Annotated in this window: 48 protein-coding genes (2 of these 48 running past the window's edge); 17 read left to right on the top strand and 31 right to left on the bottom strand. The window is 34.9% G+C overall.

Annotated features, from left to right (window positions below; genetic code table 11):
- From IL45_RS08440 to uvrC, 9 genes are all read right to left on the bottom strand, one after another.
- On the bottom strand, positions 1–2,461 hold the 5' portion of the coding sequence (locus IL45_RS08440; RefSeq protein WP_036582743.1) for a TonB-dependent receptor. The gene continues 770 nt to the left of window position 1, outside the view; 2,461 of the gene's 3,231 nt are visible here — the first part of the coding sequence; it begins with the start codon at positions 2,459–2,461; its stop codon lies beyond the left edge, outside the window.
- Between the two features lie 115 nt (positions 2,462–2,576).
- Positions 2,577–4,214 (bottom strand): glucose-6-phosphate isomerase, encoded by a 1,638-nt coding sequence (gene pgi, locus IL45_RS08435; protein ID WP_036582741.1) that lies wholly within the window; start codon positions 4,212–4,214, stop codon positions 2,577–2,579.
- Positions 4,211–5,449 carry a M23 family metallopeptidase gene (locus IL45_RS08430; protein WP_036582739.1) on the bottom strand — a complete coding sequence of 413 codons (1,239 nt, stop codon included), beginning with the start codon at positions 5,447–5,449 and terminating at the stop codon, positions 4,211–4,213. Before IL45_RS08430 ends, pgi begins: the two co-directional genes overlap by 4 nt.
- Before the next feature lie 3 nt (positions 5,450–5,452).
- Positions 5,453–6,418, bottom strand: a complete 966-nt coding sequence (locus IL45_RS08425; RefSeq protein ID WP_036582737.1) for a tryptophan 2,3-dioxygenase family protein — start codon at positions 6,416–6,418, stop codon at positions 5,453–5,455.
- 100 nt (positions 6,419–6,518) lie between these two features.
- Positions 6,519–7,304 (bottom strand): DUF3108 domain-containing protein, encoded by a 786-nt coding sequence (locus IL45_RS08420; protein WP_036585220.1) that lies wholly within the window; start codon positions 7,302–7,304, stop codon positions 6,519–6,521.
- A gap of 89 nt (positions 7,305–7,393) precedes the next feature.
- The gene (locus IL45_RS08415) at positions 7,394–8,023 is read right to left on the bottom strand and encodes a CCC motif membrane protein (protein ID WP_036582734.1); all 630 of its coding nucleotides are present in this window, start codon (positions 8,021–8,023) and stop codon (positions 7,394–7,396) included.
- Positions 8,024–8,049: 26 nt separating this feature from the next.
- Positions 8,050–9,216 (bottom strand): homogentisate 1,2-dioxygenase, encoded by a 1,167-nt coding sequence (locus tag IL45_RS08410; RefSeq protein ID WP_036582732.1) that lies wholly within the window; start codon positions 9,214–9,216, stop codon positions 8,050–8,052.
- Between the two features lie 109 nt (positions 9,217–9,325).
- Positions 9,326–11,560, bottom strand: a complete 2,235-nt coding sequence (locus IL45_RS08405) for a patatin-like phospholipase family protein (RefSeq protein WP_036585218.1) — start codon at positions 11,558–11,560, stop codon at positions 9,326–9,328.
- The gene (gene uvrC, locus IL45_RS08400; protein ID WP_036582730.1) at positions 11,553–13,352 is read right to left on the bottom strand and encodes an excinuclease ABC subunit UvrC; all 1,800 of its coding nucleotides are present in this window, start codon (positions 13,350–13,352) and stop codon (positions 11,553–11,555) included. The genes IL45_RS08405 and uvrC overlap by 8 nt, the downstream gene beginning before the upstream one ends.
- Positions 13,353–13,476: 124 nt before the next feature.
- On the opposite strand from uvrC, the gene trxA reads away from it, so the two are divergent.
- Entirely contained in the window at positions 13,477–13,770 is a 294-nt protein-coding gene (gene trxA / locus IL45_RS08395; protein WP_036582727.1) for a thioredoxin, read from the top strand.
- A gap of 76 nt (positions 13,771–13,846) precedes the next feature.
- Positions 13,847–14,218, top strand: a complete 372-nt coding sequence (locus IL45_RS08390; protein WP_081866571.1) for a DUF2237 family protein — start codon at positions 13,847–13,849, stop codon at positions 14,216–14,218.
- Positions 14,219–14,221: 3 nt separating this feature from the next.
- Here the strand turns inward: IL45_RS08390 and IL45_RS08385 are convergent, their stop codons facing one another.
- Both IL45_RS08385 and IL45_RS08380 read right to left on the bottom strand, forming a co-directional pair.
- On the bottom strand, positions 14,222–14,689 hold the full coding sequence (locus IL45_RS08385; protein ID WP_036582725.1) for a CBS domain-containing protein: 468 nt from the start codon (positions 14,687–14,689) through the stop codon (positions 14,222–14,224).
- A 347-nt stretch (positions 14,690–15,036) separates the two neighbouring features.
- Positions 15,037–16,356: an alkaline phosphatase D family protein gene (locus IL45_RS08380; RefSeq protein ID WP_036582723.1), complete on the bottom strand. Its 1,320-nt coding sequence runs from the start codon at positions 16,354–16,356 to the stop codon at positions 15,037–15,039.
- A 190-nt stretch (positions 16,357–16,546) separates the two neighbouring features.
- Between IL45_RS08380 and IL45_RS08375 the strand changes: the two genes are divergently transcribed.
- The 6 genes from IL45_RS08375 (at position 16,547) to IL45_RS08350 (ending at position 21,011) form a co-directional block, all read left to right on the top strand.
- On the top strand, positions 16,547–16,984 hold the full coding sequence (locus IL45_RS08375) for an ATP-dependent zinc protease family protein (protein WP_036582720.1): 438 nt from the start codon (positions 16,547–16,549) through the stop codon (positions 16,982–16,984).
- Complete coding sequence (rimK, locus tag IL45_RS08370; protein WP_036582718.1) at positions 16,974–17,846, top strand: 30S ribosomal protein S6--L-glutamate ligase; 873 nt, start codon at positions 16,974–16,976, stop codon at positions 17,844–17,846. The genes IL45_RS08375 and rimK overlap by 11 nt, the downstream gene beginning before the upstream one ends.
- A complete protein-coding gene (locus IL45_RS08365) occupies positions 17,846–18,826 on the top strand; it encodes a succinylglutamate desuccinylase/aspartoacylase family protein (protein ID WP_036582716.1) in 981 nt (326 codons plus the stop codon). The genes rimK and IL45_RS08365 overlap by 1 nt, the downstream gene beginning before the upstream one ends.
- On the top strand, positions 18,801–19,373 hold the full coding sequence (locus IL45_RS08360) for a 5-formyltetrahydrofolate cyclo-ligase (protein WP_036582714.1): 573 nt from the start codon (positions 18,801–18,803) through the stop codon (positions 19,371–19,373). The genes IL45_RS08365 and IL45_RS08360 overlap by 26 nt, the downstream gene beginning before the upstream one ends.
- 129 nt (positions 19,374–19,502) lie before the next feature.
- A complete protein-coding gene (locus IL45_RS08355; RefSeq protein WP_051788701.1) occupies positions 19,503–20,600 on the top strand; it encodes a sensor histidine kinase in 1,098 nt (365 codons plus the stop codon).
- Positions 20,601–21,011 carry a response regulator gene (locus IL45_RS08350; RefSeq protein WP_036582713.1) on the top strand — a complete coding sequence of 137 codons (411 nt, stop codon included), beginning with the start codon at positions 20,601–20,603 and terminating at the stop codon, positions 21,009–21,011.
- Here IL45_RS08350 and IL45_RS08345 read toward each other — a convergent pair.
- From IL45_RS08345 to IL45_RS08310, 8 genes are all read right to left on the bottom strand, one after another.
- Positions 21,008–21,622, bottom strand: coding sequence for a lipoprotein signal peptidase (locus IL45_RS08345; RefSeq protein ID WP_036582712.1), 615 nt, complete (start codon positions 21,620–21,622; stop codon positions 21,008–21,010). The genes IL45_RS08350 and IL45_RS08345 overlap by 4 nt on opposite strands.
- 32 nt (positions 21,623–21,654) lie before the next feature.
- On the bottom strand, positions 21,655–22,308 hold the full coding sequence (locus IL45_RS08340) for a hypothetical protein (protein ID WP_036582711.1): 654 nt from the start codon (positions 22,306–22,308) through the stop codon (positions 21,655–21,657).
- Positions 22,309–22,343: 35 nt separating this feature from the next.
- On the bottom strand, positions 22,344–22,730 hold the full coding sequence (locus tag IL45_RS08335) for a TraR/DksA family transcriptional regulator (RefSeq protein WP_036582709.1): 387 nt from the start codon (positions 22,728–22,730) through the stop codon (positions 22,344–22,346).
- Between the two features lie 3 nt (positions 22,731–22,733).
- Positions 22,734–26,141 carry an isoleucine--tRNA ligase gene (ileS, locus tag IL45_RS08330; protein ID WP_036582706.1) on the bottom strand — a complete coding sequence of 1,136 codons (3,408 nt, stop codon included), beginning with the start codon at positions 26,139–26,141 and terminating at the stop codon, positions 22,734–22,736.
- 103 nt (positions 26,142–26,244) lie between these two features.
- On the bottom strand, positions 26,245–28,065 hold the full coding sequence (locus IL45_RS08325; RefSeq protein ID WP_160165398.1) for a T9SS type A sorting domain-containing protein: 1,821 nt from the start codon (positions 28,063–28,065) through the stop codon (positions 26,245–26,247).
- A 373-nt stretch (positions 28,066–28,438) separates the two neighbouring features.
- Positions 28,439–29,002: an HPr family phosphocarrier protein gene (locus tag IL45_RS08320; protein WP_036582701.1), complete on the bottom strand. Its 564-nt coding sequence runs from the start codon at positions 29,000–29,002 to the stop codon at positions 28,439–28,441.
- A gap of 88 nt (positions 29,003–29,090) precedes the next feature.
- Complete coding sequence (locus tag IL45_RS08315) at positions 29,091–29,888, bottom strand: response regulator transcription factor (protein WP_036582698.1); 798 nt, start codon at positions 29,886–29,888, stop codon at positions 29,091–29,093.
- A gap of 7 nt (positions 29,889–29,895) precedes the next feature.
- Positions 29,896–31,527, bottom strand: coding sequence for a sensor histidine kinase (locus IL45_RS08310; protein ID WP_036582696.1), 1,632 nt, complete (start codon positions 31,525–31,527; stop codon positions 29,896–29,898).
- 19 nt (positions 31,528–31,546) lie between these two features.
- Between IL45_RS08310 and IL45_RS08305 the strand changes: the two genes are divergently transcribed.
- From IL45_RS08305 to IL45_RS08295, 3 genes are all read left to right on the top strand, one after another.
- Positions 31,547–32,053, top strand: a complete 507-nt coding sequence (locus IL45_RS08305; protein WP_146128623.1) for a hypothetical protein — start codon at positions 31,547–31,549, stop codon at positions 32,051–32,053.
- A gap of 319 nt (positions 32,054–32,372) precedes the next feature.
- Positions 32,373–33,611: a M48 family metalloprotease gene (locus IL45_RS08300; RefSeq protein WP_036582692.1), complete on the top strand. Its 1,239-nt coding sequence runs from the start codon at positions 32,373–32,375 to the stop codon at positions 33,609–33,611.
- A complete protein-coding gene (locus tag IL45_RS08295) occupies positions 33,574–39,069 on the top strand; it encodes an AAA domain-containing protein (protein ID WP_235183334.1) in 5,496 nt (1,831 codons plus the stop codon). Before IL45_RS08300 ends, IL45_RS08295 begins: the two co-directional genes overlap by 38 nt.
- A 693-nt stretch (positions 39,070–39,762) precedes the next feature.
- On the opposite strand, the gene IL45_RS08290 is transcribed toward IL45_RS08295, so the two are convergent.
- The 5 genes from IL45_RS08290 to IL45_RS08270 form a co-directional block, all read right to left on the bottom strand.
- The gene (locus IL45_RS08290; RefSeq protein ID WP_036582690.1) at positions 39,763–42,219 is read right to left on the bottom strand and encodes a ligase-associated DNA damage response DEXH box helicase; all 2,457 of its coding nucleotides are present in this window, start codon (positions 42,217–42,219) and stop codon (positions 39,763–39,765) included.
- Positions 42,212–43,849: an ATP-dependent DNA ligase gene (locus IL45_RS08285; RefSeq protein ID WP_036582688.1), complete on the bottom strand. Its 1,638-nt coding sequence runs from the start codon at positions 43,847–43,849 to the stop codon at positions 42,212–42,214. Before IL45_RS08285 ends, IL45_RS08290 begins: the two co-directional genes overlap by 8 nt.
- A 5-nt stretch (positions 43,850–43,854) precedes the next feature.
- On the bottom strand, positions 43,855–44,916 hold the full coding sequence (locus IL45_RS08280) for a ligase-associated DNA damage response exonuclease (protein WP_036582686.1): 1,062 nt from the start codon (positions 44,914–44,916) through the stop codon (positions 43,855–43,857).
- Positions 44,917–44,970: 54 nt separating this feature from the next.
- Entirely contained in the window at positions 44,971–45,489 is a 519-nt protein-coding gene (locus IL45_RS08275; RefSeq protein WP_036582682.1) for a hypothetical protein, read from the bottom strand.
- Positions 45,490–45,591: 102 nt separating this feature from the next.
- Positions 45,592–46,269 carry a hypothetical protein gene (locus tag IL45_RS08270; protein ID WP_036582681.1) on the bottom strand — a complete coding sequence of 226 codons (678 nt, stop codon included), beginning with the start codon at positions 46,267–46,269 and terminating at the stop codon, positions 45,592–45,594.
- A 224-nt stretch (positions 46,270–46,493) separates the two neighbouring features.
- Here IL45_RS08270 and IL45_RS08265 point away from each other — a divergent pair, with 224 nt between their 5' ends.
- Both IL45_RS08265 and IL45_RS08260 read left to right on the top strand, forming a co-directional pair.
- The gene (locus IL45_RS08265; RefSeq protein ID WP_036582678.1) at positions 46,494–47,432 is read left to right on the top strand and encodes an NAD-dependent epimerase/dehydratase family protein; all 939 of its coding nucleotides are present in this window, start codon (positions 46,494–46,496) and stop codon (positions 47,430–47,432) included.
- 53 nt (positions 47,433–47,485) lie between these two features.
- The gene (locus IL45_RS08260) at positions 47,486–47,917 is read left to right on the top strand and encodes a tellurite resistance TerB family protein (protein WP_036582675.1); all 432 of its coding nucleotides are present in this window, start codon (positions 47,486–47,488) and stop codon (positions 47,915–47,917) included.
- Between the two features lie 7 nt (positions 47,918–47,924).
- On the opposite strand, the gene IL45_RS08255 is transcribed toward IL45_RS08260, so the two are convergent.
- The 5 genes from IL45_RS08255 to fbp are packed head-to-tail and all read right to left on the bottom strand — an operon-like array spanning position 47,925 to position 52,182.
- Positions 47,925–49,454: a hybrid sensor histidine kinase/response regulator gene (locus tag IL45_RS08255; protein WP_036582672.1), complete on the bottom strand. Its 1,530-nt coding sequence runs from the start codon at positions 49,452–49,454 to the stop codon at positions 47,925–47,927.
- A complete protein-coding gene (locus tag IL45_RS08250) occupies positions 49,454–49,933 on the bottom strand; it encodes a Rab family GTPase (RefSeq protein WP_036582670.1) in 480 nt (159 codons plus the stop codon). The genes IL45_RS08255 and IL45_RS08250 overlap by 1 nt, the downstream gene beginning before the upstream one ends.
- 1 nt (position 49,934) lies before the next feature.
- Complete coding sequence (locus IL45_RS08245; RefSeq protein ID WP_036582667.1) at positions 49,935–50,762, bottom strand: hypothetical protein; 828 nt, start codon at positions 50,760–50,762, stop codon at positions 49,935–49,937.
- A gap of 15 nt (positions 50,763–50,777) precedes the next feature.
- A complete protein-coding gene (locus IL45_RS08240; RefSeq protein ID WP_036582664.1) occupies positions 50,778–51,131 on the bottom strand; it encodes a fructose 1,6-bisphosphatase in 354 nt (117 codons plus the stop codon).
- A 40-nt stretch (positions 51,132–51,171) separates the two neighbouring features.
- Positions 51,172–52,182 (bottom strand): class 1 fructose-bisphosphatase, encoded by a 1,011-nt coding sequence (gene fbp, locus IL45_RS08235; protein ID WP_036582662.1) that lies wholly within the window; start codon positions 52,180–52,182, stop codon positions 51,172–51,174.
- Positions 52,183–52,300: 118 nt separating this feature from the next.
- Between fbp and IL45_RS08230 the strand changes: the two genes are divergently transcribed.
- From IL45_RS08230 to IL45_RS08215, 4 genes are read left to right on the top strand one after another with little or no spacing between them, the layout of a single operon-like run.
- Entirely contained in the window at positions 52,301–52,786 is a 486-nt protein-coding gene (locus IL45_RS08230; protein WP_036582657.1) for a GNAT family N-acetyltransferase, read from the top strand.
- The gene (locus IL45_RS08225) at positions 52,773–54,053 is read left to right on the top strand and encodes an aspartate kinase (protein WP_036582655.1); all 1,281 of its coding nucleotides are present in this window, start codon (positions 52,773–52,775) and stop codon (positions 54,051–54,053) included. The genes IL45_RS08230 and IL45_RS08225 overlap by 14 nt, the downstream gene beginning before the upstream one ends.
- A gap of 55 nt (positions 54,054–54,108) precedes the next feature.
- Positions 54,109–55,929, top strand: coding sequence for a GNAT family N-acyltransferase (locus IL45_RS08220; RefSeq protein WP_036582652.1), 1,821 nt, complete (start codon positions 54,109–54,111; stop codon positions 55,927–55,929).
- Between the two features lies 1 nt (position 55,930).
- Entirely contained in the window at positions 55,931–56,986 is a 1,056-nt protein-coding gene (locus IL45_RS08215; protein ID WP_036582649.1) for a carboxypeptidase-like regulatory domain-containing protein, read from the top strand.
- On the opposite strand, the gene IL45_RS08210 is transcribed toward IL45_RS08215, so the two are convergent.
- Positions 56,983–57,462, bottom strand: coding sequence for an arsenate reductase/protein-tyrosine-phosphatase family protein (locus IL45_RS08210; RefSeq protein ID WP_036582646.1), 480 nt, complete (start codon positions 57,460–57,462; stop codon positions 56,983–56,985). The two genes, IL45_RS08215 and IL45_RS08210, sit on opposite strands and share 4 nt — an antisense overlap.
- Positions 57,463–57,594: 132 nt before the next feature.
- Positions 57,595–57,671, bottom strand: partial view of a TM2 domain-containing protein gene (locus IL45_RS08205; RefSeq protein ID WP_036582643.1) — the 3' end only. 298 nt of this gene lie beyond the right edge of the window; only the last 77 of its 375 coding nucleotides appear in the window; the start codon falls outside the window, past its right edge; its stop codon occupies positions 57,595–57,597.

Raw genomic sequence — 57,671 nt, 5'->3', positions numbered from 1 at the left:
AACCATTGTCATATGGCTTAGTGATGCTTAACGTTCCATTATAAGACCATCCTTCATTAGTGTTAGTTCCTAAGATAACTCTTGTGTAAGTATCATCAATTTCATCACCACGATCATAGAAAGGACGTCCGTCTGCATTATTAAGTGATAATGTAGGATCTTTAAGGTTTAAGTTCTGATAAAATACGTTGTTAATCGTCTCATTATATAAGAAATCTGCACTTACAATAAGTCCCCAAATGTTAGTCTTTTGATCGATACCGATATTGTACTTCATTACCTGTGGTAATTTGAAGTCTGGTGAGAAGATGTCAATCTGTCCACCATTTGCACCACTACCTGGAGCTGGAGCACCGTTTAATGGCTGGTTGAAAGGATCTGCAACAAAGTTTTGACTACCGAAAGCAGCAGTTCCACCTACAGCAATACCATTGTTGTTATAAGCACCACCTGGCCATACTAGAGGAACTCTAGAGGTAAAAATACCTAATCCACCACGTACTTGTGTTTTTCTGTCTCCATTTACGTCCCAGTTAAAACCTGCACGTGGAGAAACATGAATTTGACTTTTAATTTTCTTACCAACTCTTGCACCTTGAAGATCTTTACCTTCAGCTTCTAATAAAGCAACAGTTCTATCATTGAAGTCATCGTTTGCTTGACCTGCATCGTAGAAAGGAACATCAAAACGTACACCATAAGTAAGTTTAAAGTTGTCAGTCAATTTCCATTGGTCTTGAGCATATAAACCTAGTTGAGAGTAGTTAAATGCAGCAGCAGCAGCTTGAATATCATCTCCACTAGTTCCTGCTGGATCTAGTAAAGAATAAGAGTGGAAGTATGAGTCTGCAGCAACATCGTTAGAAGGGTCATTATCAAAATAAGTATTGAACTCTGCTAATGAGTTGAACTGATACTGTCCGTAGTTTTGTCTTACAAAAACGTTTCTCATATCATAGTTTTCAAAGTTACCACCGAAAGTCATGTTGTGAGCTCCTTTAGAAATTTCAAAGTTGTTCGTAATCGTGAAGATTTTTTGCTCAAGAATGTTAGCCGTTGAAAACGCTTCAGAACCAAAAGTAATGTCACCATCACCATCTTCAATGCTTACTCTAGGGAAAGGATTTCCGATTGGATCACGGTTGTCATTTACAGATGTATAACTTACAATTAAGTTGTTAGAAAGATCTCTACCATTTGTAGTATTCCATTCTAATGTAGAGAAGTGAGTCTCAGATGGGAAAAATACACCAGCATTTGCAAAGTTGATTGCTCTATTACTACTTTGACTAGGAGAGATAGACTCACCATTTACATAATTGTGCTTTGCAGTAAGTGTGTTCTTATCATTGATGTTATAATCTAATTTAATAGTGAACTTTTCACTGTTTAATTCAGTGATTGTGTTTTCATAACCACCAGGATTGTATCCAAAAACGTTGATTAAATTATCTCTTAAAGCGTTGATGTCTGCAATACTACTATCCCCATTATAAAGAGCAGAATCAAATGGTCTAGGCTCTTCTTCTCTTTGGATTTCAGCATTTACAAAGAAGAAAAGTTTATCCTTAATAATAGGTCCACCTACACGTACACCATAAAGATTTGCAGAAAAGTCATCTAATTTCTCACGGTTGTCTTCACTAATTCCAACTGGAGTTTTTCCAGCAAGACTTTCGTTACGTAAATAGAAGTAAGCACTTCCTTCAACTTCGTTAGTACCAGATCTAGTAATTGCGTTAATTGCACCACCAGTAAAACCTGATTGACGTACATCAAATGGAGCGACATTTACTTGGAAAGATTCGATAGCATCAATAGAAATCGGGTTAACACCAATCTGTCCACCATTAGTTCCTGATCCAGCAAGTCCAAATACATCATTGTTTACAGCACCATCAATAAAGATAGAGTTGTAACGGTTGTTTTGACCAGCTATAGAAATAGCGCCACCTTCAGATACAGTAGCTTGTGGAGTTTTTCTTAAGAAATCTCCAATACCACGTGTTACAGAAGGCATCGTGTTGATCTCACGCTGTGAGACGTTAGTTTCAGTACCTGTTTTACCAGAATCGAAAATACCATCTCTTACTGCATCAATAACGATAGCGTCTAGTGCATTAGTAGAATCTGTAAGAGTTACATCAATCCTTTCAGATTCACCTAATTGCAAATAAATGTCGTTTAATACTACTTCATTCTTACCTACATAAGAAATTGTAATAGTATATGGACCACCAGTACGCATGTTAGATACACGATAGTATCCATCTATATCAGTTGTAGATCCATATTTTGAATTAGTAGGGCCATGAACTGCAACTACAGTAGCTCCTAGTAATGGTTCATCCTCTGCCTCAAGGATACGACCGTTAATACTCGAGGTTGTTACCTGAGCAGTTACAGCCATGGAGCTTAACAAAAGCCCAATTGCTAGTAAAAATTGTAAAGATTTTTTCATTTTCAATCAGTTATAGTTTGAGTTGCAAAAATACTGACGAAAAAAGCCTGCAATATTAAGTTAACATTAAGAATATCAAAAACTTATTAACCGTAACACGTTGAAAAACAGAAAATTAATTATTTAAGCTTCCAAATCTCTTTAAAATTCCGATTGTTGAACTATCGTGGGCGGCATATTCTTTATTTTCTATGTTGTCTAGGACTTTGTCTGCAAGAACTTTTCCTAGTTCAACGCCCCATTGATCATAACTATAAATATTCCATATAACACCTTCAGTAAAAATTTTGTGTTCATACATAGCGACTAACTTACCGATGCTCTGTGGTGTAAGTTCATCAATTAAAATGGTCGTTGTAGGTTGATCTCCTTCAAATACTTTAAAAGGCAATAACATTTCAATTTCCTCTTTACTCTTACCAGATTTTTCTAGATCTTTTTTGGCCTCAGCTCTTGTTTTACCATTCATTAAGGCTTCAGTTTGCGCAATGAAATTTGCCATCAGCTTATTGTGATGATCTGGCTGATTGTATTTCGCTTTCGCGAAAGCGATAAAATGAGCAGGTATTAATTTAGTTCCTTGATGAATTAACTGAAAAAATGCGTGCTGCGAGTTAGTACCAGGTTCTCCCCAGATAATATTACCTGTGTCATAGGTAACTGAGTTGCCATCACGGTCAACAGATTTACCATTACTTTCCATAATGGCCTGTTGTAAATAAGCAGGTAGTCTATGAAGGTATTGTGTGTATGGAATGATAGCCTCGCTTTGTGCGCGATAAAAGTTATTATACCATATGGTCATTAATGCTAATTGAACAGGAATGTTTTTATCAAAATCAGTGTTTTTGAAATGGTTGTCCATGTCATGTGCGCCATCTAATAATGATTGGAAGTTTTTAGTCCCTATTCCTAGAGCTACAGACATACCTACAGTACTCCACAATGAAAATCTACCACCTACCCAATCAAACATCGGGAATATGTTTGCATGATGGATACCAAAGTTGACAGCTTTTTCTACATTGCTGCTTACGGCTATAAAATGATTTGAAACAGCATCTGCTCCTATTTTTTCAATAAACCAGTTTCTAATGGTTGTAGCGTTAGTCAATGTTTCTTGTGTCCCAAAAGACTTTGAAACGATGACAAATAATGTTGTTTCTGGGTTTATTTTTTTAAGAACTTCTTCTACATGATCTCCTTCAACGTTAGAGACAAAATGAAGGGTCATGTCATTTTTGTACGCTTGTAAAGCCTCATAAATCATGACTGGTCCTAAATCACTACCACCGATACCTATATTAACAATGGTGTCAAATTTTTTACCACTAGCTGTTAAAGTTTTACTGTTCAGGACGCTATCAACATAATCAAACATCTTTTGCTTACTCTCGATGGCGTCACTTACATTGCTTACAACACTGCTGTCTGCACTAGATTGTGGGGTTCTTAATGCAGTATGTAAAACGGCGCGTTTTTCTGTGGCGTTTATAATCGCTCCATTAAAGTAAGAGTTAATAGCTTCTTTTAAACCACACTCTGTAGCTAGTGATGTAAGGTGAGTCCTTGTAGTCTCGGTAATTAAGTTTTTAGATAAATCAACATAAAAATCCTTGTCTATTAACGTAAGCTTTTCTGCTCTAGAGGTGTCTTTTTTAAACTCTTCTCTGAGGCTGAAATCGTCAAAACCTTCAAAGTGTTTTTCTAATTTAAGCCATGCGTTTGTTTCCGTCGGATTTATGTTTTTCATAGTACTTGGTCGTCGTTTTTAAAAGAAAGTAAATCTATTTCGTCCTTCAATGGTTGAATGAAATTGAGGTAGTCTTCCATTTTTTCATTAGGCAATGGATCTGCGCTAGGTAAATTTTGTTTGTATGGGTCTACTTGTTTTCCGTTTACCCAGAATCGATAACACACATGTGGTCCTGTTGCTAGCCCAGTAGATCCTACAGTTCCTATTACTTGACCTTGTTTCACACGCTGACCTACCTTTACTTTACGTTTTGTCATATGTAGGTACTGAGTAGAATAGGTGTTATTGTGCTTAACTTTTACATAGTTACCATTACCGCGTGTATACCCAGATTTGATTACTACACCATTTGCGGTAGATACGATAGGCGTTCCATAAGCAGCGGCATAATCTGTTCCCTTGTGTGCTTTCCATCTTTTTTGAACAGGATGAAACCTACGTTTTGTAAAACGGCTCGATATTCTCGAATAGTTTACAGGTGCTTTTAAGAAAAAACTACGTAATGTTTTACCGTTTTCATCATAATAATCACTGATGTTGTTTATGGAGTCAGTCTTGAAATCAAACGCGTAAAATGGTGTCTTATCTGTTTCAAATACGGCAGCTTCTATACTTTCAATTCCTGCATATATACTATCGTTGATGTAACGCTCTGTATAAATCATTTTAAAACGATCACCTTTTTGGAGCCTAAAAAAATCAATAGACCATCGATAGATATCTGATAATTCATATATAGCCGCCATGCCTAATCCTTCTTCTTCCATTGCCTCTGACAGTGTAGAATTGATAACGCCAGATGCTGTTTTTCTGACAAATTTCAATGGGTGTTTATCTTTATATGCTTTAAGGCTATCTGCAAAATTGAGCACTACATAATCCATTTTAGTAGGCTCATAGATAAAAGCTTCTGGTGTGCCCAGGCTATCTTTTCTTTTTAAAATTTTATAAGGCTTACCTACTTGTATACGTCGCACGCTATATACAGCGTCTAGTTCTTCGGCAGCTTTGAAAATACTTTGACCATCTACTAGATGTGGATCTATTATATTACCAAAGGTGTCACCACTTTTTACAGTATCGGTAACTACTTCATAATTATTAAGGTCAAAACCATATTGCATTACTGGAACTACTACTTCAGCAACCTCTGGTTCTACGTAAACTTCTTTTTCTTTACAAGCGGTAAGGCTTATTCCCAGTACTAGGGCGATGACTAGAAATTTCTTCATCTATTATTTTGTGTTTAATGCGTGTTCAACCCATTGTTTTCCCCAGTTATCGATCTCATCTTGAGTCCATAGTTCTGGATAGAAAATAATTTTTTGAAAACTAGGTGGCAAGAATTTTTTCCAGTTAGTTCCTCCAGTTGCCTGTATAGGATCGCCTTCTTTTCTCAGATAGCGATGGGCACTTCCCATATGCATTAGTTTCCAGTTGATGTTAGCGTTTTGGTCATGAGCGCGCATGGCGTCCATTAGTTCTTTTGTTTTTTCTTCTTCAGGTAATTGCAGGTATCGTTGGTAAATATTTGTGTCCTTTACCTCATGCGCGATACGCAAGAATCTAGGTGTGTAACGTTCTTCAAACTGTTTTAGTGTAAGCGTTTTTTCTTGGGTATGCATATCGATACCACCTTGCTTCCAGTAACAATGATTGTAGAGTTCTTCAAGGTTATCGTTACCGCTTTCGCGGAAGCGTTCTCTAACATCTGGATGTACTACATTTATTAAATCACTACTGTAAAATTCTATCATGCGGAACTGTGCACTCTGAAAACCACTAGCTGGTAATAATGACATACGGAATTTTAAAAATTGCTCGCGTTCCATTCCTTTAATCATTACTTCAAAAGAGCTAATTAAAATACCGAAATAGCGATTAATACGACGCAGTTTTTCTGCAAAGAAAGGACCTGTTAAATCTTTACTTTCTATAATTTGTAATTGCTCGTGTATAATGAGTTTAAAATAAAGCTCTGTAATCTGATGGTAACCTATAAAAATCATTTCATCTGGAAAATGAGTAGATGGCACCTGTAGACTTAGTAGTGTGTCTAATCTTATGTAATCCCAATAAGTAATGTATTGGTCATATAACAGTCCATCTAGATAGGAGAGCATGTCCTGACCTGAATTCTTAAATTTTTCTTCTAACAACTGAATACGTTGCGCGATTTCTGGACTGATTTCCTGTGACATGAAAACATTTTAAGGTTCTACAAATGTAATAATACCTGTGAAACCTTAAAACGTATCTATTGATTTAAGAAGGATGTTGTTAACAGTAGCGATAAAACTACTATGGCAAGGTTTTAAATTGATATTTTAAACCTTTAAAAGCGTCTAAATCTGCAGTTAGTGATCCAACGGCTAGTTTTGCTTTTATTTTTAAAGGCATTTTGTTTTCATCATCAGATATCCATACGGTTAGGCTTTCTTCTTCTTTAAAAACGCGGCCTGATTGTACGTAGGGTCTAAATTCTAAAGCAGGAACTTTACCAAATTTAGTTCTAATGGTGTCACGACCTAAGAATTTTAATTTAAAGTCAAAATTCTCTTTATCAAAGAACATCGGTAATTTAAACTCGTCTCCTTTTTTTAATGTCTTTATATCTACTATTGTGCGCAAATGATAAAAAGCACTCATCATATCTTGAGTAGAAGGTTTTATATCCATAGACTCTACTTTATTATGCTTTTTATCATTAATAACAGCTGTTCTAGTGTCATGATTAAAGTCTATCTGAATATCCTTAGTGTGTCCACCTTCATCAATATCGCGTATAAATCGATACGGCTTTACAGTAGTGCGATCTATATAAGTTTCATAGCGATCGTCTACTTTAAAGAATAGGTGTAATAAACCTGTAGATTTACCTTTTCCTTTAATATGATAAACCTCTTTACCTTCTAGTTTAGCTTCGCTAACCTGCATGGTAGCATAGCTAGCGTTAAAAACGCCATAATGAATTCTAAAACGGAACCATTCCCCTTTTTTAAATGCCATTTCTGGTGGTGCAGTGGTAGGCATAAAAGCCGTTGTGGCGATAAATATTGCGAGTATAGGAAGTATTAATTTTTTCATGATACTTTGATTTAAAAGCATTTTCATGCGTTTCAAAGTATGAAATACAAAACTCGTTCCAAAACTCGATTCTTTCATGGTATCACATTTTAATCTTGTGGAATCTCTTCAATAATTGTTTCTAATTCTTCAACTTCTATTTGAACAGAGTCCGTTGTTTCATTTAAAGTATCTACTTCTTCTTCGTACTCATACCAGTCGTCTTCAACCTCAGATTCTTCATATTCATAATCATCATTATACCATTCTTCATCTTCATCCATCATGTCTAAGTAGTTGTATTCATCAAATGTGTTACTGAATAGCCCTATAAAACCTAAAACAATTAAAATTAAACTTACAATACCTACCACTAGATTAAAAGTCTTTGCGTTACTAACTCTTTTATAACTACCAGGATCATATTGTTCTGGGTTTTGCTGATACTTAGTCATACTAGATTGAGCAAGAGCAAAACCTATGATACTTAAGACAAGAGCTAGATACTGTCCGCCTACACAACAACAAATCACAAATAAAACGGTCGCAACAATTGCAAGGACCATAGCACTATTATCTGCTGGTAATTTTGAGCGATAAGGTTGTGAGCTCCAGTTTTGTCCACCTTGATTTTGATTATGTTCATGGCTTTTTGAACTGTCGTATCCAGAGTTAGAATAGTTATTATCTTCCCAGGACCTATTTTGATTAGAAGAGTTTTGGTTGGTGTTGTTTTCCAATGGTGTAAAGTTTAGTTTTTATAAAATTAGTGACTAGATTCTAGCCAGCTTTTATGATAATCCTCATCAGCTATTTCTAGTGCTGCTTTTGTAACCTTTAAAGGTTTAAAAGTGTCTACCATAACGGCTAGTTCTTCCGTTTTAGTTTTTCCTATGCTGCGTTCTGCCGCTCCTGGATGTGGACCATGTGGTATTCCTGCAGGATGCAAGCTGATATGTCCAGCATCTACATCGTTGCGGCTCATAAAATCACCATCTACATAATAGAGTACCTCATCACTATCAATATTACTATGGTTATATGGTGCTGGTATACTATCTGGATGATAGTCGTATAATCTAGGGACAAAACTACATACCACAAACGCATCTGTTTCAAAGGTTTGATGTACTGGTGGCGGCTGGTGAATGCGTCCGGTTATAGGTTCAAAGTCGTGTATGGATAATGCATAAGGGAAATTATAACCATCATAGCCCACAACGTCAAACGGATGTGATGCATAAACCATGTCAAAAATCTCGTCTTGTTTTTTAATCTTCATTAAAAAGTCACCCAATTCATCATGTGTTTCCAGCGTGTCGGGTCTTCTTAAATCTCGCTCGCAATATGGCGAGTGTTCTAGTAACTGACCGAACCAATTGCGATAGCGTTTTGGAGTGTAAATAGGTCTTCTGGACTCTGTGATAAAAAGTCTATTATCCTTATCATCAAACCTTAATTGGTAAATAATCCCTCGTGGAATTAATAGATAATCACCATATTTAAAATCTATATTACCCAAATGTGTGCGCAATGTTCCTGATCCTTTATGGATAAAAATCAACTCATCTGCATCTGAATTTTTATAAAAATAATCTGTCATAGATTCTTGTGGTGCTGCCAGTATAATGTTGACATCACTATTAGTAAGAACTATAGTGCGACTCTCTAAATAATCAGCTTTAGATTTTACTTGAAAACCTCTAAATCGATATGATTTAATATGATTTTCTAAAGCAATCTCAGGTTTTACTGAATACTGTCCTTTAATTTCCTTAACCATAGTAGGTCTATGGACGTGGTATGAGTTTGTAGACATACCGTCAAAACCTATGGTTCCAAAAAGCTGCTCAGAATACAATTCACCATTTGGTTTTCTGAATACAGTGTGTCTTTTAGGCGGTATTTTTCCTAGCTTGTGATAAAAAGGCATGAGCTTTTATTTTTATGACTAGCAATTTCGGAAATTCCTGAGATGATTCCATGCTTTAAGTCAATTATTTATAAGTGGACTTTTGAGAATGCGCTTTCGCGAAAGCGTACTAAAACTGAAACCCTAGATTTACATAGAACTCACCTTTACTTTGCTCTGGACTAAAGCTGTATTTTAATTCTAATGGTCCTAAGAATGTCTCTAGTCCATATCCGATAGCATATCCCGTAAAACCATCTGTACTGAACCAGTCTGATTTTTCAAATAGATAATCATCAATCTTTACAGAATTAGTACTCAAGATGATATGGTTGTTTTTAAAGATTTCATAGTCTAGTTCAATAAGTCCACCCATTACCGTGTTACCGCTCAAGCTTACAAAATCATAACCGTAAAATGGTAGTATATTATTAATGCGCCTAGCGCCATAACCACCTAAAAAGAAATCAAAAGAACTATTGCCAGGATTACCTATGGGTAATCCAAATAGGACATCTCCACGCAGACTCCATTTACCAAAGCTTCTTGCATGACCTACAGAAACTTGGGCCATTGAAAATTCTTGAAAGTTATTATCTACCTTGCTACTATTATATAAATAGATGTGTAAATCACCATCTATTTTCCAACCACTAGATGGGAAAAACAAGTTGTCATAGGTATCATAGAGTACACTTGTGTACACACTACTATAATTGCTATTTTCAAATATCGTGCGCTGGTCTGTGTTAGCATTAGTGCCCAATGTTTCGGTGAATAATCTTAAAGATTTATATTCTGCTCCTATAGTAAGATTGAACCCATTTCCTATTTTAGTTTGTAGAAATAGTTGTTGAGTCCAGTCGTTGTAATCTAGATCTATAGAGTTGACATCAATATCTATATCTGTAACTTGTTCTAGAAAACTAGCAGATATCTGTTTTTCATATTGAACAAACTCGCTATGAAAGCCGATAGACCAGTACTTACCTTTATCGATATAATAATCAAAATTATATCTGACATTGTCACCTAAAATAACATCTGCAGAAACGACATCACTATCAAATAAGACGTTTTTTCTAGTAAGGTTAACTAATGCTGCACTTCTTAACAACTCATCATAATGAACACCTAGTCGTAGGTAATTGCGCACCGTAGTTTCTATAACGCCTATTTCTAGAATAGCACCATCTGGTGTATTGATAATTTCATAATTAATTTTAGAAAAATTATTAGTGGCTTGTAAATTATTAATTCCGTCTCTGATGTCTGTATATGCTACGTTACCGGGTGTTTCAATTTTAAATCTACCGTTTATGTAGGCTCTAGAATAGTTTTCATTACCATTAATATATACTTGAGCTAGGTATATGCTATCTGTTGTTACTGCAGGTAATTTTTCTCTATGATAGCCTTCTCCATCAATTAGCTTTTGCAGTTGGTCTAATTTTTTAAATGCAGCTATTTCTCCTTCTTTAATAATCGCTTTTCCTTGATCAAAGGATATGACTGTGTAATCTTCAATATCAGGATCAATATAGATATCAGTGAAGGATACTTTTTCTTTCATCGCATTTATAGTACGATAATTATTAATTTGAGTAAGGATATCAAAAGCACCGTTGAGTTGATCTCTGTTTTTAAGTCCATCTTGAACATCCACGCCTATGATGATGTCCATTCCTAAAGCTCTTAACTTTTCTACTGGGTAATTGTCTGTGACGCCGCCGTCTATAAAAAGTCTATTCTCTATTTCTACCGGAGCAAATAAGGAAGGTAAGGCACCACTGGCGTTTACTGCACGAGGTAAATAACCATTATCTAATATAATATCTTCTCCAGTTTCAACATCTGTAGCAACACAAAAAAATGGAATTGGTAATTCACTAAATTCATGCACATCTTTAACATGAGAGAGCAATCTGGAAAGTAAATTATATATATTTTGTCCTTTGCTTAGTGAGTTAGGTACTTGTACTTTAAAGTCCTTAAAGGGTAAGGTCACACCATAGCGTTCATTATCCTTGCGTTCAAAGTATGTTTTAGATTCACGTGGTATGTCATCTGAAATTATATCATCAAAATCAATAGTCTGAAACACAGAATCTAATTGCTTACCGGTGTAGCCAGATGCATATAAAGAACCTACAATTGCGCCCATGCTAGTTCCTGCAACATAATCTATCTTAATACCTAACGAGTCTATGACTTTTAACGTTCCGATATGAGCGAGTCCTTTTGCGCCACCACCAGATAATACTAGACCTATTTTTTGCTTGTTAGCTTTTTGATTTTGTTGCGCATATAAAAAATCCGCTTGCGCGAAAATGAATACTAAGACAATCCATATGTGTTTATTCATTTTCATTCTTATAAAAGTCGATGATTTTTTGTGCTCTTGAAACACCAATAATATCTTCTATTTCTTTTTTAGAAGCTGTTTTGATTCTTTTTACAGATCTGAAATGCCTTAACAACTCAACAGCTGTTTTTTCTCCTATTCCTGGTATGTTGTCTAACTCTGTTTCAATAGCTTGTTTACTGCGCTTATTGCGGTGATGTGTAATCCCAAAACGGTGCGCCTCATTTCTCATTTGTTGAATTACCTTAAGTGTTTCAGAACGTTTATCGAGATATAATGGTACTGGATCGTTAGGATAAAATAATTCTTCTAGTCTTTTAGCAATTCCTATAATGGTGATTTTTCCTCTCAGCCCTAATCTATCTAGAGCTTTTAAACCACTAGATAATTGTCCCTTACCACCATCAACCACTACAAGCTGAGGTAATGGCTCGCCTTCTTCTAATAATCTTCTATAGCGTCTATGTACGACCTCTTCCATACTGGCAAAATCATCTGGACCTTCTACTGTTTTAATATTAAAATTACGATAATCTTTCTTACTCGGTTTTCCATTTTTAAATACGACGCATGCAGCAACAGGATTTGTTCCTTGAATGTTGGAGTTATCAAAACACTCTATATGAACCGGTTCTTCATCCAGTCTTAGGTCTGCTTTCATTTGTGCCATAAGACGTTTAACGTGTCTATCTGGATCTACTATTTTAATAGTTTTAAATTGTTCCTGTCTATAAAATTTTGCGTTGCGCAATGATAAATCTACAATCTTCTTTTTATCACCTAACTGTGGTATTGTTACCTTTATTTGATCACCTAGCTTTACCTCAAACGGCACATAGATTTCTCTACATTGAGAGTTAAAACGCTGGCGCAATTCAATGATTGCAATTTCTAGTAATTCTTGATCGGTCTCTTCTAGCTTTTTCTTGATTTCTAAAGTATGTGAACGCACAATCGCACCATGTGATAATTGTAAGTAGTTTACATAAGCATGTGTTTCATCAGATATCAGACTAAAAACATCTACATCAGTAATTTTAGAATTAACCACAGTAGACTTAGATTGATACTTCTGTAAAATTTCTAGTTTTTCTTTAATGCGTTGAGCGTCTTCAAACTGCATGTTTGCCGCATACTCCATCATTTGTGATTCAAAATGCTTTGCAGCATTTTTATAATCACCTTTTACAATATTGCGTACATTATCAATATTTGCGGCATATGCGGTTTCACTCATTAAACCATCACAAGGTCCAGCACAATTACCTATATGGTACTCTAGGCATACTTTATATTTTCCAGCATTAATCTTATCTGCACTTAGGTCGTATTTGCAAGTACGTAAAGGATATAATCCTTTAATAAGATCTAGTAAGGCACGCACAGTTTTAACACTCGAAAAAGGACCGTAATATTCACTACCATCCTTAATCATTCTACGAGTTAAAAAAACACGAGGAAAACGTTCTTTCTTAATGCATAGCCACGGATACGTTTTATCATCTCGCAACATGATATTATATCGCGGATTTCTATTTTTAATCAAAGAGTTTTCCAGCAATAGCGCATCCATTTCTGTTTCAACCACGATATGTTCAATAGTCACGATTTTCTTAACCATCGATTTTATACGATAACTATCGTGATTCTTTGTGAAATATGATGAAACGCGCTTTTTCAGGTTTTTTGCCTTTCCTACATACAGCAGTTTGTGATCTTTATCATAATATTGATAAACACCTGGTGTAGAAGGTAGGATTCTGATTTGAACCTCGAGCGGTGATAATTCCATAGCGATGTAAAGTTAGGAATTTTCTAGAGCACGCTTTCGCGAAAGCGTATTAAAATCAACCTATTTTCTTATCATTTCTATAACGGTGTGGATTTTGAAAATATTTTAATTTTACAAATAAAAGATGGCAAGTTTTAAAGAAATCATATCAACAAATACACCAGTTTTAATTGACTTTTTTGCTACGTGGTGCGGCCCATGTCAGACCATGATGCCAGTATTAGAAAAGCTTAAAGACGATCTAGGAGATGAGGTTAGAATATTAAAAATAGACGTAGATAAAAATCAGGCGCTTGCTACTCAAATGAATGTGCGTGGTGTTCCTGCTTTTATGATATATAAAAATGGTAAGTTGATCTGGAATGGTAGTGGAGTGCAGCCATTACACGTTCTTAAAGAACAAATAGCAAAGGCATAAACTTGTAGACTCGTAATTTTTTACTTAAAAATAGACGCATTTATTTTAATATAACGTGTCTTATAAACTGAGGACCATGCAAACAGATCAACCAATGAACGTATTAGGAACTGCATTAGAGTCTTGTTGTACTAACCCTATGACCGGTTACTGGCGTGATGGATTATGTCGTACTGCAAGTGAAGATTATGGTACGCATGTAATTTGTGCTGTGATGACGCAAGAGTTTCTGGATTATACTAAGTCTAGAGGAAATGATTTAAGCACACCTATTGCGGCTTATAGTTTTCCTGGTTTAAAACCTGGTGACAAGTGGTGTTTGTGTATTTTAAGATGGTTAGAAGCAGAGAAAGCTGGTGTCGCTCCTCAAATTAATCTTATGGCTACTGACGATGCTGCTTTAAAGTACACTAGTTTAGAATTACTTAAAAAGCATGCGATAGAGTAATAGTTATTTTTGCCAGTCTTCACCTTTAAGTTTTGTGGCAGCAATAATAACATCCATTCTAGAGATTTGACCGATTAATTTACCGTTCTCAGTTACAGGAAAACGTCTGTGACCTGTTTTTAAGAAACGAGTAGCGGCCTCAAAAATGTCTGCTTCTGCTTCTATAGTGTCTACCTGTTTAGACATATAATCACTCACCTTACGATCACCGACGGGCATATTGTGATATCGACTATCGCCTATTACATGCATAAGGTCAGTATCACTTATAATACCCACCAACTCTTTTTTTTCATTGACAACAGGTCCACCTGTAATACGTTGTTTAAGTAAGGTTTCCATTACAGTAGTAATACCTTGATCTGGATTAAAAGTGACTAATTTACGAGTCATAAAATCTTTTACTTGAAAAGCCTGATTTGAACTACTTACCTGACCAGTTCTTTTTCCTACAAAACTTTTGATACCCATAATTGATGTTTTTGAATATCAGTAAGGTAAGAAATTTTTATGAATTTAGTATGTCTTTTTTTTAACTAAAACGCACTTAAAATTTAACTAAAAAAAGAATTGCATATTCTGGAACTAGAATACATTTACTTCATAATCTTAAAGTCATAAACCATGGCAAATAAACCAGCAAAAGGCCCGAAAAATTTCGGTAAACCTTCTTCCAAGCCTGCGGTAGCTCCAAAGGCAAAGAAACAAGCTCCAAAGAAGTAATTGTTTCTTATGGTGCAATACGATTGCACCCTTCAAGTCTAAAAATTAAAAAAGCAAGGCCGTTTCCTTAAAAAAGAAACGGTTTTTTTATACGTTTAATTTTTAGGGTACTGTAGTTCTTTTTGCTTAATTGAATAATCAAAAACTTTATCGCCTTGGGTATCATATATAGTCAGTTTTAAAGATCTATTTCCATAAGAACCAGTAACGTCTATAATTCCAAAATTATGTTCATAAAAAGTAGCTCCTTTTACCTGTAAAGTGTTTCCTTCTTCTCTGGCTTGATGAGTTCCAGCAGTTAATGGTGAACAAGTTATATCTATTAAAGGATAAGCATCTTCACGTTCTAATCTTGATATTTCAGTATGATGTCTATCACCACTTATAAATAGAACACGCTCAATACGTTCTTCATGTAATCGATTTAAGAGACGTTCTCTTTCACCTGGATAAGTCGCATAATTTTCATAAACTGCCGCATCGCTTATGATCTGTCCACCAGCAACGACTACTTTAAAAGATGCGTTGCTAGCTGTTAACGCATCGATAAGCCAGTCTAGTTGATCTTCTCCAAAATAGTCTTTATGGTTATCCATACCTTTATTAGGTGCTCGATGATAGCGATCATCTAGAAAAAAGAATTCAACATCATTAAAAGGGAAGTGCTGTGTGACACCACCATTTCCAGCAGCATTAGTGTTTAAATTTCCCCAGTAATCATTAAAGGCTTTTTCGGTAATTTTTTTATGAACATAACTGCGGTCAGAGTCGTTAGGTCCATAATCATGATCATCCCATGTGGCATAATGATGTACACTTCCTAAAAGTGCCTGCAGTTCTGGTAAGGCACGCGTGTTTCTGTGACGGTATCTAATACCTGTTTCAGTTAAAAAATCAGGTGTTCTTAAATAAGTATTATCTCCAGACCAAAGCATCAGATCAGGATTTTTAGATAAAATACTATTGAAAATTTCATAATGACCACCATATGGCGATGGTCTATCATCTTTTTGATCGTTTATAAAATTGCAAGAGCCTAAAGCTATTTTAAAATCTGGTGGATCTGTTCTATATTGCCATAGGGTTTGTGTCTGAAATTCTAATTTATACTCTCTAGGGACATATATGTCATTAATGTAGAGCTTGTATGTGTAAGTAGCGCCATAGATAACCTCTCGCGGATATAGTTTTGCGATATAATCTCCATCAGCATGAGTTGATACGGTTTCTGTAAATCGCATGTCTTCATCACCTGTAAAGTATCCGATTTTCACATTTGCAGGTGCCTTTGTTTGTACCCATATAAGCGCTTCTCTAAAATCAGAGTAGCCCACCATAGGTCCAGATTGTAGTAAGGATTCTTGTGCTATCGAGAGACTTGATATAAAGAGTAAGAGTAGAAGTATCTTTTTCATGATGATTTTTTAATTTTTAAAGGTCTTAAAAATTTACATAGCCTGTATAAACCTAAGGTTAATTATATGCCATATGATATAGATTATACGCTTTCGCGAAAGCGTTTGTCAAATGATACAATTAACGATTACTTAAAGATATATTCTCATAAATTACATGCATCTTTGCCTACTTAATCGATGATAAATAGTGTCTAAAAAGAAACTTATAATAGGTCGCACTGATCGTGCAGACTTTCCTAAACTTGAAATCGAAAATCTCGATATAAAAATTGATACGGGTGCTTATACCTCTAGTATTCATTGTACTGATATTGTTGAAGAAAACGGTATACTGCTCGCTACATTACTGGATGAAGCACACGAGCAATATCATGGCAAGCAAATGAGGTTTGAAGAGTATGAAATAACTAGTGTGCGTAGTAGTAATGGTACTTCTGAATTGAGGTATGAAGTGCAGGCTAACATCAGACTCTTTGGTAAGTTATGGAAGATTTCATTAACGCTTAGTAATAGAGAGCAAATGAGATATCCGGTGCTTATCGGACGCAAATTTTTATCTTCTAAATTTATCGTTGATTCTGAATTACAGGATGTTTCTTATCTTCAAGGCCTACATGAAAATTAATATACTCTCACGCGGTAAAACGCTATATAGCACACAACGAATGGTGGAAGAGGCAGAAGCTGCTGGCCATCAAGTCAAAGTTATTGACCCATTAAAGTGTGATATAAAATTAGAAAGACAGAAACCTAGCGTTTACTATAAAGGTGAAAAGCTAGATAAACCAGATGCTATCATACCACGTATAGGTGCTTCTATAACCTTTTATGGAACTGCAATTGTACGACAGTTTGAAGCAATGAATTGCTTTACGACAGTGAGTTCGCAAGCTTTAGTACGTAGTAGAGATAAGCTGCAAAGCCTGCAGCGTTTATCAAGTGCTGGTGTTGGTATGCCTAAAACTGTTTTTACAAACTTTGGTAAACATACTGATGCGATTTTAAAAATGGTAGATGGACCACCTGTGGTTATTAAGGTATTAGAAGGAACTCAAGGTATAGGTGTTAATCTCGCAGAAGATTTTGACAGTGCACAGACCATTCTTGAGGCCTATAATACAATGCAGTCAAGAGTTATCGTTCAAGAGTTTATAAAAGAAGCTGGTGGCGCTGATCTTAGAGCCTTTGTGGTCGGTAATCGTGTCGTGGGCGCAATGAAACGTCAGGCGATGGAAGGCGAGTTTAGATCTAATTTACATCGTGGAGGTAGCGCAAAACAAATAAAACTATCTAAGGAAGAAGAGTTAACGGCAATAGGTGCGGCAAAATCTTTAGGGCTAGGAGTTTGTGGTGTAGATTTATTACAAAGTGCACGTGGTCCGTTAGTGCTCGAGGTAAATTCTTCTCCAGGATTAGAAGGTATCGAAGGAGCTACTAACTATAATATTGCTCGTGAAATCATCAAGTTTATAGAGCAAAGTGTATAATGTCGTTAAGAATTATAAACATACTTGATACAGAGATTAAGCCTGGACACAGTTACAAGCTTAATTTTAATAAAGCAAAGCTTTATACCTCAACAGCTATTGAAGTACCAGTAATAATTAGTAGAGCACGCAAGGCTGGTCCAGTAGTGCTACTTACTGGTGGTTTGCATGGTGATGAAATTAATGGTATTGAAGTAGTGCGTCAGATTATTGCCAAAGGTTACAATAAGCCACAGTCTGGTACAATTATCTGTATGCCAGTGCTCAATATTTTTGGGTTTCTGAACATGAAAAGAGAGTTTCCTGATGGTCGTGATTTAAACAGAAGTTTTCCTGGTTATAAATCTGGTTCTCTTGCAGGTAGATTTGCACATCAATTTGTGAATGAGATTTTGCCTCATGTAGATATCGTTATGGATTTTCATACAGGTGGAGCCCAGCGTTTTAATGCTCCTCAAATGCGAGTAGATTCGAGTTATGAGAAATCTCTTGAGTTAGCTCAAATTTTTAAAGCACCGTTTCTTATTCATAGCGGTAAACTAAAAGGGACTCTTAGACATACCTGTATGGAATTAGGTAAAACATATTTATTATTTGAAGGTGGTAAGTCATTTGAGAGTGATAAAAATATTGTTAGGGTAGGTGTCCAAGGAGCAAAAAGAGTATTACATCATTTAGATATGCTAGATGAAGCTTTTGAATTACCACCAGAGACTCCAGCAAGTATCGTAGTTAAAAGTTCAAAGTGGTTAAGAGCTTCTTATTCTGGACTATTTCATCCCAAAGTGCCTTATGGTAGATTAGTTGAAAAGGGTGAATACATTGCTACCATCACTGATCCTTATGGTTCTTTTAGACACAAAGTAAAGTCTAATCAGACCGGATATATCATTAATGTAAATCAAAGTCCGATGGTTTATCAAGGTGACGCCATCTTCCATATTACAGCAAATCATGGAGAAGCAAGCACTCAGAAATAAATATAAACAACTGCGATTAGATTTAAGTCCTCAAAAGGTTGAAGATTATAGTTTACAGATTGCAAATAGGTTGTTAACTATGGATATCTGGGATTTTAAAATGTATCATCTTTTTTTAAGTATAGAAAAACATAAAGAAGTTCAAACAGATTTCATACTTCATGCTCTTCAAGGAAAAGATAAAAATGTCATTTTATCAAAAAGTAATTTTTTAGATTATAGTATGAGTCATTATTTGTTGACTGATGACACTCGTATTCTGATTAATAAATGGGGTATTCCTGAACCAGATGGTAACGGTATTGCAATTGATGAAAAACAGTTAGATGTTGTATTTGTACCGTTGTTGGTTTGCGATTCTATGGGTAATAGAGTAGGCTATGGAAAAGGATTTTACGATAGGTTTTTGGAAAAATGCCGACCAACGGTATTAAAGATAGGTTTATCTTTTGTTAAACCTTTAAATTATCAAATTGAAACCTATCCTAATGATATCCCATTAGATGTGTTGGTCTGTCCTGATGAAATTTACGATTTCAGGCAATAATTTACTAAAAGACTACTGATAGTGCGCAAATGAGCTAGGTGGTTTGCGACTTTTACCTTATTTTTCGGTTGTTACTAGAAAGGCCGGTTAAATTGCTGGTTAGAAATAAACGTTTTCCCCTAAAAAACGATGCAAAACAATAATGAAATAAGTCTTCAAAATGCCTTAGAAGACAAGTCATATTTCTTAAATGAGATAGCTACGATGACTCAAACGGGTGGCTATGGTTGTAATCTAATTACCGGAGCGATTATTCTCAATTTTGGGAGTAGAGACTTGCTTGGGATTCCTCATGATTATGAAATAAATATCGATAATGTTTCTCGATTTTTTGCCAATAAGAAGGTTTTTAAAAAGCTGATAGGTGATTCATTAAAAGGAAATTCTACGATTCTAGATTTAGAAATGAATAAGTTTGACGGAGAACGTCTTTGGGTGCGATTTAATTGTCATCCATTTTTACAGGAAGATAGAGTTGTAGGTCTACGTGGAGTTTTTACAAGCGTAGATCGGTATATAAAAAACACTCAAGAAGTAGAGAACGCTGCTTTAGTAATTAAAGCTCAGAATGAAAGACTAGTTCATTTTGCTCATATACTTTCTCATAATCTAAGATCTCATGCCAGTAATTTGCAACTTACCTTACAGACCTTTGATGATGTCAAAGAGCCTAGTGATGTTGAGGTATTCAATAGTTACTTAAATGATATATCCTTCAGTCTTAATCAGACATTACATCATCTGAATGAAGTCGTGACTATTAATACGGAATTAAAGATTAAAGAGAATATAGATATAGAGGCTATATTTAATAGAGTGTTATTAGATTTTGAAGAAGATATTAAAGCGGTAAACGCAACGGTAACTTATGATTTTGCAGAGTTGCTTTCTATAGAATACGTACCATCATTTTTAGAAAGTGTTTTCAGAAATTTAATAAGTAATGCTATCAAATATAGAGATTTGGAAAGACCATTGAAGATTGTGGTTAAGACTAAATCTAAGAATAAACGGAAGCTGTTAATTATAAGAGATAATGGAATAGGTATTGATTTAAAACGTCATGCAGGTAAATTATTTCATATGTATCGTACCTTTCATACCAATGATGATGCCCGTGGAGTAGGCTTGTTTTTAGTAAAAAGTAAGGTTGAAGCTTTAGGTGGTGATATATCTGTTAAAAGTGAATTAGGAAAAGGAAGTACGTTTTCAATAAGATTTGAATAAATGTCTATAAAAACCATACATAGAGCCTGTATAATTGATGATGACAAACTATATGTAAGTCTGATCAAAATGCTCATAAATAAAAATGAGCTAGCTCAAGAATTATTAGTATTTGAAAATGGCAAGCAAGCCTTTGATTATTTTGAAGAAGCTCTTGCGGGTAATAATGCAACAGCTTTACCACAGGTAGTTCTCTTAGATCTTAATATGCCTATTATGGATGGTTGGGAATTTCTAGATGCGCTGGAGCCATATGCAAATGAACTGAAGCAAAGTAGTCTCAAGCTTAACGTGGTAAGTTCTACCATTAATCCTGAAGAAATGAATAAAGCTCGTAATCACGCTATTGTAAACGACTTTATTACAAAGCCTATATCAAAAGAGGCGATGATAAGTGCTTTTAGACTCTAAGATTTTTCTGGAAAAGCTTTTTTACTAAAAAGAATTAATAAGATTACACCTATTGTTATAGCAGAGTCTGCTATGTTGAATATCGCGTTAAAAAAAGAAAAGGTTTCTCCACCGATCCATGGCAACCATGCTGGCCATACACCATCAAAAAGAGGGAAATAAAGCATATCCACTACTTTACCATATCCTAATGGTGCATATCCATTTTCAGGAAATAAAGTAGCTACCGCGCCATGATCACTACCAGAAAAAATCACCCCATAAAATATAGAGTCAATAATATTACCTAAAGCACCAGAGAAAATAAGTGCAATGGATATAATAAGAATTTTGTGGCCGTTATTTTTAATACTATTCCATAACCAATACCCAATACCAAAAACGGCAAAGACTCTAAAAATAACTAGAATCAACTTCCCATATTCTCCTGGAATTTCAGCGCCCCATGCTGCACCAGCATTTTCATAAAACATGAGTTTGAATTTATTAAGATCATAAATTGGGTTGTTGGAATCTGTAGTAAGTGTATAATTCAGTTTGATATAGATCTTACTGATTTGATCAATTAATAACACTAAAATTATAATAAGAATCGCTTTGGATAACTTCATCAGTTGCGTTTGGATAGGGGCAAAAATACTATTTAATCCTTAATAGTAATGTTGCTATTTATGGTTTCTATTTTCTGGTTATAATAAACAATCGACTCATTAGTTAATTGGGTTATTACACCATATTTTGTGGACAATTCTATGTAAGATGACGGATTGATGACTGTAACCATCGCGTTTACTGATACGATATGAAAATCTCCACGTACATTTTTTAATAAACAGCTGCCAGATTCTAGATTGATAAAAGAAAATTCAAATTTACCATTGATGCTTAAAAAGCAATTGCGCGAGTTAATATCTAGAGCTAAGTTTTCTGGAAGGTAAATCGTTGCTTTTCCGTCTATAATCTTGTGTGCACTCAATTTGTCTTGTGGAAAAGAAAAGCTGGGATTAAAAGGATCGGTAATTTTTAAAGTGTCGTTGGATATTGCTGTATTTAACAAAACTGCACTTCGGTATTCTCCTCCTTGACTTTCAATTATTCTAATGTGTTCCTCTTTCGTTGTAATAATTTCTAGCTCAATAGTAGATTCTAGATATATGTCAACTGTAGAGATTCCTGTGTTGTCATAAGTGATATGACTAGAATTGCGTTGTGATTGCGCTTTCGCGAAAGCGAATATCAAAAATATGCTTAGAAGAGAACTCCTTTTGACTACAGGGCATTTATGCAATAGAGCCATAGTTAAAAGGAGTTAATTATAAAATGCAAAATCTGTTAAGACTGCATGTTTTTTGCTTCAATACTCAATGTTGCGTGAGGTACTAATTCTAAGCGTGCTTTTTTGATTTTCTTTCCAGTGACACGACAGATACCATAAGTTTTATTCTCTATACGTATCATCGCATTTTTTAAATCTCGGATAAATTTTTCTTGTCTTATGGCTAGTTGAGAGCTAGTCTCTTTATTCATTACCTGACTACCTTCATCAAATGCCTTAAACTGTGGTGCCGTATCTTCTGTACCATTGCTGGCGTCATTCATATATGCACTTTTGATAAGCTCATGTTGTTTTATGGCTTCGTCCATTTTTTCTTGTACTATGGTTCTAAAGTAAGCTAGGTCTGCGTCTCCATATCTTTCTTTTTCTGCTGTATTACTCATGTTCTATATTTTTTTAATCTGTATTGAGGTCACAATGTCGTCAAATTCAACAATCGTACCATTATCTACAGTTTGTATTAATGTTAAATCATCTGCTAGTGTTTCATCCATGATGTATTTCTCATTAGAATGAACTGCGTCGTCAATCTCATTTTGTGATTGTATCACAATATTGATACGATCTGTTACCTCGAGACCTGAGTCTTTTCTTATGTTTTGAATACGATTCACAAGTTCTCGTGAAATCCCTTCCTTTTTAAGTTCAGGTGATATCGTTACATCGAGCGCAACGGTTATTCCAGATTGATTTGCTACTAGCCATCCTTCTATATCTGAAGATGTAATCTCCACGTCTTCAAGGGTCAAGATAATTGCATTTCCATTTACTTCAACCTCTTTTTGCCCAGTTTTTTCTAACAAAACGATGTCTTCTTGTTGAAAACTTTTAATTTTCCCAGCTATTTGCCCCATCGCCTTACCAAATCTAGGTCCTAACGCTTTAAAATTTGGCTTGATTTCTTTAACTAATATACCACTAGCGTCATCAATTAATTCAATCTCTTTTACATTTACCTCACTTTTTACAAGGTCTGCAATCGCTTCTATTTGTGCCCTATCTTTTGCATCTAATACTGGTATCATGATACGCTGTAAAGGCTGACGTACTTTGATACTTTCCTTTTTACGTAACGATAGAGTAAGACTAGAAATTACTTGTGCTTTATGCATTTTTTCTTCTAGAGCTGCATCTATTAGAGACTCATCTGCTTTAGGGAATAATGCAAGATGTACACTTTCACTTGCGTCGCTTTCACAAACACTAGTTAAATCGCGGTATAGTTGATCCATAAAGAATGGAGCAATAGGTGCGCCTAATTGTGCTACCGTTTTAAGACAAGTATAAAGTGTCTGGTAGGCAGCAATTTTATCTTGCTCATAAGTTCCTTTCCAGAAACGTCTTCTACATAAACGTACGTACCAGTTACTTAAGTTCTCAGTCACAAAAGTGGTGATGGCTCTAGCAGCCTTTGTAGGTTCATAATCTTCATAGAATGCTGTGGTATCTTTTATCAAAGTATTTAACTCAGATAAAACCCAACGGTCTATTTCTGGACGTTCTTCTAATGGAATGTTAGCTTCACTATAAGTAAACCCATCTACGTTTGCATACAGACTGAAGAAAGAATACGTGTTATAAAGTGTACCGAAAAACTTACGTTGCACTTCTGTGATACCGTCTAAGTCAAATTTAAGGTTGTCCCATGGATTAGCATTACTCACCATGTACCAGCGAGTAGCATCTGCTCCATATTTACCTAAAGTCTCAAAAGGATCTGCTGCGTTACCTAGACGTTTAGACATTTTCTGTCCATTTTTATCTAGTACGAGTCCGTTAGAAACTACATTTTTATAAGCCACGTCATCACTTATCATGGTAGCGATAGCGTGTAGTGTGTAGAACCATCCACGAGTTTGATCCACACCTTCGGCAATGAAATCTGCTTTTCTAAGTTGGTTTTCTACTTGTTCTTTATTTTCAAAAGGATAGTGCCATTGAGAATAAGGCATAGAACCAGAATCGAACCATACATCAATAAGGTCTGATTCACGTGTTAGTTTCTCTCCATTTTTACCTACTAGATAAATGTCGTCTACCACGTTTTTATGAAGATCTACAAGGTTGTAATTCTCTTCACTCATATCGCCAGTTTTAAAGCCAGCAAAAGGATTAGAAGTCATAAATCCAGCTGCTACAGATTTCTCTATCTCTGCTGTAAGTTCTTCTATAGAACCTATAATCATTTCTTCAGTTCCAGTCTCATTTCTCCATATAGGCAATGGGATTCCCCAGAAACGAGAACGAGATAAATTCCAGTCGTTTGCATTTGCCAGCCAGTTGCCAAATCTTCCTTCTCCGGTAGATTTAGGTTTCCAGTTGATAGATTTGTTCAGCTCGTGCATGCGGTCTTTAAATTCCGTCACTTTTATGAACCAACTGTCTAGTGGATAGTATAAAACAGGCTTGTCAGTTCTCCAGCAATGTGGATAACTGTGGACATATTTTTCTACTTTAAAAGCACGATTCTGTTCTTTTAAAGCAATCGCGATATCTACATCTACAGAGCGTTCTGGCGCTTCTCCATCTGCAAAATATTCGTTCTTTACATATTTACCACCTACCTCTGGCAGTTCATCTCTAAATTTTCCTTGAAGCGTTACTAGCGGTACTGGATTCTGATTTTCATCTAGAACCAACATCGGTGGAATAGGCGGATTTGCTTGTTTAGAAACCAGCGCATCGTCTGCACCAAATGTAGGTGCTGTGTGCACGATTCCTGTACCGTCCTCAGTAGTTACAAAGTCTCCTGCAATTACTCTGTAAGCATCTTGTGCATTTTCATACGGTTGTGCATATGGCAACAACTGCTCGTATCTTAAATTTACCAGATCAGTTCCTTTACAAGAACCTAATAACTGATAAGGGATTTTTTTATCTCCTAATTTGTATTCTAGTTTCGCTTTCGCGAAAGCGTCACCTTCTAAATGCTCATACTTCTTACCAAACTGGTAGCTCACTAATTTCTCAGCAAGAATCACCTGCATAGGTTCTCCAGTATATTGGTTAAAAGTCTCAGCTAGTACATATTCGATTTTAGGACCAACGGTAAGCGCAGTGTTAGATGGCAGTGTCCATGGAGTAGTAGTCCAAGCAAGGAAAAATACATTGCCATTGTTTTCAAATGGTAATTTTGATGGATCCTCAACTTTAAACTGTGCCGTAACTGTCGTGTCTGTAACGTCTTGATAGGTACCAGGCTGGTTCAACTCGTGCGAGCTCAATCCAGTTCCTGCAGCTGGAGAATATGGTTGTATCGTGTATCCTTTATAAAGTAAATCTTTGGAATAGATTTGTTTCAATAGCCACCATACAGATTCCATATATTTAGGCTTGTAGGTAATGTATGGATCTTCCATATCTACCCAGTATCCCATATCATCTGTAAGCTTGCTCCATATGTCTGTATATTTTAATACCGCATCTTTACAGGCTTGATTGTAATCTTCAACAGAGATTTTAGTTCCGATATCTTCCTTAGTGATTCCTAGTGCTTTTTCGACACCTAACTCAACTGGAAGTCCGTGTGTGTCCCATCCAGCTTTACGATTTACTTGGTAACCTTGCTGGGTTTTAAAACGACAAAATAAATCCTTAATCGTACGTCCCATAACGTGGTGAATACCAGGTAATCCATTTGCAGATGGCGGTCCTTCAAAGAAAATAAAAGGTTCATTTCCTTCACGAGTCGTCATGGACTTATTGAAAATGTCGTTTTCTTTCCAGAAGTTTTTGATGCGTTGATCTACTTCTGGAAGGTTCAATCCTTTGTATTCATTGAATTTTTTGCTCATCACACAGGTGTTTTAAAGCTGGCAAAAGTACGGAAAAGGCATGAAAAAAGCGCTGAAATTGTTCAGCGCTTTTGGTGAGTTTGGGTAAATCCCTATAATGAATTTATTGTTTTATAAATTTAAAAGACTGCGTTTGTTCTTCATCATTTAATTGTAAATAGTACATACCTTTTGATAGTCTTTGAATATCTAGTTGAGCGCTACTTGGGAAACTACCTTTTTGCACTTCTTGTCCTAGGCTGTTCAAAATGGAATAAGATGATATGGATATTTGGGTTTTTACAGTGATAAAAGAGGTTGCTGGATTAGGGTAGATTTGTACAGGAGCTGTTGATACTTCATCATTGCTAAGTGTCATCACATTAGGTGTTAAATATACCTTGAAAGCTTGACCTCTAGAAGCAAGAGCATATGTAGGGCCTCCCGTAACTAACTCAGCTTTCATATATCGGTTCAAATTTGGATCTGATATATTAGGGTCTGTACCCATATTTGCTGCAGAAACGGTTTCTCCAGAAGATGTATTTATTATGTTAATTAGAAAATTAGAAAAACCAAAATCAGCAGGTAAATTATTGAATTCATTTTGTGAAACGGTAATTACAGCTTCACGGCAGTCTCCACAACTCACTACTTGGGTAAGATCATTAGGATTGTAACGAGCGTTCATGTATATATCTAGTACACCAGCTTGAGTATCACTAAATGTCATGGTGGCTGGAGTTAGTGAAATATCTGCTTCCCAAATCACCATATGATAATCATCAGGTCCTGAGGTGGCTGGAATAGTCATACCGCCCCAAATCATACCTGGCCCTTGATATGCGCTGACGTGTAGAGATTTTATATCATCTATCATGTAGACATCATCATAAGCCCATAAATTACTAACTGTACTACTATTATTTGGGTCATAACTGATGTGTTCGAAACCCTTATCAAATGCTTCTTTGGTAGAATATCCATTACGCATATGGTCAGATCTTGGACCACTTCCCATATTAATAAAAATTAAGAGCTCGTCGTTTGATAAACATGCTAAATCTTCGGGTGTACCTGCAGAAAAATCAAGAGCATAATTTTGATTAATTAAATTAAAATTATCATCATATACATCAATACCTTCATTTCCTGAACTATTAATATTTGCTTTGGATACATAATATTTGTTATCACACATTACTATATATGCATTGTTTCCTAAGCCTGTAAATACATGAACTGGTGTTCCCAGGTTATTAGGATCCATTACATGGTATTGCAAATCTCCATTTATACGGATTTTAAAAGCAAAAAATCCGTTACCTAAGTCGACACCATTAGACCTCAAAAAAGATCCGTTAATATTGACGGCGTTCGGTTTAACATCATCCGAAATATTACCAATTTGATGACTACTGAGTAGTGTCTTGGTATTATTGTCAATTTCTAAAAGCCAAACATTACCATTAGTACCTTGTCCCATATTAGATATAAGGCTGGATAAATTTTGACTATCATCAAAGTCATCGTAGACTAGTTTAGCGTTATTATTACTTGCACCAAGTAAAATATAAGATCTATTTCCAATACTTATTGGTGATGCATAACCACATTCAAAAGCTACCAAGGTAGTTCCTGTACTATCAACGTTTAAATTTGAATCTAAAAATAGTAATGATTCGGAATAAAGAAAAATAGGTGTTCCTACTGACCAAGTTTTTCCATATCCAAATAAACTATTGTTTGTTTCATTATAATAAAATTGACCATTATTGACTGTATTAAAGGATGGATTATCATTTGGGATTTCTAAGGTATGTAGTAAATTGGCTGATGAGTTCCATTTACGCATCCTAGCGGTTCCAGAGAAACCGCCAGGAAGTGTTGTTGTAATTAAATTTCCAGAATCATTTCTTAATGAATGAATAGGTAATTCACTCAAGGTGATATTTTTTGTTGTTATAGTTTGTGCCAAGCTAATCGTGAAAATAAACAGTGAACAAAAAGTAAAAATTAGTCTCATAAATCGTTGGTTTTGAGTAGGCCTAAACATAATTAGACAATCAAAGATAAATTATTTGTAGTTTTTTACTTAGAGAAATTTAATTCCCTTCATTTTCCAAAGGGAAATACTTTTAGTTATAACTTTTCAACTTCAGGTTCAAATCTTATTCCCACGTTAACTACATCCTCTTAATGCTATCGACAAGCTTCTCGCTGGCTACCTTCTCGCGGAAGCGGTCTGTTATGAAAGGAAATGAGAATGAAGTAGGATTTTTGCTTTTTAGCTTGTAGTTGGTTTAAGCAGTTTGAGATTAATCATCTTCTTCAATAGAAAATAGATGGACATTATTATTAGCCTCTTCTCCTACAAACCATCCGTAATGTCCCGGTTCTAAGTTTTTCACGATAAGTAAATAAGACATATCACTATCCTGATATTTTTTACCTTTAAATGCTATTGATTCTACGTCTCCAGAGCTTTGTGCACCGGTAGTAACACTTACAGAGGATATTTCTGCCACTCGATTTTTACCTTTTTTTTCAAACTTGACAAGTTGGGCTAGATTTTTTGGGTTTTTTGAGTTGTTCCCATGATTATAGATGAAGTAATAAGTATTTTGTTTTGGTAAAATAGTTGTTGAGATTTTACCTCTTACAGATACTCTAGATTTAACTTTTCCTATTCCAGTTAACATAGCGCCCATAGAAGCTTTTGTTTTTACTGAAGCTGTTTGATATTCTAACTCTATAGAATTTCCACTCTCACTAGCAAAAATAATTTCTCCTTCAAAAGAAGGTTCTTCAACATTGATTTGCTGACCTATAACTAGGATAGGTGCACTAAGGAATAATAATAGTAAATTTATTGTTTTCATAATTGATTGATTTTGTGGTTATAAATTTCTGTAGATACCTCAATTCAAAAAATTAATTATGAAAATCTATTGATTTTTAGGGAAAATATTATCCGTAAAAATGCTCTAATCTTTTATTTGTTTCTTTCTTGTAAGTGCTACTAACAGTAAATTCATGCTTTTCGATTTTAAGACGCGATCCGTTGATTCTTGATACGTTGATATTTTCCCCTACGTTAACTATGTAGCTTTCATTAATACGTATATAGTGATATGGAAGCTTACGCGAAAGCGAGCTTAAACTATCTTTCAAAAAATAGTATTCTCCATTGATAGTCAAAAACCAACAGTAATTCTTTTCTACTTTTTCAATTTGATTATTCTCATTAGTATATGGAGCTGTAGAAAAGAATACAATATCTGAATAATTTACCTTTACTTTTGAAATGATATCACGTCCCATATTTTTTATCTCATCAAGATAGCCCACTAATCCTATAACACCTTTTTTATAATTGTCAATAGTGACTGTTCTTTTATGAATTGCAGTATGTATAGCACGAGTAATTTCTTCAACGTTAAGTCTAGGTTTAGTTTTAACTATAAAATGCTCGTGATTAGTATGCATACCTTTAGAGAAGGTCATATTGTCACTTAAGCTAGTCAAGTAAATGAACGGTATATTGTAGTTTTTATAAAGAGCTTCACCTAATTGTATGCCGTTTTTATCACCTTCTAGATTGATGTCTAATAAAACAATATCAGGAGTTTTTTTATGTATACGTTGTATAGCCTCTTCATAAGATTTAGTATACTCATCCACTATAAAGTTTTGTTTCACTAGTGTACGTCTTAGACGTTCATATAGTGTTGCCTCGTCTTCAACTATTAAAATATTATTTTTCATAATACATTTATTTAGGAAAAGTGATATTTAAAATTACACCGTTATTGTTTTTCAGTTCAAAGGTACCGTTGAGTTGTTTTGATAGTAGTTTTATGATTCTTAAACCAAAAGTCTCCGATTCCTCAACATTAAAATCTTCAGGAAGTCCTTTTCCATTGTCTTTTAATGTTACCGCATAGCTGTTTTTATTTTCTACTACATTAATTGACACCTTACCGGACTTATTTTCAAAGGCATATTTGAATGAGTTTGTTATAAACTCATTTATTACTAACCCAATACTGAAAGACTTATCTGCCTTAATTGTGAGACTGTTATTAATGTTATTTACAATTTCAATTTCATGGTTTGAGAAAGATGCGGTAATATTATTAGAGAGTTTGTCAATGTATTTTTTAAGATTTAAATTGGTGATATCTTCTTTTAAATACAATTGCTGGTGTACTTCATTGATGCTATCAATTCTATTTTGTAATTCACTAAGTTTAGTTGTGAATCTTATCTCATTAAACTCTTCCTTTGCTACTTCTATAAAAGTGTCGATAATGGACAAGTTGTTTTTTACACGATGGTGTAGTTCTTTTTGTAGGGATTCAATAGTAGCTTTTTGTTTTTTAAGTCTATTAAAGAAGTAATAAATGAATACTATTATAGCTATTAAAGCTAGAAGTAAAATTAATAGATATAATATATTTTTGTTTTTATAACTAACTTCAGTTTGGTTTAATCGTTCTTGAATCCTTAATCGATGTAATTCCTCATCTACTACCCTTTTTTGCGATCTTAACTGTAAAGAATCTTTAAGATTTTTATAAAAATCAATTTGAATACTGTCTCTAAAATTATCCCAGATATTATAAGATTCTATGCATTTATTTTTATCTGATTCTCTCAAATCGATCTGATGCTTTAATCTAAGTATACGCTCTTTTGCTGTTGTATTAAAATCATGCGAATTATCTCGTTCAAAATTTACAATTTCACTTTTAACGCCATTCAAATCTTTAGAAAGTTCAATCCCTAATTTTGAAACCTGAATTAGTGTTTCCATTTTTTTAGATACATCAGTCTCTTGTGTAAGCTTTTCTAAAGCTAAAAGGTGCTCATTTGCATCTTTCAAATTATCTTTTAGTGCTAGAAGGTAGATTAAGTTATTTAGAGATTCTATTTTAAACTGCTTATCATCAACTAATGAAGACATTTTAACAGATAGGTCTATAAGAGTAATTGCTTGTTCAAATTTCCCTTCGTTTATTAAAGTTTTTCCTAATCCATCTCTAACATACATTTGCGGAATAGGATCGTTAGCTTTAAAAATAATTTGATGGTTTATACCTTCTTTAAATTGATTAACTGCTTCATAGGTATCATAAATGTCATTGTAAATATTACCTAAACCTACGCAAGCCTCAACATAGAGCGCCGAGTAGGTTTCATTACCTACACATTCTTTTACATTAATATAATTTTCAATTGCCTTAGAAAATAATGCTTCTCGATGGTATTTTTTAGCATGTTCTAAAAATGTTTGACAAGAAGAGTTTGAATTTTCATATTCTGTATCTTGCGAGTAACCATTGTTTACCGAAAATATTATGATAACTAATGTTAAAAATATAAAGAAGTTATTTTTTTTCATTTGCTTAATTTGTCTTTTATTGTGTGGCTCGTCTTGTTCAAATAAGAATACAAAATCAGAGATAAGCGATTATTTAAATTCAAATAATTATCACGAGTTATTTTTAACTTTAAAATATCCTAAAAGTCCTGCAGTGGAGTCTATAGAAACTAGATACAGTTCTATAATTGAGGATAGCTTGTTTATATTGAGGCCTAATAGAAATAATAATCTAAGAATTTATCCAACCGAGTCCGTTAAAGATTTAATTCTCCAAGAGTCGGATGATTCCTACACAATGATTGGTGTAATTTATGATTTTAAATCTATTGACTCGATTGTTCAAAATAAAGACTATACTCATTTTATGGTTTATACAAAATATTCATTAAAAGGCGTTTCAAAAATTTATGAATCAGATGGGTTAACATTTGACGCAAATGATCTTTTACCTAGTAAAATAGTGACATTTACATTTAATAATACACTATTAGGTTTAGAGTTGGTCTCCATTGATGATCCAAACATCTATCATTCAGGCAAGTAAATCTAAACGTTAAAATTTTAACAAACAAATTATTCTTATCTAAATTGTAGGAATTTAATTCTCCTCTGTTTACATAGTATTTTCATTAACTTAAATGGTATAGTCATTATTAAAACTTATAGAAATAATTTAATGGATTAACTAATAAAATAGTTTGTAGTTAAGAAACTATATTTATCTAATAATTAGTCTCATATATCATATAAATCTTAGAGAAATAGAGGTGAAAGAAAAGTGTAGCTTTTTATAATCATTTGCCTTACTTCAAATTCAAAATCCTTAAATTTAAAACTTAATATTCACGCAGTAAAAGAATTTTATGTCAGATGACCTTATGGAATCTAAGGCAGCTCTTGAGCCTTTTCCTTATCATAAAATGTTGAGAGATCATTTGAAAAGTCGCAAGAAAACCTGGCAGTGGTTTAAAGATGAGAAAGTAAAGACGCAACAAATAGAGTCCTTCAAAAAAGAACTTCTTAAAAACACCTACAGACTCGATACAGACAGTCATCGCAATCTATACCAGATGGCGCAAGACATATGTGTAGATTTAAATATAGATGCACAGGTTACATTATATCAAGAGAATAATAGCTTACAGTTAAACGCAAGCATATCAGTTATAGATCAAGAAGCTCACATTGTATTCTCAGGTAATATCTTACAGTTGCTGGATGAAAAACAACTTAAGGCATTACTAGCGCACGAGTTATCTCATTATCTATTCTATAAATTAGAAGATGGAGAATATGAAATCACACAGCGTATTATTCTTGCTTTAGCAAACGATTCTCGTAGTGAAGATAGTATCATTGAAACTGCACGTATTTTCCAATTATACCTCGAGCTTTTTTGTGATGCCGGCGCATTTAAATCATGCCGAGAGCATTACACAGTCATTCAAATGTTGATCAAGCTTAATACAGGTCTGTCAGAAGTGAATGCGCAAAGCTACCTAAATCAGGCAAAAGAAATTATCAATCAAGATGATGAAGCTACAAATCAACAAACGCATCCAGAATCATATATACGTAGTATAGCCCTAGATTTAAAAGCACGTAACTCTCGAGAATATCACGAGGAATTGCACAAACTTATAGAAGGAAAATGGGATGTTAACAGTCTCGATATTTTTGAGCAAGAAAAAACTAGAGCACTATCTAGGGATTTTATACAAATCATACTGCGACCACAATGGATGAATTCTAGTGCGGTACTCAATCTCGCTCAACAGTTTTTTACAGATTTCGCAAGAGAAAAAGAAGTGGATACAACTAAACTGTTGGAACGTTTGAAACACACCACACCTAGTACAAAAAGTTATTTGTCTTATGTCCTATTAGATTTTGCTAGAATAGATAGCGAATTAGAAAAACTGCCTATTGCACATACCTTAGAAATAGCAGAATTGCTTGGTCTAATAGAAGAATACGAACGAGTTCTTAGAAAAGAACTCAAACTTAGCGTTCGCAGTTTTAAAGACTTAAAGCAAGAGGCGATGACGGATTTGAGCAACGTTAATGAAAATCAAGATAACAGCATCTACGATAATGAGTGATTATAAAGCAAGTTTTTTTAGTCTTTTAGATGAGGTGAAAGATCATGGCGGTAGTACCACGGCAGATTTTATTGCACGTGTATTACCGCTTATAGAAAAGGCTCATTTTTTGAGATCTCGCAATCTCGTGTTAGGGGTTTATTCTATTGAAGATATTTACTTTAATGGAAGAATCATCTCCATAGATTCTGAAGGAAAAGAGTTTAGAACAGGAGAGCACAAGATATTTAAAAAACCTAAACAGCGCTATGCGGTTGAAGTAAGTGGTAATTATAGTGAAATAAGTAAGATTGAAGGTGATGATTATGACCAGCACATCTATGATGATGAAGCGATTCAAGAGGATTTTGAAAAACCTATAACTAAGCCTGTTTACCTTGCACGATATAAAAGTTGGGATTTAGAAACAGGACATTATGATCCTATTACTGAGATTTTTACACTAGGCTTTATACTAGCTTCAGTCGCATATGGTATAGATTTTAGAGACATTGACGAGCTTAAGCGTTTTATAGAAAACCGTGAGCGCTTATATTTCTATAACAAAGATTTACATCCTACCATACATCACGTGATTAGGGAAATGACACCTTTGTACAGAGAAGATCGTGCACCTAGTCTTGAAGAAATCATTGCGAAACTCAAAAATTACCGAGATTTCAATCCAGAGAATTACATTGATTTAACAGATACTGAAGGGTTCCGTAATTTAAATCTGTCAGACCGTGGTAGCTATATTCTAGATAAATTAAAACGTAGACTTTTTGATATTTCGCGCAGGAATAAATTGCTTTACTTTAATGATCGTGGTGGTTTCTTAAACTTGACAGAAGCCTCAGTGCCTATGTTACTGGACTATAAAAACATTACTGAAAAGGATTTGATTTTTTGGAACGCTCATATTCAAACGCAGTTCATTTCAAAGAAAAAAGTCAATCTTAATAGATATTTAGAACTTGATAAAAACAGATTTTTAAGTCCAGCACTTAATAAAATAAGACTAGAGGCGCGCAAGAGTACAAATGAATACGGTTTTGATCAATTGCGTGTTGTTGTTGCTTTTTTGCACTGGTATAATTTTAAAGAAAGTGAAGATGAGCGTATCAGTTCGCCGCTGTTATTATTACCAGTTTCTTTGGTAAAAAAGAAAGGTGTTAAAGATCGTTTTGAACTAAATGTAAATGATTCTGAGGCAGAGATCAATCCAGTATTAAGTTACTATCTTAAAGATTTATACGGTATTGAATTACCAGATTTTATAGACCTAGAAACCAGTTCTATTGAAGAGCTTGTTCAAAGTATCAAAAACCAAATCTCACTAGGTGGTACAGGAATCGATTTAAGATGGAGAGACAAGCCTAAAATCCAGTTAATTCACAAGCTGGCAAAACGCAACTTCAAACTTAAAAAGCGCAAACTTTCTAATCGCAATTCTGGTTTAAGCACACGCAGTTATGACTATTCTTATGACGCTCAAAATGTAAAACCATTAGGGCTTGCTATTTTCAATAACCTGATTGCCAAAAAGCATAACGAGCTCGAGTATATCATTAATGAGGATATCAACCCATACAGTGATCTTGCTGTTGCAGAGCGCCGCCGCAGTTTTTATCATACCGATAATGATGGAGATGTAAATCCGCTGGTATGGGAAGTGGATACTTGTAACATGACTATAGGTAATTTTAAGTACCGTAAAATGAGTCTTGTACGAGATTATTCTGAGATTTTAAAAGCCGATATTAAAGATGAGGTCTTTGATGAACTCTTCAGTGAGCAGCCCAAGAAAATGAATCTCGATGGTTATCAAAAAAGTGGTTTAGCAGACTTATATCCCATTATCCAGTCAGATCCTACACAATCTCAAGCCGTTTTAAGAGCTCGGTCTGGCGAGAATTATATCATTCAAGGACCACCAGGAACCGGTAAGTCGCAAACCATTACTAACCTCATTGCTGATTATGTAGCTAGAGATCAAAAAGTGCTTTTTGTTTGTGAAAAACGTGCCGCTTTAGATGTGGTTTTTCACCGATTGAAAAATAAAAAACTAGATGAGTTGTGTTGCCTGATCCACGATTCTCAAACCGATAAAAAAGCCTTTATAATGAATCTCAAGGATACCTATGAGGCCTTTATGAAGAAGGATATGAGTACTTCTACGCTTTCGCGAAAGCGTGAAAAAATTATCAATCAAATAGAAACACATCTAGGGAAGTTAGAGCATTTTCACGATACGATGCGTGATGGGATGCCGCCACTTTTTGAGCTGTTTCAAGAGTTGATTACCTATTACCAAACCAAAGAAAAGCTCAGTGATAACGAGTTAATTTATGTTCCGTTTTATAAGGAATGGAAAGAAAATGAAACATGGATAACCGAAATGATTGCTCAAATAAAATTGAATAATCACGGACATAATATTTCAGATTATGCGCTAAATGGATTATCTCAAGGATTACTTGATGTACCTAATTCTAAAGGAGTTGTTCTAGAAAAAATAGAAGCAACAGTGAGTTTGTTAGATCGTCTCAATGAACTCCTCGATGAACAAGAAGTTACTGTCAGAACACAATCTGTTGCCGCATGGCGATTAGAATTTGATTTTGCATCTAAGGTTTCAAAAATAGTAGCTCAAAATGCATTAGGGGTTTTTGATACCAGTACGATTGCCGCTTCTAATTTGGATAATTTAAATAGACGAATTGAGAAACAGCGCAAGTTGTATCTAAGACTTGTTGATGAAAACAAAAACTGGACACAGAAACTAGATGCGACAGATGCTAAAATTGCTCAAGAACAATGGCAACGATTAGATGGTTCTTTTTTTAAATTCTTAAACCCTAGCTGGTATAGAATAAAAAATCAACTTAAGGCTGCTTATAATTTTAGGGCTCATAATATTGCGCCTTCTATAGAGTCTGTGTTAAAGACCTTAAATGAGGAATATGCAGCACTAGAATCTTTAGAGCAACAACGAGAAGAAGCCGCCAACAAATTTGGTTTAGAAGATTTTGTAAGCGACTATGAATGGATCAAACAACAGCAGCTAGATCCTGATGACATCATTAAAAGCTGGATGGCGACAGATCATACATCATATGTGAATAGCCTATTAGGTTTTAAATTAGATTTTGATCAATTTGATGAGAATTTAAATCAACTATTTACAAATTGTGATCATCACTTACTCTCTCAAATAGAAGATAAATTACAACGTGGTAAGGCTAGTATTCATACTATAGGGCTTTTTACACCTTATATCATGCAATTACAGTCTACAAGTAAAGAGATGCAAGATAACTTGCGCCGTAAACCATGGCAAACTGGCGACATCGCTTTCCATACCGCTTATAAATCTTTAAAAGAGGTTTATGATAAAGAGCCTGTATTCTCTCAAACCAGTGAAGATATCCTTGCTAGTTCCGTACGCAGTGTAGATGCTTTACTAGATAGTTATTATGAATCTAATGTAGCTTTTATACGTTCTAAGATTAGAGATAAGTTCTTAAATAAAGTGCGCATTACAGAATCTGTTGCAGCACAATTAACACCAGAAGAAAAAATCCTTAAAAAGAAATATAATGCTTCTCGACGTGTATTAGAAAATGAGTTTGGCAAAAGTATGCGTTATAAATCCATACGTGAGCTAGCTACTGGAGAGGCACAAGAAATAATGACTACTTTAAAACCAGTATGGTTAATGAGTCCGTTGAGTGTCAGTGATTCTATGCCTATTGACACGTCAATATTTGACGTAGTAATCTATGATGAAGCTTCTCAAATCACGGTAGAAGAAGGCGTTCCATCCTTATTTAGAACGCATCAAACGATTATAGTAGGTGATGAAATGCAAATGCCGCCTACAAACTTCTTTAGTTCCAATACTACAGATCAAGAAGAAGATGAAGAAGAGACCGAAGAGAAAACAGGAATTATGCTGGATGCAGATAGCCTCTTAAATCAGGGCGCTAGAAAATTGAGTTCCGTCATGCTAGGATGGCATTATCGCAGTCGTCGAGAGAGTTTAATTAGTTTTAGTAATGCCGCTTTTTATAAACGCAATTTACTTACCATACCTGACAGTCGTATCCCTAATGCAGGTATAGAGCCGCTGGAGCCTATTATCACGCCAGATCAAGAAATAGATGCTCAGGATGTGCTCAAGCGCAGCATCAGTTTTCATTATATGGAAAATGCGGTATATCATAAACGTGTTAATAAAGACGAGGCGACTTACATCGCAAATATGGTACGCACGTTTCTTATGAAAGATGTGAAAAAAAGCATAGGTATTGTTGCATTCTCTATGGCGCAACAAAGCGAGATAGAAGAAGCACTGGATAAACTAGCTCAAGAAGACCCACATTTTGGGAAATTGCTAGAAGAAGAATATCAGCGTACAGAAGAAGATCAGTTCGTGGGATTATTTGTTAAGAATCTAGAGAATGTTCAAGGCGATGAGCGTGATATAATTATCATGAGTATTTGCTACGGTTTTAATAATCAAGGTAAGATGTTTATGAACTTTGGACCTATCAATAGACGTGGTGGAGAAAAACGATTGAATGTAATTTTCTCACGTGCAAAGCGCAATATGATTATTGTTTCTTCTATTCTCGCGGCAAATATTAAGAACGATTATAATGAAGGAGCTAATTATTTTAAACGTTTTCTCGCTTACGCAAAATTTATTAGCGATGGACAATTAGAGTCAGCAAATGGTATTTTAGACAGCTTACATCTTGATGACGACGAAGAAGAAAGAACAAAACGCTTACCAATTATTAATCAACTTAAAACTGTTCTTGAAAAAGATGGTTATATCGTTGATAGAGCTATAGGTCAATCGCATTTTAAATGTGATCTCGCCTTGCGTAAAAGTGATAGTGAGTCTTATGAGCTTGCTATTTTAATAGATCGTTCTACACACTATGCTACTGATGATATTTTAGAACAATACAGTCAAAAACCAGCAGTTCTTAAAGCATTTGGGTGGAAATTACAACATATCTATAGTAAGGACTGGCTCGAGCAACCAGAGCGTGTGCTAGAAAAAATTCGTCAAAAACTAGAAGGGAAAGAAGAAGATCCAGAAGATCCAGAAGAACTTGAATCTGAACTCGAACGTGAGAATCAAATAGATGCTGTTGAAGAAATAAAGTCTAATGATGAAAGCTCAAACACTTTAATACCTGAAGTACTTGAAACGGAACTTGAACCTGAAACGGCACAAAGACCTCAAGGCAACCTTACTTTTAAGCGTTATGAATTTGTAGAAGGTTCTAGTAATAAATACTGGGAAATCGCCGTAGATGGATTTGATATCATAACCAGATATGGTCGTATAGGTAACAAACCTCAAGAAAATCGTAAGAGTCTTGATGATCAAGTTGCGGTTCTTAAAGAAGAAATGCGATTGATAGGAGTAAAGACTAGGAAAGGTTATCGACCGGTTTAATTATAATCTTAATTTACATTAATGGAATTCCACCGTTACCATAAAAAAATTCTATTTTTTGCTTAAAAGTTTTTAACAAAAAAAAGGCTATTAACGCTTAGATCGATTAATAGCCCATTTATTATAGTATTCAGAATCAACTGAGAATTGAACGCTGTTAACATTATTGTTTTTAGATTAACAGCCGTTTGTCTTTAATAATTATATTTGTAATGCAACTTACGGATATAATTATTTTTTGAATTGTACTAAGATTAAAAGTACTAAAAGTAAAAAGGTGTTTATCCCTTCCATAAAAAGTATTTTTTATGGTAAAATCTAAGAGCCAGAGTCCATCTCTGGCTTTTTACCGTTAGTGAGGTATAAAAGTAGTTTGTATTAAGAGCAAATGGGTAGTATTAACAATTTGCTTTTAAACAAGTTTTAAACATCATTAACAGTAAATTACATTGTTAAAAAAAACTAATCTACTTAGCTTAAGTATTGATAGATAGCTGATTAGAATTTTGTCTAGCGTTCAGTGCATTAAATAGAAGCAAGATGTTGGAAGTCCAAGTTTTATAACTGATAAACCACAATTTTTAGTATAATTCCTACATTTTTGATATGTTAATATAGGAAGAAGTTATTCATGGTTTCGCGAAAGCAAATTGTTAAAAAGTGATTTCTGAAAACGCAGATTGAACCTTTCAACTATTCCCATTTCAACTGCATCCGCTTGATTCTATCCGCGAGCTTTTCACTGCTTAATTTTTCGCGTAAGCGGTCTGTGATGATCGGAAAAGAGAATGGTGTAGGTTTTTCACAGGCTTTCCAGATGATTTCTTGTTCCTGGATTCGTTCTAGTGCCTCACGCAAGCGGTATTCTTGGATGGCTTGTTCAAAGGTCTCGGTATACGCTTGTCTAAATAATAAATTATCAGGCTCATTATCACGGAAGACTTCAAAAAGTAGCTGACTGCTATTTTGCAGGTGTTTTGTTTTTACCGCTTTATTAGGATAACCCGTGAATACTAATCCAGATATGACGGCAATATCTCTAAACTGCCTACGAGCCATTTCTGTGGCATTCATGCTAGCCTGTAAGTCTTGTGATAACATCTCTGGTGTGAGTAAATCGTTGTCCAGAATCTCCTGCATGTCAAAGGCTTGGTCACTTAATATTTCAAATCCATAATCATTAAAAGCCAGTGAGAATGTGATAGGTTTTAATAAGCTGACTCGATAAGCGATTATTCCTGCCATAGCCTCGTGTACAAAACGTCCTTCAAAAGGATAAAAAACGGCATGATAACCTTCACGAGTTTTAAAAGTCTCGATTAAAAACTCACTCTTTTGCGGTACGATGCTTTCTAATTGCTGTCGCTGTATAATTTCTTTAAGTGCTTTTACTTCTGGTGTGCGTTTTTTGCCCGTTTGAAAGTTTTCCATTTCGTCACGTAGTAACTCTCCTAATTGTGCACTTAACGGCAGGCGACTACCTTGCCAACTAGAAACCGTATTAGTTTTTTTGGTCGTGTTTTTGACATGAGCAATCATCCCTTTTAAACGAATAAATTCTAGCGTGCGACCAGCAAAAATAAATACGTCACCACGATCCATTTTACTTATAAAATATTCTTCTACACTACCTATATAACCACCAGATTGATATTTTACCGTTACCAGTGTTGCTCCTACAATAGTTCCCATTTGCAAGCGATGACGCATGGCTATCTTTCTATCATCAATTAAATACCGACCGGTATCATCAATTTTTACTTTTTTATATTCATCATAGGATTGTAGAGAGGAACTACCGTAAACTATAAAATCCAGACACCATTTCCATTCTTCATCTGTAATCGCTGCAAAGCAGAATGTGTTTTTTACCTCAGGAAAAATCTCATCGGGATAAAAGCCACCAGACACTGCGAGTGTGCACAGGTACTGAATTAACACGTCATAACATAAAATATAAGGCAGTCGATCCTCTACGGCTTGTGTTGCGACAGCCTTTTGCAGCGCACTAGCTTCTATGAGTTCTAACGCATGCGTAGGTAAAAAATGAATCACACTGGTCTCTCCAGGTCTGTGACCAGAACGTCCTGCACGTTGTAGAAAACGTGCCACACCTTTAGGTCCGCCTACTTGAATGATGGTTTCTACAGGTGCGAAATCAACACCTAAATCCAGCGATGAGGTACAAACACAAGCTTTTAAGCTTTCGTTTCTAATCGCGTTTTCTACCCATATGCGCGTTTCTTTATTAATCGATCCGTGATGCATTGCTACTTCACCAGCAAACTCAGGATGTTTTGTCATTAAGGATTGGAACCATAACTCACACTGCGCTCGTGTATTTGTAAAAATCAGTGTGGAACGACTAGAATTGATGATTTTAACGACATCTTCAAGTAAATGCAATCCTAGGTGACCACGCCATGGAAATTTATCCATACTTGCCGGAATAATGGATTGTACTTTGATGTCTTTTTTGATGTTGGCTTTAATTAATACGCTTTCGCGAAAGCGGTTTTCATCAACACCTAGCAACACTTCACGAGCTTGCTCTAGATTACCAATCGTAGCACTAATTCCCCAAACTCTGATATTTTTACTCAAGCCTAGAAGTCGAGAAATACCAAGTTCCATTTGAACACCACGTTTAGTTCCCAGAAGTTCGTGCCACTCATCAATAATGATAGCTTGACAATCTTTAAAAATCTTTGCGTGGTCTTTTGAGCCCAGCAAAAGATGTAAACTTTCTGGTGTGGTAATGAGTAAATCGGGCATAGATTTACGTTGAGCTGTACGTTCTTTTGTAGACGTATCACCACTACGTATTCCAACAGTAAAAGGCAAATCGATACCATCTACAAATCGTTGTGATGCCTGTGCGATTTCCTGACTTAACGACCGCAACGGAGTAATCCATATCGCTTTGAGCCCTTTTTTAGGTTTCTTCTTATAATCGGGATGCTTTTTTATGTAATCTAGAATTACGGCAACCCAAAGTGCATAGGTTTTTCCACTACCAGTAGGTGCGTTTAATAATCCATGCTTACCAGCTAAGAAGGCATCCCAAGTCTTTTTTTGAAATGGAAAAGCTTCCCAACCTTGATGGTCGAAGTAATCCTCAGCTATTTTATGAAGTTGGGTTTTATTCATCCTTTAAAAATCCGCCGTCTTTAGGGATTAAAGCTTTTAAATCATCTAAAGTATTTGCTTCCTCTATAGGTTTATCTTTACGCCATCTTAAAATTCTAGGGAAACGTGTTGCAACTCCAGATTTATGACGCTTACTAGGTGCGATTCCTTCAAAGGCAATTTCAAAAACGTGATGAGGAGTTACAGATCTTACCGGACCAAAACGTTCTAAAGTGTTTTTTTTAATCCAAGCGTCTATTTTTCTAAACTCTGCATCGGTAAGACCAGAGTAGGCTTTTGCAAAAGTGACGAGATCACCATCGTTCCATAGACCAAAGGTGTAGTCTGTATAGAGATTTGCTCTACGACCATGACCTCGCATAGCATAGGTGAGCACTGCGTCGATAGTAAAAGGATCTACTTTCCATTTCCACCAGTCTCCTTTTTTGCGACCTACTAGATATGGACTGTCTTTGCGTTTAAGCATTAATCCTTCAGATTTACGATCTGCACTGCGTTCTCTTTCCTTGGCAATATCTTCCCAAGTTGTGAAGCTCATCGTTTCTGAAATAAGTAGCGGAAACATAGAATCACTTTTAATCAAATTTGCTTTCTCATTACTGTCTAAAACTAATTTATCTAATAAAGCTCTACGTTCTTGAAAAGGTAATTCTCTAATGTCTTTTCCTTGCCACTCTAGTAAGTCATAAGCAACAATTACTACTGGTACATCTAAAAGTAATTTCTTACCAACAGTTTTGCGGCCTATTCTAGTCTGTAGGTCATTAAAATTAAGTATTTGTCCATTTTTATAAGGTAATATCTCGCCATCAATGACAGTTCCATCTGGAATAACATCTAGAAATTTTTGAAATTCTGGATATTTATCAGTCACTAGTTCTTCTCCACGTGACCACACAAAAATTTCTCCAGCTCTTATAATGGTTTGCGATCGGATTCCATCCCATTTATGCTCTGCGCTCCATTGTGTTACATCGCCTAAGTCTGAAACTTCATTTTCTACTGCATAGGCTAGATAAAATGGATACGGTTTGCCACGCATGGCGACTTCGTTATCTTCATAAACTAGTTCTTTAAAAGTAGTGTTTTCTCCGGTCCAGCTTCCCATAAGTTTATGTGCTAGAACGTCTTGATCAATATCTGTAGCCTGTGATAACGCACGAGTCATTAATTTTTGAGAAACTCCTATTCTAAAGCCACCAGTCATTATTTTATTAAAAACAAATCGCTCATAATAATTGAGTTTCAACCAGTTTTCTTGTAAATATGCTTTCTTTTCTGAATCTTCCTTTTTACGCAACTCAATGAGTTCTTGAATGATTTGAGAAAGTGATTTTTCAGAAGATTCATTTGTGGTAGGTAGAATTAGAGCAATAGTTTCGGCTAGGTCACCAACAATGTGATAGGATTCTTCAAATAGCCATAAGGGAATACCACTAATTTCTGTCGCCCATTCTCGCATCAGTGTTGTGTTTACAGGGCGTTTAGGTCGTCTATGTGAAAGAATGGCAATGGTCCAGAGTTTATCCTCGTCTGTAGCGGTTTTAAAGTACTCTGTTAGTGCTGCCACTTTTAGAGTAGTTTTATTAGTGCCGTCTATGGTTCTTATGAGCTCTGCAAACTGTTTCATGGCGCCTATTTAGATGATGAAAAGTTTGTGTTAGATGGCTTTGACTCATTCTCAATGATGGGTTTTTCGGCTTCATTTAAATTTTCACCTTCATATTGAGTACGTTCACTGATGGCGTTAAGGCCTTTTTCTTCTCTTAAATAACGGGCAAAGATATCTTGATAACCGTGTGTAGTGATGACATTTTCGCATCCGGTTGCGTCAATACTGTTTAATAATCCATCCCAATCGCAGTGATCAGATAATACAAAACCTTTATCGATTGCGCGTCTGCGTCGTGCTCCTCTAAATGCCATCCAACCACTAGCGCTTGCGGTAACATAAGGTACCATTTTGCGCATCCATGTACTACCATGGGCACTCGGTGGCGCTACTACTATATTACCTGCGAGTTCTTCTTTAGTCGTTTCTTTAGTGATTAAATAAGTAGGCGGGAAGTTTATGAGTTCTCTAAGTACTTCAGTCATTTTAAAAACAGCGCCATGACAGTATATTTTCATTTGCGACGTGTCAAGATGTTTGATGAGCCGCTGTGCTTTACCTAGCGAATAAGCAAATAGTACAGATGTCTTACCATCTGCGTGATTTTGAGCACACCAATTGTTTACATCGTCCATTACTTGTGCTTGCTGTTGCCATTTAAAAGCAGGCAGTCCAAAAGTGCATTCTGTTATGAAGGTGTTGCATTTAACAGGCTGGTATGGTGTTGAGATTCCGTCATCTTCGGTTTTATAATCTCCTGTAAATACCCAAACTTCGTCATTGTGTTCTACACGTATCTGACTAGAGCCTGGGATGTGACCAGCAGGATGAAATGAGAATTTTACGTTATTGATGAGCAGGTTTTCGCCGTGAGCGATACTAGATACATTGATGTCACTCAGGCGATGTTTTATTATGGGTACATTATCGTGTTGTGTAATGTAATTTTTATGTCCCCATCGAGAGTGATCTGCATGTCCATGGGTTATAAGCGCTTTATCAACTGGTTGCCATGGATCAAGATAGACTCTAGCAGCAGCGCAATAAATTCCTTTCTTAGTAAATTGTAGTAGAGGTTTACCCATTGCTTAAAATTAAGCACTGGTTTTGAGAAAGTATGTATGATTAAGAGAATTTTATTAGGGATTGATACTGTCTTTTTCTTCTAGCTCTAATTCCATTGCTTCTAGATTCTTTAACAGATTCTCTTTAGATTTTTGCTGAGCAAATACTTCCATCATCTGGATTTTAAATTCGTCTAGAGCTATTATTACCTGATCATAGCGTTTTTGTTGATCCTTAGTGCTGTAAGCATTATGAGTTAGTAGAGCATGGTAAGATTTTATTCTAGTTTCTAGAACTTTTAATCGTGACTTAACTGGTTGACTTGCAATTTCATCTGGTATACTCACAATCATATCATCGATTGAGGTAGCCAGACGTTGTGCCGCCGCCGTGGAGTGGTCAAAGTTTTCTAATTCTGTTGTAAAGGTCTGGTATGCATCCCATTTAGTTGATAATTGCTGGGCTTCACCTCTTAAAACCATGCGTGATGTCGCTGGGTCAAAAGAGATTTCTGTGCTTTGCTCGACTACAGGTGCTGTTTCTGGAGTCTCACCACAGGAAATAAGGAGCAGTAATATGAATAGGTAACGCATAGTTTTAAAACGTATAATTACAAAGATGATTATATTGTAGACATAAAAAAAGTATCCTGATAGAATCAAGATACTTATTTAATTTTAATAAAAAGGTTAAGATTATTTATCCTTCATCTCTTCATTATATTCTTCAGTAGCGTCTAGGTACTTTTCTGTTGTACTTTGTTTTCTATTGCTATTGATTTCTTCCATATATTCCTCCATTGCATCTTCTTTATTATCAACATATTTTTTACGAGCTTGGATAATTTCTTTTTCTAAATCGTCAAAAGCTTCCTGAATCTCTTCCATGTTTTCCTTATTGTTTTTAGTAGAAGCTTTTTCTCCCATACGTTCTTCTTCAAATTCAGCAATTTCTTTCTCTACATCTTCAATCGCATCTTGTACATCATCAATGCGCAAGTATGCTGGAATAGTAGACTTAAATGAATTAAAGCTAGTTCTTAAGCTTTCTGATTTGGTATTGATATTCTCTTCTGTGGTCGCTGATAATTCTGAGATATTGGTTCTTAAAACAGTATAAGAGTCATATCCTTTTATCGAGACAATTTTATCATCATTAACCTCTACATTACTTTCAAAGTCGTTAGCTAATTGGGAAACATTCTCTCTAGTATAAGTCATTGTATCTTGAATAGCGTCTTCGGCGTCTTCTGTAGTTTCTTCAACTTGTTCTGTAGTGTCTTCTACCATTTCTTCAAGTTCTTTATTTTCCTTGTCTTTACAAGCTATTAAGGTTACGGTCGCAAAAACTGCGATAATTAGTGTCTTTTTCATAGTATGGTTTTTAATGTTAAGACAAATGTAAGTTCAATTAATTAGTATAAAAACTAATAATAACTAAATAATAGTTAATAAAAAATAAGAATTCTTAATTATGTTAACTAATTATTACTCTTACGCTTTCGCGAAAGCGAGATGTGAAAATGTTAATTATTACAAGTAAATTTTAAGATTTTGAGAATAGAGAGTTGGTATCTTTACCATTCTTAAAATTAATTATGGCGACTAAAATACTGATTATAGGTGCCTGTGGGCAGATAGGCACAGAGCTAACAATTCGATTACGTGAGATTTATGGAAATGATAACGTGATTGCTGGAGACATAAGAGAAGGAAGTGAAGAATTAATGCAATCTGGTCCTTTTGAAATAGTTGATGCTATGAATAGGACTTCTATTGAAGATGTGTGTTTGCATTATGAGATAAATGAAGTGTATTTGATGGCTGCCATGTTAAGTGCTACTGCAGAGAAGTATCCTAAAAAGGCATGGAATTTAAACATGGATTCCCTTTTTCATATACTTAATATTGCAAAGGAAGGTAAGATTGATAAAATTTTCTGGCCTTCAAGTATTGCTGTTTTTGGACCTACAACACCTAAGGAGAATACGCCACAACAAACCGTTATGGAGCCTAGTACAGTATATGGAATTTCAAAACAAACGGGTGAACGCTGGTGTGAATATTATTATAATAAATATGGTGTTGATGTGCGCTCCATAAGATATCCTGGATTAATATCTTGGAAAACATTGCCTGGTGGTGGAACAACAGATTATGCTGTTGAGATATTTCATGAAGCCCTTAAGAATAATCACTATGATTGTTTTTTAAAAGAAGATACTAGCTTGCCCATGATGTTTATGGAAGATGCAATTAAAGCAACTGTATCTATTATGCAGACTAAATCAGAAAATATTAAGCAACGCAGTTCTTATAACCTTGCTGGAATGACATTTACGCCTGCAGAGATTGCTAGTGAAATTACTAAGCACTTGCCTGATTTTACAGTGACTTATCAACCAGATTTTAGGCAGTCTATTGCTGATAGCTGGCCTGGATCAATAGATGATAGTGTGGCTCGAGAGGACTGGTCATGGAGCCATGATTATGACCTAGAGAAAATGGTTAAAGAAATGCTAGATAACCTTAAATAAGTCTCTTATACACTTACTGTGTTTATTATATTTGCGGTATTAAATTAATAGATATGTCATTCTCAAGTTTATTTGAATCTGGTGAAAGTGCCAGAAATAAAAGTCATTTTGCTACTATAGTAAGTATTGCGCAGTCGCATGAAAATATGAGCGCTCAAGAAACGGTAGTTTTAGAGCGTTTAAAGTCTAAACTGGATATATCTGATTCGGATTATGCGGCGATACTTAAAAACCCATCTGCATATCCAGTAACGCCTCCAACAGACAGTGAGGAACGCATCCAGTGGTTGCACGATTTATTTAAAATAGTTTTTGCTGATCATGCGATGGATGAAAACGAGCATAAACTGTTGAGAAGATATGCTACCGCTATCGGTTACAATGATGAAGATGCTAAATATCTAGTAGATAGATCAGTCGAGATTTTCTCTGGTCATTTAAATCTAGAAGATTACAGATACTTATTGAATAAGAATCGTAAGTAATATTTCTTTACTTAAACTTTTTAAGATTAAGCCTTTTATAAATGGTGTTTAACAACTCATCATCTGTATAAGGCTTTTTTACTACATCTTTAAATCCAGCCTTGCGGTATTCTACTAATTCTGGGGCAGATGTTTTTGTTGTTACAGCAATGATCGGTATTTTCTTGTTATGATCATTTGCAAATTCTTTTATCAGACTAATCAGTTCTAAGGCGTCGACTTGTGATATTGATGAGGACATTAGTATAAGGTCGTAATCATCTTTATCAACTGCTTCTAGTAAATCTTTAGGGTCAGTAAAAACACGATTGTCAAAGTTACCTGTACTTACCAATATCTTTAAAGCTGTCATTTGTGTGACGCTATTATCTTCGGCAATGATAGTTCTTACTTTATCTGTAAGATGTATTTTACTGTTTTTAGTAGTTTCTTCAGTTTCCTCTATAATTTCTTTATCGTGTATAGGGAATACTAATTTGATATTTGCAACCTGCAAGGTTCCACCTGTTTCTAGTGGTTTTATGAGAATCTCGCCGTCCATTAATTGCGCTAGTTCTCTTGCAATTGAGAAGCTTAAGCTGGTTGTTTTTTCTATGTCCCCATTATCAAGATTAGTGTACGTCTCGATTTCTTGATCACCTAAGAAATCGGGTATTAAACCGTCATTGTTAATGACCTCTATTCTAAGACTAACTTTATTTGCTCTTCTTTGATTTTCTTTAATGTTAATTTCAATACTATCTCCTTTGTTATGCCTTAATGCATTGTCTAAGAAGTTAGTAATGATTTGTTCAAAACGTCTCTTGTCACCAATAATAGTCTTAGGGACAGATTCATCTATTTTTAGATTGATACTAAGATCCTTTGTGGTAGAAGTTGTAGAATAGTTTAAATGAACATTTTTAAGAAGTTTCCTTAAGGAAAAAGGTTCGCTTTCTAGAGATAAAGAGCTGTTTTTTAGTATGGATAAATCAATAATGTCATTTAGGATGTCTCTTAACTTGTCACTTTGATCTTTTATAGCTCCTACTAGCATTTCTTGATCTAAGTTAAGCTCTGTCTTAAGCAGCATTGATGAAAATGAACTTACCAAAGTTAGTGGATTGCGCAGTTCGTGAGAAAAGTTGCCAATGAACCTGTTTTTAAACTCTTCTTGTTCTTTTAATATTTGGTTTTTAAGTTCCAGTGTTTCCTGAAATATAATAGACTCATTGCGTTTTTGAGCAATTAGTTGTACTCTATTATAGAAATCAGTTCCTTCTCTAAAAATGATGACAGCGGTATCATCATCATTTTTTATAAAATCTATATCAAAAACGCGATCATTTAGATGAACACACTCTAGTTTGATATGATCGCTTTTTTCTAAGAAATAAGTATCTATTCCTTCAAAAAATGGATGAAAACTTTTTATCGAAGAGTCTTTCTTTAGCTCAAAAAGTTGCTGGTCAGTTGTGAGGATGGTCCCTTGTTTATCAATAGAGATAAACTGCAAATCTTTTGTGCTGTAGTCACGTTGTAGTTCATGCATCGCCATTAGGATAAAATTTTAGCAATTTTTTCAAATAAGCGCTGAACGTTGTTTCCTTCTTTTGCGCTTACTAGCATATCTAGAAACTCAAGTTCCTCCTTTTTCTCGGATATACTTCCTTTAGGTAAAAGGTCAGATTTGTTACCAATACTTAAAATAGGTACTTTATTGAAGTTATCCTTTAGATATTGAGTTTGTGATTCAATATTTTGATATGTTACAGGGCGCGTCACATCACACACAAATATGAATCCGTGTGTTCCCAGTAAATACGCTTTTCTAATTTCTTCAATGTCATCTGTACCTTCTGTGTCCCATAGAATTAAGTTAACTTCTTTATCGTTAACATGAACAGTTTTCTTAAGAATATGAACGCCTATAGTTACTTTGTAGTCTGCAGAGAATACATCTTCTACAAAACGCCTTATAAGTGAAGTTTTCCCAACTCCAAAATGTCCTACGATGACGATTTTTTTTGATATCATATTATTGGTTACTGAATTTAAGAGCACTATACCTGGTTAATAGTAATTCTTCTAGTGCTTCTCTTGAATCTAATAGATTCTTTTTATTGATTTCTTGTGAGACTTCAAGGTTAAAGTTTTCAAGTTCATTTTCTAGAGTCTCTGTAAATGTACCACTTACGGCAGTTGCAATATAATACTTATGAAAATTATGTAAGTGTATTTCGTATAAATCGTACTCGATAGACTGTAAATCATGGTTGGACTGCTTGAAAGCATCTTCTACAAAGCCTTTAATTGCCGTTAACATGCCACTAATCATGTCCTCATCTACTGTTTCCTTTAAGTGAAAACTACCTATTAATATACCAGAGCCTTTCTCGATAATAAACACTTGCTCTACTTTAGCATTTCCTAAATCGCTAATTATGATTTCGTTTTCACTTACTCCAGTAAAAATTGATTTCATTTTGCGTTTAATGCCTTGCATTGAAAATGTGTCTTTGGCCGTTTTATTCACTTGCTCAGAAAGTACTTTTATCTCTTGCGAGATGTACTTTTTTATCATCTTACCTAAAATAGGATAGAGCGCTTCAACAACTTCATCTTTTGAATTTTCAATTTGAATTTTCAATGACTCAGTAATTGCTGGCCCTAAGTTTTGAGGAATGTTTTTTGTGAAATCGTCTAACTGTTCCTTTATGATAGGAGAAACTTTTTCAGATAGCCTATGGCGTTCTCTTAAAATTTCTTCTAGAACATTGATTTTGTGAGTAATACTTTCTGCGTATTCTCTATCATCCGTAAGTAAGATCGTCTTCAATAACGCCAGCTTTTCATCTTCTGTCATGGCGGTATTGTGTTATTAAGCTTTGATTTTTTTACCTAACTCTATAAGAGCTTCGCCTAGCATGTCTCTACTAGTTTTTTCATCTTCTATAGTGTCTAGTCTATCTTCCAACTTATTCTCTAAATCAGTAATACGAATGTTTAAATCTGTAGAAAGACTGTCAATGCTTTTGCTAAGCTCATCACGTGTATCGTCTATAAAGCTTTGTAATTCTTGCTTTTTCTTCAGCAAGTCCGCTTTTAGTTCATCAAACTCCGTATTATACTGTTGGATGTTTTCTCCAAAAATGAGGTTCTTTATGGCCTCTATTTTTGAGTTGCTATCTACACCTTCAGTTGCAGCATTTTGGGTTTTAGATATTTTACTCATTTTCATTTCTCATTTGAGAAGTAAAAATACTAGAAAAATATTACTTATCGTGCTTTTGAATGAATTCCTCTAGTTTGGCAACCATGTTTTTACTTCCACAGAAGAAAGGTACTCTTTGGTGAAGCTCTGTCGGTTTTAAATCCATGATACGTGTATGACCATCACTGGCTGTACCACCAGCTTGTTCGGCAATAAAAGCCATTGGGTTGCATTCATATAAAAGACGCAATTTACCATTTGGCGATTTAGCACTTTGTGGATACATGTAAATCCCACCTTTTATCATATTTCTATGAATATCAGATACTAAACTACCTATATAACGACTAGTGTAAGGTCTGTCATCTTCATCTTGTTGACAGTATTTAATATAATCCTTGACACCTTGTGGGAAATTATTGTAATTACCTTCATTAACGCTATAAATATTTCCATCTTCAGAAAATTTCATATTAGGATGTGATAGATAATAAGTCCCTAATGCAGGATTTAATGTAAATCCATTCACACCATGGCCAGTTGTGTAAACTAGCATTGTAGAGGTACCGTAAACAATATATCCCGCAGCGACTTGTAAATTACCAGGCTGTAAAAAATCTTCTAACTGTACTGGAGTACCGACAGGTGTTACACGTCTATATATAGAGAAAATAGTTCCTACAGAGACATTGACATCTATATTTGAACTACCGTCTAAAGGATCCATTAAAACTACATACTTGTTACTATGATTCTCTTTATGACCTTCTATGGTAATAAAGTCATCATTTTCTTCACTAGCTATACCACATACGATCTCGCGATTAGTAAGTGTTCTTATAAATGTGTCATTTGCAAGAACATCTAATTTTTGTTGATCTTCACCTTGAGTATTAATCTCACCAGCGCTACCGGTAATATCTACAAGTCCAGCTTTGTTAACCTCATGATTAACCATTTTAGCAGCTAATCTTATAGAGTTGATGAGTCTAGATAGTTCGCCACTAGAATATTGAAATTCAGATTGGTTTTCAATAATAAATTCTCCTAAGGTTTGATTTTTACGTGCCATGTTGGTTTGAGGTGTATTGCAAATATCCTAAAATATTCTTCATACATATAACGATGTAGTAAGATAGTTTTAAGAATTTGTGTCTAACTCTATTATATATTTACTTAATTTTAAGATTATGATACAGATAAAAGAAGCTAGTATAAATGATTACCCTAGAGTATTAGAGCTTATTCAAGAGTTAGCCACTTTTGAAAAAGAACCTGATGCGGTAGAGATAACCGTTGACGATTTAATAAAAAACGGTAGTGGAGATCATCCACTTTTTAAATGTTTTGTATGCTTTTATAATGATAAGATTGAAGGAATTGCACTTTGTTATCCTAGATTTTCAACTTGGAAAGGGAAGACAATTCATCTGGAAGATCTCATCGTGACCCAAAAATTAAGAGGGAAAGGTTTAGGAAAAGCTTTATATAATCAGGTGATGAAATATGCATTTGAGGAAAAAGTACGTCGAGTAGAATGGGTCGTGCTGGATTGGAATGAAGGAGCAATAGAATTTTATAAAAATACAGGAGCAACAATTTTAGAGGATTGGCATCTTGCACAAATGGACGAGGAATCGCTTCATAATTATGTATTAAGAAATGAAGATATTTAAATTTGGTGGTGCGTCAGTAAAGGACGCCGCTGGTGTGCGCAATGTTGTACAAGTAGTTCAAACGATGGGCTATGATGGCCTAGGGATTGTGGTTTCTGCAATGGGTAAAACGACTAATGCTTTAGAGGATATTATTAATTGTTATCAAAATAATGATCAAGCATACTTGACTCTTATTGACGAATTATTTACTAAACATCTAGAAATTGTATCTGATCTAGAAACTAATGGCGCTGGTGAGGATGTTTTGATACGCTTTCGCGAAAGCGAACTTAAAAAAAACCTTAAGGCAACCATAGAATCTTTGAAAGGTACCATGTTACGTAATCAAAGTAAAAATCACGCGTTTATTTATGATCAAGTGGTAAGTCATGGAGAATTACTTTCTACTAAAATTGTAGCAAGTTATTTTAATGCAAATGAGATTCCCGTAGATTGGATGGATGCACGTCAATTGATCAAGACTGATCAAAAGTATAGAGATGCTGCTGTAGACTGGAAAAAAACTGAGAAATTAATTAAAAATAACTGTACAGGAAAACTGTTTTTAACACAAGGTTTTATAGGGTCTGATGATAATGGTTTTACCACAACCTTAGGTAGAGAAGGTAGTGATTATACTGCGGCTATTCTAGCTTACGCTCTTGACGCTAGCCACGTAACCATTTGGAAGGATGTGCCTGGTGTATTAAATGGCGATCCACGTGTGTTTGAAAACACAGTTCTTTTAGAGCAAATTTCATATCGCGAGGCCATAGAATTAGCATTTTATGGAGCTAGTGTTATACACCCAAAAACCCTACAACCGCTTCAAGGTAAGCAAATTGAGTTGAGAGTAAATTCTTTCCTTGATCCACAATCGCAAGGGACCGTTATTAAAGATGGAGATGCTTTGAAGCCTATGACACCTTGTTATATCGTGCGCAAGAATCTTGTTTTTTTAGAAATATCTGCACGTGATTTTAGTTTTATTGGAGAACATAATATCAGCGACATTTTTCATCAATTAAGTGAGAGTAAAATGGAGGTAGGATTGTTACAGAACTCTGCTATAAGTTTTACGATATGTGTAGAAGATAAGTATGGTAAACTATCTGAATTATTAGACGACCTAGAGGCTAGGTATAAAGTAAATGCGGTAAGTGATGTATCGCTTTACACTATTAGACACCATAGTGATAATGCAATTGAATCTATAGAAAATGGAAAAGAGGTGCTTTTAAGACAGCGTACTCAAGAAACTTTACAGCTAGTCGTTAAAGGATAGAGTTGAGCACTTATCAATTATACTATATTTGTAGTTCTACTATCTAAATTAAAGAATGGGTCTGGTAACAGCAAAAGAGGTCGCAAAAGCGATTCATATAGATAAATATGGTTTCCTTGGTACTCTTGGTGGCTGGTCACTTATGAAATTATTGCGCATTTCCACGCTCAATAAACTTTATAACAGACATAAGCATTTAAAAGATGTAGAGTTTCTAACAGCTCTACTCGAGGATTTACAAATAGAGTTTGAAATTCCTGAGGAAGACTTAAGACGTATTCCTAAGACAGGTGCTTTTATAACGATATCTAATCATCCTCTGGGAGGAATTGACGGTATCTTGTTGATGAAATTATTACTGGATAAAAGACCAGACTATAAGATTATAGCAAATTTTTTATTGCATCGTATAGAGCCTCTAAAACCTTTTATAATGCCGGTAAACCCATTTGAGGATCGTAAAGATGTAAAGTCTTCTACGGCTGGTTTTATGCAGGCGATTAGACACCTTAAATCTGATATGCCTTTAGGTGTTTTTCCTGCAGGAGAAGTGTCTACATATAAGGATGGTAAATTAGTGGTAGATAAACCATGGGAAGAGGCTGCGATGAAATTAATTCAACGTGCTGAGGTGCCTGTGATCCCGATATATTTTCATGCAAAAAATAGCAGGTTATTTTATAGACTAGCAAAAATATCTGATACTTTCAGAACGGCAAAACTGCCTTCAGAAACCTTAACGCAAAAACGCCGTGTTATAAAGGTGCGTATCGGTAATGCTATTTCTGTAAAAGATCAAAAAGAGCACGAGAACCTAACTGGTTTTACTGATTTTTTGAGGCGTAAAACTTATATGCTTTCTAAGGCATATGATAAAGAGTCTACTAAACTAAAGGATATACCTAAAACAATAAAGCTTCCTAAAAGCCCTAAAAAGATCATAAAGCAGGTTGATCCTGCAAAAATGATAAAAGAAGTCGACCAGTTAAGAAGAGAAGATAAACGTCTTTTACAATCTAAAAATTATGAAGTATTTCTAGCTAAAAGCGATAAAATGCCTCATGTAATGACTGAGATAGGTAGACTGCGTGAAATTACATTTAGAAAAATAGGTGAAGGAACTAATAAGGCGATAGATCTAGATCACTACGATAATTATTATCATCAAATGTTTCTATGGGATAGTGAGGCAAAAGCGATAGCTGGTGCATATCGTATGGGAATGGGTAGTGAGATTTATGAGGCTCGTGGTATTGAAGGTTTTTACCTTAACGAGCTGTTTAAATTTGAACCTGAGTTATATAAAATGATGAATCAGTCTATAGAAATGGGACGTGCGTTTATCATACCAGAGTATCAACTTAAACCGATGCCTTTATTTCTTTTATGGAAAGGTATTGTTCATTGTACTTTGCGTTTTCCAGAGCATAAATATTTAATAGGTGGTGTAAGTATAAGTAACAAGTTTTCAAATTTCTCAAAATCATTGATGATCGAGTTTATGAAAAGCAATTACTATGATCCATACATTGCACAATACATCACGCCTAAGCAAGAGTTTAAAGTAAAGCTAGAAGATGCTGATAAGGATTTTATTTTTGATGAGTCTGAGGCTGACTTAAATAAATTTGATAGGTTAATAGATGAATTAGAACCTAACGAGCTGCGTTTACCAGTTCTCATTAAAAAGTATGTCAAACAAAACGCAAAAGTAATAGCGTTTAATGTTGATCCATTATTCAATAATGCGATTGATGGTCTAATGTATATACGTATTGCAGACTTGCCTGAAAGTACTGTAAAACCAGTTATGGAAGAATTTCAAGCCGAGATGGAGGCGCGATATTTCAGAGATAATGAAGACAGCGAAGAATAATATGAGATTATTCTTTCTGGTAATATCCATATTCTTTTTTCACCATTATTGCAATGCGCAAGTTCTTAAAGGAAAGGTCGTTGATTCCTTAACACAAGAGGCCGTTAGCGGTGTATCCGTCTATATCGATGGAACTTCAAAGTGTGTTATTACCGATTTAGATGGTAACTTCAAATTTAATTATCCTGATAATGTAAAATCAGCATTAGTGATTAGAATGATGGGATATAAAACCATTAGATTTTCTAATCCGCTAGAAGCTGATTTGAGCAGAGTAGCTCTTGCTCAAAAAGCAGATGAGTTAGATCCAGTGATGATTAATCCAGATCCATGGTCGCGTAAAAAGAAAGAACAATATTTTAAAAAATACTTTCTAGGTACCTCAGCCATTGCTGCTGACTGTAAGATACTTAATCTAGATGACGTGAAAATGCGTTTTAATCCAGTAACAGGTTTAATGACAGCTCGGTGCAATAAGCCCATTATGGTTAGAAATAAGCATTTAGGCTATTTAATTAGTTATGACTTGATAGATTTTGAACTACAGTTTGAGAAAAGAGTTTTAAGAGCAGGACCTGGTATTGTTTTGCCTAATGATGTTCCCATCTTAGAAAGTTTTCATCTTAAAGAGGCCTATTATTTAGGGTCTTCATTTTTTCAAGAACTTAGTGATAAACCATCAAGACGTAGAAAGTATTTAAGTAGAAGGAATGACTTATATAAAGTAAGTGAGTTGAGGTTTTTTAGAGCCTTAGCTTCGGATCAATTACAGGATAAAGGATATGTGCTTTTTTATGATAAATTTGCAGTAAGTGTTGAAAACCATATACGAGTAAAGCAATTTGAAACTTACTCCGTCGTTGGATTTAGGCATGATAAATATCCAATTATGGATTCCAAAAATAATAGAACAGATATATATCTGACAGGTGAGCAAATTATAGTTGATCAACACGGTAACAATCTGTCAGGTAAGGCTATAAAATTTAATGGTTTTATGGCAGAATTGAGAGTAGGTGGAATGTTACCTCTAGATTTTAAACCTCAAGAAGATTAATCTTGTTTTTTCTTCTTTTTATTAAGTCTTTTTTTGACCTTTTTGATTGCTTTTGTTTTTTCTATCTTTTTTAATTCAGATTCGATGAACTCTTCACAATAAGCTTGGATTTTTTTTCTAGCTTTTGCAAACGTGTCTTCATTACCGTCATTAAGCTCACTTATATTTGCAATAGGAAAGTCAATAATGCTAGCCTTTTCAGCAATCGTTTTAGGAATACGACTTGCTAAGTCATCTCCAATTGTAATGATGTAATCAAAAGAAATTTTCTGATAGTCATTAATGTGATTTGAAGAGTAGTCTGACACATCAATTCCTACCACATCCATGCTGTCTATTACATTGGTGTGAATAGATTGAGGCTCTAGTCCAGCACTATAAATTTGAGCACGCTCATTGGTGAAATAATCCATAAATCCATGTGCCATTTGACCAGCAGTGGCGTTAGATATAGAAAGAACTAGTATATGAAGCATTGAGGATTCACTAGATTAGTAATAAGTACTAGGTTAATGTTAAGCCAAAGTTAAGACGACTATTTATGTTACACAATAAATAATTTAAACCTTAACATTAAACTTGTTAATGTGTTGTTTTACAAATAATTACTAAAACCAAGGTTTTTTGTTGAGTTGATAGGTTTGATAAAATTCTTCTTCAGATTTTGTTAGATAAATAATTCCTT

The sequence above is a fragment of the Nonlabens ulvanivorans genome (assembly GCF_000732625.1).
Lineage (GTDB): Bacteria > Bacteroidota > Bacteroidia > Flavobacteriales > Flavobacteriaceae > Nonlabens > Nonlabens ulvanivorans.
The sequence above is the reverse complement of the archived record's forward strand: the minus strand, read 5'-3'. Positions and strand labels throughout refer to the sequence as shown.

Excerpts from the sequence above, each read along its gene's own strand:
- trxA (WP_036582727.1), top strand. The coding sequence starts at position 13,477 with ATGGCAAGTTTTAAAGAAATCATATCAACAAATACACCAGTTTTAATT.
- IL45_RS08425 (WP_036582737.1), bottom strand. The coding sequence starts at position 6,418 with ATGTCACAGGAAATCAGTCCAGAAATCGCGCAACGTATTCAGTTGTTA.
- IL45_RS08380 (WP_036582723.1), bottom strand. The coding sequence starts at position 16,356 with ATGAAAAAGATACTTCTACTCTTACTCTTTATATCAAGTCTCTCGATA.
- IL45_RS08275 (WP_036582682.1), bottom strand. The coding sequence starts at position 45,489 with ATGCGTTACCTATTCATATTACTGCTCCTTATTTCCTGTGGTGAGACT.
- IL45_RS08260 (WP_036582675.1), top strand. The coding sequence starts at position 47,486 with ATGTCATTCTCAAGTTTATTTGAATCTGGTGAAAGTGCCAGAAATAAA.
- IL45_RS08315 (WP_036582698.1), bottom strand. The coding sequence starts at position 29,888 with ATGAAAAATAATATTTTAATAGTTGAAGACGAGGCAACACTATATGAA.
- IL45_RS08355 (WP_051788701.1), top strand. The coding sequence starts at position 19,503 with ATGCAAAACAATAATGAAATAAGTCTTCAAAATGCCTTAGAAGACAAG.
- IL45_RS08365 (WP_036582716.1), top strand. The coding sequence starts at position 17,846 with ATGTCGTTAAGAATTATAAACATACTTGATACAGAGATTAAGCCTGGA.
- IL45_RS08225 (WP_036582655.1), top strand. The coding sequence starts at position 52,773 with ATGAAGATATTTAAATTTGGTGGTGCGTCAGTAAAGGACGCCGCTGGT.
- fbp (WP_036582662.1), bottom strand. The coding sequence starts at position 52,182 with ATGGCACGTAAAAATCAAACCTTAGGAGAATTTATTATTGAAAACCAA.
- IL45_RS08335 (WP_036582709.1), bottom strand. The coding sequence starts at position 22,730 with ATGAGTAATACAGCAGAAAAAGAAAGATATGGAGACGCAGACCTAGCT.
- pgi (WP_036582741.1), bottom strand. The coding sequence starts at position 4,214 with ATGAAAAACATAAATCCGACGGAAACAAACGCATGGCTTAAATTAGAA.
- IL45_RS08405 (WP_036585218.1), bottom strand. The coding sequence starts at position 11,560 with ATGAATAAACACATATGGATTGTCTTAGTATTCATTTTCGCGCAAGCG.
- IL45_RS08230 (WP_036582657.1), top strand. The coding sequence starts at position 52,301 with ATGATACAGATAAAAGAAGCTAGTATAAATGATTACCCTAGAGTATTA.
- IL45_RS08265 (WP_036582678.1), top strand. The coding sequence starts at position 46,494 with ATGGCGACTAAAATACTGATTATAGGTGCCTGTGGGCAGATAGGCACA.
- IL45_RS08340 (WP_036582711.1), bottom strand. The coding sequence starts at position 22,308 with ATGGCTCTATTGCATAAATGCCCTGTAGTCAAAAGGAGTTCTCTTCTA.
- IL45_RS08300 (WP_036582692.1), top strand. The coding sequence starts at position 32,373 with ATGTCAGATGACCTTATGGAATCTAAGGCAGCTCTTGAGCCTTTTCCT.
- IL45_RS08345 (WP_036582712.1), bottom strand. The coding sequence starts at position 21,622 with ATGAAGTTATCCAAAGCGATTCTTATTATAATTTTAGTGTTATTAATT.
- IL45_RS08385 (WP_036582725.1), bottom strand. The coding sequence starts at position 14,689 with ATGGGTATCAAAAGTTTTGTAGGAAAAAGAACTGGTCAGGTAAGTAGT.
- IL45_RS08245 (WP_036582667.1), bottom strand. The coding sequence starts at position 50,762 with ATGACAGAAGATGAAAAGCTGGCGTTATTGAAGACGATCTTACTTACG.
- IL45_RS08220 (WP_036582652.1), top strand. The coding sequence starts at position 54,109 with ATGGGTCTGGTAACAGCAAAAGAGGTCGCAAAAGCGATTCATATAGAT.
- IL45_RS08410 (WP_036582732.1), bottom strand. The coding sequence starts at position 9,216 with ATGCCTTTTTATCACAAGCTAGGAAAAATACCGCCTAAAAGACACACT.
- uvrC (WP_036582730.1), bottom strand. The coding sequence starts at position 13,352 with ATGGAATTATCACCGCTCGAGGTTCAAATCAGAATCCTACCTTCTACA.
- IL45_RS08285 (WP_036582688.1), bottom strand. The coding sequence starts at position 43,849 with ATGAAACAGTTTGCAGAGCTCATAAGAACCATAGACGGCACTAATAAA.
- IL45_RS08350 (WP_036582713.1), top strand. The coding sequence starts at position 20,601 with ATGTCTATAAAAACCATACATAGAGCCTGTATAATTGATGATGACAAA.
- IL45_RS08215 (WP_036582649.1), top strand. The coding sequence starts at position 55,931 with ATGAGATTATTCTTTCTGGTAATATCCATATTCTTTTTTCACCATTAT.
- ileS (WP_036582706.1), bottom strand. The coding sequence starts at position 26,141 with ATGAGCAAAAAATTCAATGAATACAAAGGATTGAACCTTCCAGAAGTA.
- IL45_RS08430 (WP_036582739.1), bottom strand. The coding sequence starts at position 5,449 with ATGAAGAAATTTCTAGTCATCGCCCTAGTACTGGGAATAAGCCTTACC.
- IL45_RS08290 (WP_036582690.1), bottom strand. The coding sequence starts at position 42,219 with ATGAATAAAACCCAACTTCATAAAATAGCTGAGGATTACTTCGACCAT.
- IL45_RS08390 (WP_081866571.1), top strand. The coding sequence starts at position 13,847 with ATGCAAACAGATCAACCAATGAACGTATTAGGAACTGCATTAGAGTCT.
- IL45_RS08320 (WP_036582701.1), bottom strand. The coding sequence starts at position 29,002 with ATGAAAACAATAAATTTACTATTATTATTCCTTAGTGCACCTATCCTA.
- IL45_RS08310 (WP_036582696.1), bottom strand. The coding sequence starts at position 31,527 with ATGAAAAAAAATAACTTCTTTATATTTTTAACATTAGTTATCATAATA.
- rimK (WP_036582718.1), top strand. The coding sequence starts at position 16,974 with ATGAAAATTAATATACTCTCACGCGGTAAAACGCTATATAGCACACAA.
- IL45_RS08240 (WP_036582664.1), bottom strand. The coding sequence starts at position 51,131 with ATGAGTAAAATATCTAAAACCCAAAATGCTGCAACTGAAGGTGTAGAT.
- IL45_RS08295 (WP_235183334.1), top strand. The coding sequence starts at position 33,574 with ATGAAAATCAAGATAACAGCATCTACGATAATGAGTGATTATAAAGCA.
- IL45_RS08210 (WP_036582646.1), bottom strand. The coding sequence starts at position 57,462 with ATGCTTCATATACTAGTTCTTTCTATATCTAACGCCACTGCTGGTCAA.
- IL45_RS08250 (WP_036582670.1), bottom strand. The coding sequence starts at position 49,933 with ATGATATCAAAAAAAATCGTCATCGTAGGACATTTTGGAGTTGGGAAA.
- IL45_RS08420 (WP_036585220.1), bottom strand. The coding sequence starts at position 7,304 with ATGAAAAAATTAATACTTCCTATACTCGCAATATTTATCGCCACAACG.
- IL45_RS08270 (WP_036582681.1), bottom strand. The coding sequence starts at position 46,269 with ATGAAAAAGACACTAATTATCGCAGTTTTTGCGACCGTAACCTTAATA.
- IL45_RS08280 (WP_036582686.1), bottom strand. The coding sequence starts at position 44,916 with ATGGGTAAACCTCTACTACAATTTACTAAGAAAGGAATTTATTGCGCT.
- IL45_RS08360 (WP_036582714.1), top strand. The coding sequence starts at position 18,801 with ATGGAGAAGCAAGCACTCAGAAATAAATATAAACAACTGCGATTAGAT.
- IL45_RS08255 (WP_036582672.1), bottom strand. The coding sequence starts at position 49,454 with ATGGCGATGCATGAACTACAACGTGACTACAGCACAAAAGATTTGCAG.